The sequence below is a fragment of the Azospirillum canadense genome, assembly GCF_025961225.1.
Classification (GTDB): Bacteria; Pseudomonadota; Alphaproteobacteria; order Azospirillales; family Azospirillaceae; genus Azospirillum; species Azospirillum canadense.
Genome location: NZ_JAOQNG010000005.1, coordinates 288,358 through 342,940 on the forward strand (window position 1 = coordinate 288,358; position 54,583 = coordinate 342,940).

The 54,583-nt window shown below is 65.5% G+C and carries 62 protein-coding genes and 3 pseudogenes (1 of these 65 cut by a window edge); 45 read left to right on the forward strand and 20 right to left on the reverse strand.

From position 1 onward, the window contains the following. Positions 1-551: 551 nt before the first annotated feature. The 6 genes from M2351_RS25965 (at position 552) to M2351_RS25990 (ending at position 7,461) form a co-directional block, all read left to right on the forward strand. Positions 552-965, forward strand: a complete 414-nt coding sequence (locus tag M2351_RS25965; protein ID WP_264658943.1) for a response regulator — start codon at positions 552-554, stop codon at positions 963-965. 222 nt (positions 966-1,187) lie between these two features. Next, positions 1,188-2,873 carry a methyl-accepting chemotaxis protein gene (locus M2351_RS25970; RefSeq protein ID WP_264658944.1) on the forward strand — a complete coding sequence of 562 codons (1,686 nt, stop codon included), beginning with the start codon at positions 1,188-1,190 and terminating at the stop codon, positions 2,871-2,873. A 171-nt stretch (positions 2,874-3,044) separates the two neighbouring features. Then, entirely contained in the window at positions 3,045-3,365 is a 321-nt protein-coding gene (locus tag M2351_RS25975) for a hypothetical protein (RefSeq protein WP_264658945.1), read from the forward strand. A 268-nt stretch (positions 3,366-3,633) separates the two neighbouring features. Further along, positions 3,634-5,637 (forward strand): methyl-accepting chemotaxis protein, encoded by a 2,004-nt coding sequence (locus tag M2351_RS25980; RefSeq protein WP_264658946.1) that lies wholly within the window; start codon positions 3,634-3,636, stop codon positions 5,635-5,637. 911 nt (positions 5,638-6,548) lie between these two features. Then, positions 6,549-6,875 carry a hypothetical protein gene (locus tag M2351_RS25985; protein WP_264658947.1) on the forward strand — a complete coding sequence of 109 codons (327 nt, stop codon included), beginning with the start codon at positions 6,549-6,551 and terminating at the stop codon, positions 6,873-6,875. 139 nt (positions 6,876-7,014) lie between these two features. Then, entirely contained in the window at positions 7,015-7,461 is a 447-nt protein-coding gene (locus tag M2351_RS25990; RefSeq protein ID WP_264658948.1) for a hypothetical protein, read from the forward strand. A 3-nt stretch (positions 7,462-7,464) separates the two neighbouring features. Here the strand turns inward: M2351_RS25990 and M2351_RS25995 are convergent, their stop codons facing one another. The 6 genes from M2351_RS25995 to M2351_RS26020 form a co-directional block, all read right to left on the reverse strand. Then, positions 7,465-8,328: an IS5 family transposase gene (locus tag M2351_RS25995; RefSeq protein WP_264658949.1), complete on the reverse strand. Its 864-nt coding sequence runs from the start codon at positions 8,326-8,328 to the stop codon at positions 7,465-7,467. A gap of 133 nt (positions 8,329-8,461) precedes the next feature. Then, complete coding sequence (locus M2351_RS26000) at positions 8,462-9,352, reverse strand: LysR family transcriptional regulator (protein ID WP_264659107.1); 891 nt, start codon at positions 9,350-9,352, stop codon at positions 8,462-8,464. 102 nt (positions 9,353-9,454) lie between these two features. Continuing rightward, on the reverse strand, positions 9,455-9,868 hold the full coding sequence (locus tag M2351_RS26005) for a hypothetical protein (RefSeq protein ID WP_264658950.1): 414 nt from the start codon (positions 9,866-9,868) through the stop codon (positions 9,455-9,457). 96 nt (positions 9,869-9,964) lie between these two features. Further along, on the reverse strand, positions 9,965-10,171 hold the full coding sequence (locus M2351_RS26010; RefSeq protein ID WP_264658951.1) for a hypothetical protein: 207 nt from the start codon (positions 10,169-10,171) through the stop codon (positions 9,965-9,967). Between the two features lie 308 nt (positions 10,172-10,479). Then, positions 10,480-10,896 carry a PRC-barrel domain-containing protein gene (locus M2351_RS26015; RefSeq protein ID WP_264658952.1) on the reverse strand — a complete coding sequence of 139 codons (417 nt, stop codon included), beginning with the start codon at positions 10,894-10,896 and terminating at the stop codon, positions 10,480-10,482. 260 nt (positions 10,897-11,156) lie between these two features. Then, positions 11,157-12,131: a recombinase family protein gene (locus M2351_RS26020; RefSeq protein WP_264658953.1), complete on the reverse strand. Its 975-nt coding sequence runs from the start codon at positions 12,129-12,131 to the stop codon at positions 11,157-11,159. Positions 12,132-12,421: 290 nt separating this feature from the next. Between M2351_RS26020 and M2351_RS26025 the strand changes: the two genes are divergently transcribed. From M2351_RS26025 to M2351_RS26035, 3 genes are all read left to right on the forward strand, one after another. Further along, on the forward strand, positions 12,422-12,754 hold the full coding sequence (locus M2351_RS26025) for a hypothetical protein (protein ID WP_264658954.1): 333 nt from the start codon (positions 12,422-12,424) through the stop codon (positions 12,752-12,754). A gap of 11 nt (positions 12,755-12,765) precedes the next feature. Beyond that, a complete protein-coding gene (locus tag M2351_RS26030; RefSeq protein WP_264658955.1) occupies positions 12,766-12,969 on the forward strand; it encodes a hypothetical protein in 204 nt (67 codons plus the stop codon). 107 nt (positions 12,970-13,076) lie between these two features. Then, complete coding sequence (locus M2351_RS26035; RefSeq protein ID WP_264658956.1) at positions 13,077-13,334, forward strand: hypothetical protein; 258 nt, start codon at positions 13,077-13,079, stop codon at positions 13,332-13,334. A gap of 128 nt (positions 13,335-13,462) precedes the next feature. On the opposite strand, the gene M2351_RS26040 is transcribed toward M2351_RS26035, so the two are convergent. Next, positions 13,463-13,915, reverse strand: a complete 453-nt coding sequence (locus M2351_RS26040; RefSeq protein ID WP_264658957.1) for a MucR family transcriptional regulator — start codon at positions 13,913-13,915, stop codon at positions 13,463-13,465. Positions 13,916-14,224: 309 nt separating this feature from the next. Here M2351_RS26040 and M2351_RS26045 point away from each other — a divergent pair, with 309 nt between their 5' ends. Continuing rightward, positions 14,225-14,431 (forward strand): hypothetical protein, encoded by a 207-nt coding sequence (locus tag M2351_RS26045; protein WP_264658958.1) that lies wholly within the window; start codon positions 14,225-14,227, stop codon positions 14,429-14,431. A gap of 727 nt (positions 14,432-15,158) precedes the next feature. Then, on the forward strand, positions 15,159-16,199 hold the full coding sequence (locus M2351_RS26050; RefSeq protein ID WP_264658959.1) for a DUF808 domain-containing protein: 1,041 nt from the start codon (positions 15,159-15,161) through the stop codon (positions 16,197-16,199). 89 nt (positions 16,200-16,288) lie between these two features. Here M2351_RS26050 and M2351_RS26055 read toward each other — a convergent pair whose 3' ends face one another. Continuing rightward, on the reverse strand, positions 16,289-17,074 hold the full coding sequence (locus M2351_RS26055) for a response regulator transcription factor (protein ID WP_264658960.1): 786 nt from the start codon (positions 17,072-17,074) through the stop codon (positions 16,289-16,291). 305 nt (positions 17,075-17,379) lie between these two features. Here M2351_RS26055 and M2351_RS26060 point away from each other — a divergent pair, with 305 nt between their 5' ends. Both M2351_RS26060 and M2351_RS26065 read left to right on the forward strand, forming a co-directional pair. Then, positions 17,380-17,778, forward strand: coding sequence for an MgtC/SapB family protein (locus M2351_RS26060; protein ID WP_264658961.1), 399 nt, complete (start codon positions 17,380-17,382; stop codon positions 17,776-17,778). A 202-nt stretch (positions 17,779-17,980) separates the two neighbouring features. Then, on the forward strand, positions 17,981-18,424 hold the full coding sequence (locus M2351_RS26065) for a DUF4112 domain-containing protein (RefSeq protein WP_264658962.1): 444 nt from the start codon (positions 17,981-17,983) through the stop codon (positions 18,422-18,424). Positions 18,425-18,603: 179 nt separating this feature from the next. Here the strand turns inward: M2351_RS26065 and M2351_RS26070 are convergent. Continuing rightward, positions 18,604-18,705 (reverse strand): annotated as a pseudogene (locus tag M2351_RS26070) (IS6 family transposase); the annotation flags it as partial. 16 nt (positions 18,706-18,721) lie between these two features. On the opposite strand from M2351_RS26070, the gene M2351_RS26075 reads away from it, so the two are divergent. Beyond that, positions 18,722-19,159, forward strand: a complete 438-nt coding sequence (locus M2351_RS26075) for a transposase (RefSeq protein WP_264658963.1) — start codon at positions 18,722-18,724, stop codon at positions 19,157-19,159. A 55-nt stretch (positions 19,160-19,214) separates the two neighbouring features. Here M2351_RS26075 and M2351_RS26080 read toward each other — a convergent pair whose 3' ends face one another. From M2351_RS26080 to M2351_RS26090, 3 genes are all read right to left on the reverse strand, one after another. Then, positions 19,215-19,934 carry a PA1136 family autoinducer-binding transcriptional regulator gene (locus M2351_RS26080; protein ID WP_264658964.1) on the reverse strand — a complete coding sequence of 240 codons (720 nt, stop codon included), beginning with the start codon at positions 19,932-19,934 and terminating at the stop codon, positions 19,215-19,217. A gap of 2 nt (positions 19,935-19,936) precedes the next feature. Further along, positions 19,937-20,821 (reverse strand): glyoxalase III HchA, encoded by an 885-nt coding sequence (hchA, locus tag M2351_RS26085; protein WP_264658965.1) that lies wholly within the window; start codon positions 20,819-20,821, stop codon positions 19,937-19,939. Between the two features lie 280 nt (positions 20,822-21,101). Further along, entirely contained in the window at positions 21,102-21,806 is a 705-nt protein-coding gene (locus tag M2351_RS26090) for a glutathione S-transferase family protein (protein ID WP_264658966.1), read from the reverse strand. A 202-nt stretch (positions 21,807-22,008) separates the two neighbouring features. On the opposite strand from M2351_RS26090, the gene M2351_RS26095 reads away from it, so the two are divergent. The 8 genes from M2351_RS26095 to M2351_RS26130 all read left to right on the forward strand — a co-directional run bounded on the left by M2351_RS26095 (position 22,009) and on the right by M2351_RS26130 (position 28,196). Further along, entirely contained in the window at positions 22,009-22,254 is a 246-nt protein-coding gene (locus M2351_RS26095) for a tyrosine-type recombinase/integrase (RefSeq protein WP_264658967.1), read from the forward strand. Next, on the forward strand, positions 22,251-22,403 hold the full coding sequence (locus M2351_RS26100) for a hypothetical protein (protein WP_264658968.1): 153 nt from the start codon (positions 22,251-22,253) through the stop codon (positions 22,401-22,403). The genes M2351_RS26095 and M2351_RS26100 overlap by 4 nt, the downstream gene beginning before the upstream one ends. Before the next feature lie 300 nt (positions 22,404-22,703). After that, entirely contained in the window at positions 22,704-23,240 is a 537-nt protein-coding gene (locus M2351_RS26105; protein WP_264658969.1) for a molybdopterin-dependent oxidoreductase, read from the forward strand. A gap of 110 nt (positions 23,241-23,350) precedes the next feature. Then, positions 23,351-24,721 (forward strand): sensor histidine kinase, encoded by a 1,371-nt coding sequence (locus M2351_RS26110; protein ID WP_264658970.1) that lies wholly within the window; start codon positions 23,351-23,353, stop codon positions 24,719-24,721. A 606-nt stretch (positions 24,722-25,327) separates the two neighbouring features. After that, on the forward strand, positions 25,328-26,089 hold the full coding sequence (locus M2351_RS26115) for a hypothetical protein (RefSeq protein WP_264658971.1): 762 nt from the start codon (positions 25,328-25,330) through the stop codon (positions 26,087-26,089). 301 nt (positions 26,090-26,390) lie between these two features. After that, positions 26,391-26,621: a hypothetical protein gene (locus tag M2351_RS26120; RefSeq protein WP_264658972.1), complete on the forward strand. Its 231-nt coding sequence runs from the start codon at positions 26,391-26,393 to the stop codon at positions 26,619-26,621. After that, positions 26,618-26,857: a hypothetical protein gene (locus M2351_RS26125; protein ID WP_264658973.1), complete on the forward strand. Its 240-nt coding sequence runs from the start codon at positions 26,618-26,620 to the stop codon at positions 26,855-26,857. Before M2351_RS26120 ends, M2351_RS26125 begins: the two co-directional genes overlap by 4 nt. Before the next feature lie 226 nt (positions 26,858-27,083). After that, positions 27,084-28,196 carry an IS110 family RNA-guided transposase gene (locus M2351_RS26130; protein WP_264658974.1) on the forward strand — a complete coding sequence of 371 codons (1,113 nt, stop codon included), beginning with the start codon at positions 27,084-27,086 and terminating at the stop codon, positions 28,194-28,196. A 424-nt stretch (positions 28,197-28,620) separates the two neighbouring features. On the opposite strand, the gene M2351_RS26135 is transcribed toward M2351_RS26130, so the two are convergent. After that, positions 28,621-29,697: an IS5 family transposase gene (locus M2351_RS26135; protein ID WP_264658975.1), complete on the reverse strand. Its 1,077-nt coding sequence runs from the start codon at positions 29,695-29,697 to the stop codon at positions 28,621-28,623. Positions 29,698-29,967: 270 nt separating this feature from the next. Here M2351_RS26135 and M2351_RS26140 point away from each other — a divergent pair, with 270 nt between their 5' ends. The 4 genes from M2351_RS26140 (at position 29,968) to M2351_RS26155 (ending at position 32,413) form a co-directional block, all read left to right on the forward strand. After that, on the forward strand, positions 29,968-30,447 hold the full coding sequence (locus tag M2351_RS26140; RefSeq protein WP_264658976.1) for a lipocalin-like domain-containing protein: 480 nt from the start codon (positions 29,968-29,970) through the stop codon (positions 30,445-30,447). Between the two features lie 108 nt (positions 30,448-30,555). Beyond that, positions 30,556-31,230 carry a tyrosine-type recombinase/integrase gene (locus M2351_RS26145; RefSeq protein WP_264658977.1) on the forward strand — a complete coding sequence of 225 codons (675 nt, stop codon included), beginning with the start codon at positions 30,556-30,558 and terminating at the stop codon, positions 31,228-31,230. Positions 31,231-31,508: 278 nt separating this feature from the next. Next, the gene (locus M2351_RS26150) at positions 31,509-32,066 is read left to right on the forward strand and encodes a hypothetical protein (RefSeq protein WP_264658978.1); all 558 of its coding nucleotides are present in this window, start codon (positions 31,509-31,511) and stop codon (positions 32,064-32,066) included. A gap of 146 nt (positions 32,067-32,212) precedes the next feature. Then, the gene (locus M2351_RS26155) at positions 32,213-32,413 is read left to right on the forward strand and encodes a hypothetical protein (RefSeq protein WP_264658979.1); all 201 of its coding nucleotides are present in this window, start codon (positions 32,213-32,215) and stop codon (positions 32,411-32,413) included. Between the two features lie 183 nt (positions 32,414-32,596). On the opposite strand, the gene M2351_RS26160 is transcribed toward M2351_RS26155, so the two are convergent. The 4 genes and pseudogenes from M2351_RS26160 to M2351_RS26170 form a co-directional block, all read right to left on the reverse strand. Next, on the reverse strand, positions 32,597-33,271 hold the full coding sequence (locus tag M2351_RS26160) for a DUF4113 domain-containing protein (protein ID WP_264658980.1): 675 nt from the start codon (positions 33,269-33,271) through the stop codon (positions 32,597-32,599). A gap of 18 nt (positions 33,272-33,289) precedes the next feature. Continuing rightward, positions 33,290-33,373: pseudogene (locus tag M2351_RS45270) on the reverse strand (hypothetical protein); the annotation flags it as partial. 101 nt (positions 33,374-33,474) lie between these two features. Continuing rightward, positions 33,475-33,870, reverse strand: a pseudogene (locus tag M2351_RS26165) (Y-family DNA polymerase); the annotation flags it as partial. A 5-nt stretch (positions 33,871-33,875) separates the two neighbouring features. Continuing rightward, positions 33,876-34,304, reverse strand: coding sequence for a LexA family protein (locus M2351_RS26170; RefSeq protein ID WP_264658981.1), 429 nt, complete (start codon positions 34,302-34,304; stop codon positions 33,876-33,878). 418 nt (positions 34,305-34,722) lie between these two features. Between M2351_RS26170 and M2351_RS26175 the strand changes: the two genes are divergently transcribed. From M2351_RS26175 to M2351_RS26205, 8 genes are all read left to right on the forward strand, one after another. Beyond that, complete coding sequence (locus M2351_RS26175; RefSeq protein WP_264658982.1) at positions 34,723-35,301, forward strand: cold-shock protein; 579 nt, start codon at positions 34,723-34,725, stop codon at positions 35,299-35,301. Between the two features lie 97 nt (positions 35,302-35,398). Beyond that, positions 35,399-35,632: a hypothetical protein gene (locus M2351_RS26180; RefSeq protein ID WP_264658983.1), complete on the forward strand. Its 234-nt coding sequence runs from the start codon at positions 35,399-35,401 to the stop codon at positions 35,630-35,632. Between the two features lie 73 nt (positions 35,633-35,705). Next, positions 35,706-36,119: a MucR family transcriptional regulator gene (locus tag M2351_RS26185; RefSeq protein WP_264658984.1), complete on the forward strand. Its 414-nt coding sequence runs from the start codon at positions 35,706-35,708 to the stop codon at positions 36,117-36,119. A 290-nt stretch (positions 36,120-36,409) separates the two neighbouring features. Beyond that, positions 36,410-36,829: a hypothetical protein gene (locus M2351_RS26190; protein WP_264658985.1), complete on the forward strand. Its 420-nt coding sequence runs from the start codon at positions 36,410-36,412 to the stop codon at positions 36,827-36,829. Between the two features lie 3 nt (positions 36,830-36,832). Then, positions 36,833-37,024, forward strand: a complete 192-nt coding sequence (locus tag M2351_RS45275) for an Rmf/CrpP family protein (RefSeq protein WP_406567439.1) — start codon at positions 36,833-36,835, stop codon at positions 37,022-37,024. A gap of 183 nt (positions 37,025-37,207) precedes the next feature. Then, positions 37,208-37,714: a hypothetical protein gene (locus M2351_RS26195; protein ID WP_264658986.1), complete on the forward strand. Its 507-nt coding sequence runs from the start codon at positions 37,208-37,210 to the stop codon at positions 37,712-37,714. Then, on the forward strand, positions 37,714-38,451 hold the full coding sequence (locus tag M2351_RS26200; RefSeq protein ID WP_264658987.1) for a hypothetical protein: 738 nt from the start codon (positions 37,714-37,716) through the stop codon (positions 38,449-38,451). The genes M2351_RS26195 and M2351_RS26200 overlap by 1 nt, the downstream gene beginning before the upstream one ends. A 302-nt stretch (positions 38,452-38,753) precedes the next feature. Beyond that, positions 38,754-39,290, forward strand: coding sequence for a hypothetical protein (locus M2351_RS26205; RefSeq protein ID WP_264658988.1), 537 nt, complete (start codon positions 38,754-38,756; stop codon positions 39,288-39,290). Positions 39,291-39,801: 511 nt separating this feature from the next. On the opposite strand, the gene M2351_RS26210 is transcribed toward M2351_RS26205, so the two are convergent. Continuing rightward, complete coding sequence (locus M2351_RS26210) at positions 39,802-40,236, reverse strand: hypothetical protein (RefSeq protein ID WP_264658989.1); 435 nt, start codon at positions 40,234-40,236, stop codon at positions 39,802-39,804. A 343-nt stretch (positions 40,237-40,579) separates the two neighbouring features. Between M2351_RS26210 and M2351_RS26215 the strand changes: the two genes are divergently transcribed. The 9 genes from M2351_RS26215 (at position 40,580) to M2351_RS26255 (ending at position 48,256) form a co-directional block, all read left to right on the forward strand. Next, entirely contained in the window at positions 40,580-40,849 is a 270-nt protein-coding gene (locus tag M2351_RS26215; RefSeq protein WP_264658990.1) for a hypothetical protein, read from the forward strand. A 551-nt stretch (positions 40,850-41,400) separates the two neighbouring features. Then, complete coding sequence (locus M2351_RS26220) at positions 41,401-42,555, forward strand: replication initiation protein (RefSeq protein WP_264658991.1); 1,155 nt, start codon at positions 41,401-41,403, stop codon at positions 42,553-42,555. 248 nt (positions 42,556-42,803) lie between these two features. Continuing rightward, a complete protein-coding gene (locus M2351_RS26225; RefSeq protein ID WP_264658992.1) occupies positions 42,804-44,015 on the forward strand; it encodes a helix-turn-helix domain-containing protein in 1,212 nt (403 codons plus the stop codon). After that, positions 44,012-44,602: a hypothetical protein gene (locus M2351_RS26230; RefSeq protein WP_264658993.1), complete on the forward strand. Its 591-nt coding sequence runs from the start codon at positions 44,012-44,014 to the stop codon at positions 44,600-44,602. Before M2351_RS26225 ends, M2351_RS26230 begins: the two co-directional genes overlap by 4 nt. Before the next feature lie 64 nt (positions 44,603-44,666). Further along, the gene (locus M2351_RS26235; protein ID WP_264658994.1) at positions 44,667-45,272 is read left to right on the forward strand and encodes a hypothetical protein; all 606 of its coding nucleotides are present in this window, start codon (positions 44,667-44,669) and stop codon (positions 45,270-45,272) included. 191 nt (positions 45,273-45,463) lie between these two features. Next, positions 45,464-45,817: a hypothetical protein gene (locus M2351_RS26240; protein WP_264658995.1), complete on the forward strand. Its 354-nt coding sequence runs from the start codon at positions 45,464-45,466 to the stop codon at positions 45,815-45,817. Then, positions 45,811-46,563: a hypothetical protein gene (locus M2351_RS26245; protein WP_264658996.1), complete on the forward strand. Its 753-nt coding sequence runs from the start codon at positions 45,811-45,813 to the stop codon at positions 46,561-46,563. Before M2351_RS26240 ends, M2351_RS26245 begins: the two co-directional genes overlap by 7 nt. Positions 46,564-46,622: 59 nt before the next feature. Further along, the gene (locus tag M2351_RS26250) at positions 46,623-47,252 is read left to right on the forward strand and encodes a pentapeptide repeat-containing protein (RefSeq protein WP_264658997.1); all 630 of its coding nucleotides are present in this window, start codon (positions 46,623-46,625) and stop codon (positions 47,250-47,252) included. After that, entirely contained in the window at positions 47,249-48,256 is a 1,008-nt protein-coding gene (locus M2351_RS26255) for a hypothetical protein (RefSeq protein ID WP_264658998.1), read from the forward strand. Before M2351_RS26250 ends, M2351_RS26255 begins: the two co-directional genes overlap by 4 nt. A gap of 489 nt (positions 48,257-48,745) precedes the next feature. On the opposite strand, the gene M2351_RS26260 is transcribed toward M2351_RS26255, so the two are convergent. Further along, positions 48,746-49,603: a regulator of G-protein signaling domain-containing protein gene (locus tag M2351_RS26260; RefSeq protein ID WP_264658999.1), complete on the reverse strand. Its 858-nt coding sequence runs from the start codon at positions 49,601-49,603 to the stop codon at positions 48,746-48,748. Positions 49,604-50,725: 1,122 nt separating this feature from the next. Here M2351_RS26260 and M2351_RS26265 point away from each other — a divergent pair. Beyond that, positions 50,726-51,814: an IS110 family RNA-guided transposase gene (locus M2351_RS26265; protein ID WP_264659108.1), complete on the forward strand. Its 1,089-nt coding sequence runs from the start codon at positions 50,726-50,728 to the stop codon at positions 51,812-51,814. Positions 51,815-53,198: 1,384 nt separating this feature from the next. Here the strand turns inward: M2351_RS26265 and M2351_RS26270 are convergent. Next, the gene (locus M2351_RS26270) at positions 53,199-54,071 is read right to left on the reverse strand and encodes a LysR family transcriptional regulator (RefSeq protein WP_264659000.1); all 873 of its coding nucleotides are present in this window, start codon (positions 54,069-54,071) and stop codon (positions 53,199-53,201) included. Positions 54,072-54,229: 158 nt separating this feature from the next. Between M2351_RS26270 and M2351_RS26275 the strand changes: the two genes are divergently transcribed. Continuing rightward, a protein-coding gene (locus M2351_RS26275; RefSeq protein ID WP_264659001.1) for a DoxX family protein crosses the window boundary here: on the forward strand, positions 54,230-54,583 show its 5' portion. Its footprint extends 72 nt past the window's final position; the window shows 354 of its 426 coding nt (coding positions 1-354); it begins with the start codon at positions 54,230-54,232; its stop codon lies off the right edge, out of view.

Below are 54,583 nucleotides of genomic sequence, written 5' to 3' on the forward strand. Positions count from 1 at the left end.
GTTCTCGACGATGCGGTCGGTATCGGCGGTCTAGATGAAGCGCTTGGCCGTCCTGTCACGCTCGGCGATGTAGTGGTGGATGGTGGCCCGCGGGTCCAGGATACCGCCGAAGCTGCCTCGCCGTAGGGGCGTGGTCGTCAGCTAGGCAAAGAAGAAGCGCTATGATCGGCTGTATTTAATAACGTTACCATTTATGAATGCGGAATAAGTGTCTAGATCACACGAATTGATGACGCTTTGACCCATCTGCTCTCGTATGCTGCAAATCAATTAGGCTGCGTTATCTGGCCATAACGGTACTGCATGCCTTGTCTTCTGAATATTCTGTGATAAGGGTTGTGACTTGCACGCCACCACGGCAATCAACTGGCCATGGAAACTCCGCAGCCGAACGGAGGGCGGGAGAAACTTAATTGGCTTTTGCACGGAGTAAGCGACGCACAATCACGGCCTGCTTCTGTCACCTGCGCTCGCCGTGGAGCCATTGGCGCTGGCGCGTCGGTCATCAACATCCAGAGCAAGGGTGGTCGTCGATCACCCAGGAGGCAGCAATGACTAACTTTGCTGGGGCGACCGTGCTGATCGCGGAACCTTACGCGTCGGTCGCTTCTGGTCTTCGGGCCATCATTGAGCAATGGGGCGGAAGCTGTCGGACGGTTCGCTCGTCAGCCGAGTTGCACGTGGCCCTGCAGAGTGCGTTGCCGGACGTGCTGCTGGTCAACATCGACCTGGCGGGGGGAATCGAGGGCGTTGAAGGCCTGTCGCGCGCCTATTCAACGGCGGTTGTCGTTATGGCGGCACGCTTTCTGGGCAAAGATGAACGTGAGGCGGTGGCGTGCTTGGAAATGCCGTTCACCGTCGCTGATCTGCAGCTGGCCATCAGGTCGACGTCGGCCCGGTTATTGGGAACAGCGGGAAGGTCGGTGCGCGGCTTGTCGGGCCGCGCGGCGGCTTGGGCCTTATGAAGTCCAGCCTTTATCATCGGTCCAGTGTTTGGCTGTGGTCCAGATGCCACACCGAGGTCGCCGCCAACGCATCGCAAGCGGGGGGGAGGGTGTAGCCCCGACCCAACCGACGTCCACGGCCAAGGGCAGGCTTCTGCCCGACAGACATTCCGCGATAATCCGGCCGACGCAGTGGACGCACGTCGGCCTATCTTGTGCGACAAAATTTAGGTGATCGGGGACATGGTTTGGTTCACCAACCTGCGCATCGCGCGCAAGCAGGCCGTCGCCTTCGCCGCCATCATTGTGGTGGCGGCGGGCGTCAGCGCGATGAGTTTCCGCACCCTGAGTTTCCTGCAGACCAGCAACGGCTGGACCACGCACAGCCATGAAGTGCTGGAGGAGGCCAGCCGCCTGATGGCCGCCATGGTCGATCAGGAGACCGGCCTGCGCGGCTTCCTGCTCACGGCCGACGCGACCTTCCTGGAGCCCTACCAGCGCGGGCGCGCCGCGTTCGAGGCCGCCTTCACCAACCTCAAGCGGCTGACCGGCGACAACCCGGCGCAGCAGGCCCGCCTCGATCCCCTCAAAGCCGCTGCCGAGCGGTGGCGCACTGAGATCGCCGAGGCGGAGATCGCTTTGCTGCGGCAACCGGGCGGCCGCGAGGCGGTCACCCGGCTGGTCGCCTCCGGCACCAGCAAGGCGCACATGGACGCCATCCGCAAGCTGGTCGCTGAGATCGACGCCGTGGAGCGCGGGCTGCTCGGCGCGCGCCGCGCCGACGAGGAGGCGGCCTTCAACACCGCCTACTCCACGATCCTCGTCGGCGGCCTGCTGACCCTCGCGGTGGCCGGTCTGATGGGGCTGCTGCTCCGCCGCACGATCAGCGGCGGCATCATCGCGCTGACCGGCTGCATGACCCGGCTGGCCAGCGGCGACAGGACGGGGGCGATCCCCGGCGTCGGCCGCGGCGACGAGATCGGCGCCATGGCCGAGGCGGTCGCGGTCTTCCAGCGCAACGCCCTTGAGGCCGAGCGCCTCGCCGCCGCCCGGCGCGCGGAGGAGGCGGCCAAGGCCCGCCGTGTCGAGCGCCTGGACGAGCTCATGCGCGGCTTCGAGGGCGCGATCACCGGCGTGGTGCAGAGCCTGGCCGGCTCGGCCACCCAGATGCAGCAGGCCGCCGGCACGCTGACCCGGACGGCGGACACCGGCACCCAGCTGAGCGGCACCGTCGCGTACGCCTCCGAGCAGGCGAGCGCCAACGTGCAGACCGTCGCGGCGGCGGCCGACGAGCTCGCCGCCTCGATCGGCGAGATCGGCCGCCAGGTGGCCCAGTCCTCCCAGGTGGCCGAGCGCGCCGTGGCCGGCGCCGGCCGGGCGAGCACCGTGGTGTCCGGCCTGGCCGAGGGCGCGCAGCGCATCGGGCAGGTGGTCGACCTAATCACCACCATCGCCGGCCAGACCAACCTGCTGGCGCTGAACGCCACGATCGAGGCGGCGCGCGCCGGCGCGGCCGGCAAGGGCTTCGCGGTGGTGGCGAGCGAGGTGAAGAGCCTGGCCACTCAGACGGCCCAGGCGACGGAGGACATCACGCAGCGGATCGGCGCGATCCAGGGCGCCACGCGCGAGGCGGTCGACGCCATCGCGGCGATCAGCCGGGTGATCGGCGAGATCCGCCAGATCGCCGCGGCCATCGCCGCGGCGGTGGAGGAGCAGGCGACGGCGACCAAGGAGATCAGCCGCAACGTGCAGGAGGCCGCCCACGGCACCGAGGCGGTAACCAGCACCATCGCCGGCGTGACCAGTGCGGCCGGGAAGACCGGCCAGGCGGCCGGCGAGGTGCGCGAAGCCGCTTCTCACCTGGCCGAGCAGTCCACGCGCTTGCGCACGGAGATCGAGGGCTTCCTTAATGACGTCAAGCTCGCCTGAGATGCGCATGTCTTGTGCCCCGCCGAAGCCGGCGTTCGCGTCGCCCAACGCGCGGCCGCCGGACGGGCACCGAGGGTCCTCCGGATTGCGCCTTCGTTGGGCACGGCGCACGGCGGGCGGCTGTGGGAGTGACGTTGCCGGTTGTGCGGCTCGTTTCGGTCAGGGTCAGTGATGGACATGCACCCTCGCATCAGGGCGCGTCGCGTCGCGGTCGACGCCGCCCGCCGCGGCGCGTACGCCGCGGCCCAGGCGGAGTTTCAAGCCGTCGTAGCTGACTCGATCGCCAACCTGCGGTCGCTCGGCGCGGTGCACGCACATCCGGACATCCCGAGGCTGATCAGCTTCTGGCAGTCGATGGGGCGGATCATGCAGGCGCTCGACCCCGCCCGACCGGATTGCGAGGTGGTTCTGGACGCGGTGTTGTCGCTTTTGCAAACGGCACAATGCGAAACAAGACTTCTGGCGCGAACGTTGTCGCAAGCCCTGTCCTGAGACGGCACGGTGTCCAGTTCATCCGCATGCAGCGACTGCTCGCCCTTCCGGCACTACTGGAACCGCGGCGCATGACAGAGAAGGCGCTGATCGCGCAAATCCGGGGCAGCGTGCGTGTCGGGCGTCCCAATGCATAACCTCGGTGCGCTGAAGGTGCTGGGCCTTACCGGCGCCTCCGAGCGCCGAGTGGCATGGCTGTGCTAGGCCCGGTTGCAAAAGAGAACACACCCAGTCGCCATGGCCGATAAAGTGCCATTCAGAGGTAAAAATGACCAAGTTGTTCAAGCATTTGCGTGTGTCGTGGAAGATTGGCATCGGGTTCGGCGCCTTGCTGTCCTTGCTCGTCGCGGTATCGGGGATCGGCGGGTACCAATTGCATGAAGTCGATGCCAATTTCGACCGGTACAATGAGTATTCCGAAAACGCGTTGATTGTCAGCGAGTTGGAGCAGGCCATCAGCGCCGCTCAGGGTGCCGTGCGGGGTATCCTGCTCGCCAACAACGCGAAAAGCCGTGGCGTCCTGGAGGACGCCCTCAAGGCGCTCCAGGAGCGCGTCGCGCGCGCCAGCACGGCCCTGGCCGGCACGGATAAAGCCGCGCTGATGGCCGATACCGCCGTGTTGGTGCGGCACTACGACGAGACGACGCGCAAGCTGGTTAACGGGCTGGACCGCCGGGGAGAGATCGTCGCCGGGACGTTGAGCCGCATCGGGGGCGTCACCACCAAGACGCTCACGGACCTTTTCGATGAGGCCGTGAAGGACGGCGATCCGGTTTCGACCCTGGCGGCGAGCCGAAGCAACGTCAGCCTCTTGACCGGCCGGCTCCATACGGTCCGTCTTCTGCTCACCAACGCCACACAGGAAGGCGACGACGCTCTGGCGGCGCTGCAGGAGGCGCAACGGCGCTTGCAGGAGGCCGCAGAGGTGGTCGAGGAGCCCCGGCGCCGCACGGCCATCGCCACTGTCCGGGCGGCCCTTCCCGGCTACCAGCAGGCCGTCGCGCAGCTTCGCGACACCACGGGCGACACCGAGAGACTGCGGCAGACCCTGCGCGAGTTGACGGAGAGCATCGGCGCCAAGGCCAGGGACATCCGGTCGGGAATCCGCGCCGACTTGGCCCAGGTGCGCCAGCAGGCCAACACCACGGTCGACGTGGCCCAGACGACCTTGCGGATCGTGTCGGTCGTCGCAGTGCTGCTCGGCATCTCCATGGCGCTGCTGATTGGCGGCGGCATCTCCCGCACAATTCGGGCCATGACTGCGGCAATGACGCGCCTTGCCGGCGGGGACCTGTCCGTCGACATCCCAGCCCAGGGCCGGCGCGACGAAGTCGGCGCGATGGCAGCGGCCGTGCAGGTCTTCAAGGAAACCGCCGTGGAACGGACGAAGCTGGAAACCGCGCAGCGGCAGGAAACCGAGCGGCGGTTGCTGCACGCGGCGGAGACCGACGCGGCCATCGCCGCGTTCGACGCATCAATCCGGACCTCGCTCGACGCCCTTGGCGGGGCAGCGACGCAGATGCGGTCGGCCTCGGAGAGCATGGCGGCCGCAACCAAAGAGACCAGCCGCCAGGCGGCCAGCGTCGCCGCCGGGGCCGAGCAGGCGGCCGCCAACGTGCAAACCATGGCCACAGCGACGGAGGAGCTTTCCTCGTCCATCATCGAGGCCGGGCGGCAGATCGCCCAGTCGGCGGACATCGCGCGCAGCGCGGTCGGGGAGACCCGGCGGGTCAATGAAAAGGTGCAGGGGCTGGCCGACGCAGCCCGGCGCATCGGCGACGTGGTCAGTCTGATCAACACTATCGCCAGCCAGACCAACCTGCTGGCGCTGAACGCCACCATCGAGGCATCGCGGGCCGGGGAGGCCGGCAAGGGCTTCGCCGTGGTCGCGCAGGAGGTGAAGCATCTCGCCATCCAGACCGCGCGGGCGACAGAGGAGATCGCCGGGCACGTTTCGGCGATGCAGACGGCGACCGGCGACATGGTGCAGGCGATCCAGGAGATCGGCGGCACCATCGCCACGATGGACACCATCTCCACCGGCGTCGCCGCCGCGATGGAGCAGCAGGTGGCGGCCACCCAGGAGATCACGCGGAACACTCAGGAAGCCGCCCGCGGTACGAGCGAGGTGACCAGCAGCATTATTGGCGTCAACCGGGCGGCCGACGTTTCCGGAGCCGCCGCCACGCAGGTGCTGGCGACCGCCGACGACTTGGGCCGGCAGGCCGGCGCCCTCAAGGAGGCCGTGGATCACTTCCTGGCGGCGGTGTGACGGTGTAGGAGCCCGGCAGCCTCAACGCATGGGCGACGTGCGGGGGTGATAATACATCACAGCGAGACTTTGCTGCACAAAGCGGTTGGTGGCTCGTGCAGGTCGTCTGGTTCGGTCGCGACGCGACCCCGCTCGAGCCGAGTCCCCGATGCCCCGCAAAGCCAACGAGTGCCCCCGTCACAAGACTCCGGACGCCCGCAGCGATCGCGGCGTGGGCGCCGGCCAAGACAGACCACCAGAACCAGTGGACAGGCAGGTTGTTTATACCCTCAGTGCGTCAACTGACCGCGAAGCCGTGATCGTCCACGCAGGACAGGGCCGTCAGGTCCGAGTAGGTCCGCTGTCCGCCAAGTACCGTCCGCGTCCCCGCCGTCCAGCGCTCAGCCGCCTCGGCTGTGAACCAGATGGTCAAGCTGCCCCAAGCTTGCCGCCCCGCCTCGGACCCCGCCCAGTTGCGAGCCCGATCCCGCTGTTGGGAACTCGATGCCGTCGAGTGGCGTGGGCGTTGAGCGGCATGGGCGGACCCGCTCCGGAGATGAGCCGGCTTGGTGCAGCTCATTTACCGCACGAACCTTCCGCCGTACAGGCCCCGGCGGCCGCACCTTCTTGAAATTTCCAGTAGCATGAACGTGCAAGGCTCCGCTTTGAGAAGCTTAAAATAATTTATAAATGCGCCAAGTTGGTTTTTCGTCGCCATCACCAGCAGACGAAGAATACTCGGATATGTCGCATCCAAATTAGCTGCTTTACGTTTTCGACATCCCGGTTTACCATTTGTTTGCAAATGCGAATTAGCGTACAACGTGTGCCTATGATGGAAAACGTGCGGGTGGAGCCGGTTTATGCAGCCCCATTCTACTTCCCGATTTGGTGTGTTTCCGGCATTTCTGGCAGTGGCTCGGACCGGCGTGATGGCGACGCTCACAGACGCCACGTTCGCCGCAACCTTAAGGCGGTCCGATCGGGTGCACTTCTCCGCCGTGCTGGCCACCGTGCACATGGCGATCGAGCGCAATGGAAGCTTGGTGGATGTGTCGGCCGCGTGGACGACCCTATCGTGGCAGCCCCTGGACACCGCCAAGCGGGTGAGGGTGATTGGCAGTGACGGCACGGTACGGCTGTGGCAACGCGTCAAACATTGCCAACTCCGCCGCCGTTTGATCGCCGCCGCCGAGCCGCCTGTCGCCCGCGCTTTCACCCCCTGGCTCACGGCGACCGGCCTCGCCCGGACCACCTGAACCAGTGAACGAGCAAGTTGGTCACGCTTGGTGCCGTCAGCCGACCACGGCGTTGACGGCACCCCATTCATAAACGAGTCCTCGTCCGCATTCCGCGTGCGTGAACCGGGACCGACGCCCAGAAAGGAACAGAGGCGCCGTGTCCATCAGAAACCGCGGGATCGGGGTGATCAGCCTCCTTTCCGGAATGGTCTTCGTGGCCGCCGCGGTAAACCTCGGTGAGCGCTGGGATACCTTCAGCCGGGCCGAGGAAGCGGTCCACCTCGAGCAGCTCGTGCAACGGGAGTTGGAACTGGCGGGCGCACTCAGTGTCGAGCGTGGCCCCATCAACCAGGCGCTGCGCGGCTCAACGATCTCCGCGAAGGTTCAGCAGGAGCTGGACGCCGATCTGAAGGCCAGCGAGGACGCCTTCGAGGCCCTGCAGGCGAGCGCCGCCGGCACGCCGGCGGCGACCAAGCTGAGCGATCTGCGCATGAAACTGGCGACCGCGCGCGCCCAGGCCACGGCCATCTGGTCGAAGCCGAAGGACGAGCGTTCCGCCGACGCGGCCGCCAAAGTGCTGGGGGCGTTCAGAAGCTGTTTGTAGATGTCATGCGCTGACGGCGTGGGCGGTGAGGCGCTTCAGGCGCCGTGCGAGGATTGAGACGAAGGCGATCTCGACGAAAGCGACGAGGTGCTCCTTCGTCCGCTCGACGATGATGTTCAATCGCCGGTAGCGAGCGGCCCAGGCGAACGAACGCTCCACGACCCACGCAATTTCGGTGGGAATGAACACGCCGTCGCGGCCTCGCGCGATCGGCTGGATGGTGATGCCGAGGTCTTCGCCGACCTTGGCCAGGCGCTCGCCGCGATAGCCGAGATCGCCAATGGCTGGTCCTTGGAAGCCTTTCCCGACGAGCTGGCGCAGCACCGGCACGATGCCCTTGGTATCGTGTACATTGGCCGGGGAGGCATCAACCGCCAGCGGGAGGCCGTATTTCTCGACCGCGATATGGACCTTCACCCCACGGATCTTCTTGCCGCCGTCGACGCCCCGCGCGAAGCAGCTTGGGGCCGAGCGGCAGGTCCGGCTGTCGATCACGACGGTGCTCGGCTCGGGCGTGTCGCCGCACGCCACACACCAGGTCCGGCGCAGCCGGTCGAGCAAGCGGCGCCACAGCCCAAGGCGGGTCCAGCGGGCAAACAGGGCGAAGAGCGTGCCGAAGGGGATGCCCGAGAGCTGGCCGATGGCCCGCCATTGCATGCCGCAATAGCACACGCACCAGACCGCCATAATCGCCTTGCGCAACGCCGCTCCGGTCAACGGCGGCTTCGGCCCGGGTCGCGTCGGCCGCCTGCCGTCCGCGGCCATCGCCGCCAGTTCGGTCAGCACCTCATCCACGAAGGCGTCCACGTCGGTAAACGCGTCCCACGCCGCCGGCGTGGTGCTTGCGGGACGAACGGCGGTGCCCATAAGCTGCTGGTCCGACAGTTGTTGACGAAGGTCACAGCCCTACCAGACCATTCGCCCGGCGCAAATCCCCTCTTCAGCTTAAAGTAGCATCTCGCTCCGCGCCGGCCGGGATGCCCCTGCTACAAACATGCTCTTAGAATTGGCTCTCCGCCACCTTGTGGACGAGGAAGTCGCGAAACACCGCGATGCGCCTGGAATTCCGCAGCTCCTCCGGATAGACGAAGAAGGCGTCCACCTGTGCGCCGGAGTGGGCGGGCAACACGCGCACCAGCTCAGGGCGGTCCTTGGCCAGATAATCGGGCAGGGCGCCGATGCCGAGCCCGCTCTCCACCGCTCGGAAGATGGCGTAGAGGTTGTTGACCTGCAGCACCGTCCGATCGCGGGCGATCGGCTCGGTGACCAAGCTGCGGAGCCAATGGATCGTGGCGAACGGTCCCCGGACGTCCGGAGGGTAGGTGATGAGGTCGTGCGCCGCCAAATCGGAAACCGCCTGTGGTGCCCCGTGCCGCTGAAGATAGCGTTGGTGCGCGTAGAGATGCGAGTGGAAGGCCATCAGGTGCCGCTGGATGAGGTCCGGTTGCCGGGGCGGGCTCACCCGGATGGCGACATCGGCCTCGCGCATGCCGAGGTCCAATTCGGTGTCGTCGATCAGCAGAGTGAGCTGGATCTCGGGGTAGAGTGCCAGAAACTCGCCGACGCGCGGCGTCAGCCAAGTGGCGCCGAACGCCGCCGTGGCCGTGACTTTCAGGGGGCCCTTGGCGATCTCCTTGCTCGCGATGAGCTGGGTCTCGGTCGTCGCCAGCTTGGCGAAGACATCGTGCGCTGTGTGGTGCAGCACCTGGCCATGCTCGGTCAGGCTCAGCCCGCGGGCATGCCGGTGGAACAGCGCGACGCCAAGGCTGTCTTCCAGGGCGCTGATCTGCCGGCTGACCGCCGATTGGCTCAGGTTGAGGGCTTCTCCCGCATGAGTGAAGCTGCCGGCTTCGGCAACCGCGTGGAACACCCGCAGCTTGTCCCAGTCCATCATACAGTCTCCCCTCGGATGCGTGCACGAAGACGGAATGAGAATACCACGCGCCAGTGGTTGGGGCGAAATCCCCCGTGAACGTTGCGGTCGGCAAACGGGTCATCCCGGCTCCACGTCACTCCGGGGGGATTTGCCCACCGGCACGACAGCGCCCGTGCGACTGCCGGGGGCGCTCGCCAGCAGGCGGCGGGCATAGAGGGCGTCGGGATGCTGCAGCATCTGTCCCGGATCGTCCATGGTCCAGCAGTCCAGCCCCGCCAGTGTCTGGACGCAGGCCCCGGCGGCGTCCCGCGACAGGAACTCGCGCGGCAAGCGGTGCCCAGTCGCCAGGTGGGTGATGATCCAGACCGGAACGCCGTCGTCGGCCGTACGCTGGTCCAACCCGAAGACGCCGCGGACCTCGCCAGTGATTGTGATGGCAACGACTTGGTCCGGCGTGGCCCGGTCAGCGGCGACCGCCTCATAGGTCGCCGGTGTCCAGTCTGGTTTGCCGATCAGATCGCGGTTGCGCATGTCTGGCCTGGAGTGAGGTCGTTGCTCTGCTTGGAGATTCCGCCGAGCCGCCGTCGTGAGGACATCGCCCTTGGTTCCATGTTCGTCAGGCGAATCTTACCGCGAGGTTCCGTTCGGTGGGCGGCGCGGCGGTGGGGAGCCGGGAGCCGTCCGCCACCGCACGATGCTGCGCACCGCGAACAGGGCGTTGTCGTTGTCCTCGATGGGAAAGAAGCGGCGCAGCTCGACCACAGCCGCCCACTCGCCACCCGCATCATAGGCGCGGCAGATGGCCATGCGTTCCTCCTCGCTCACCATGAACATGTCGGCCCCTGATCCTGTGTTGCTTGGAAGCTACTTCCCAGCGGCGCGGTCGTCACGCCCCAGCGAGCCTTGCGCGCGGGCCCGATCGCGCAATGCCCGTTCCTGCTCGGCCACGGCGATGCAGACCTGAAGGGCAAGGCGGCCCTGCGGCCGGTGGTGTCGATCTTGCCCAGCGAGACACCGGCCGCGCATTTCGCGGAATGCCGACTTGGCAGCGAACAGCATGCGGGCGGTCGATGCGCAACGCCAGCGTCGCAACCGCCGGCGGGCACCAGCGACCACTGGCCGCGAGACGCGTGCGAGCCCGCTCACCGATCCGGTGACGGCTGCGGCGCGTGTGGGATTGGGTCGCTGGCCCTCACCTTTGAGGACGAGCGGCCGAGCGCAATGCTCGCGTCATCCGGAGCGAAGTCCGGCATGGCCGCGATGCCGTCGCGGGTCAGCCCGGTGAGACGGACGCCCTGCTCTGGCCGGACTCGGACCCGATTCATGTCGACCGCCACCGTCTTATGCCCACCGTTGGGCAGATTGGCGCTCTCGATCACCAGCTGGTGAATCCCATTGGTGCGCGGGTCAAGGACGATGTCGACCACCGTTCCAATCGTCTCCTCGCCCTCACCGTAGACGGTCCGGCCAAGCAGGGCCGCACCGTTCATCTCCATTCCCATGGCCGTCGAGGGTGCTGGCGGAGCGGCCGCTGCGGTGGGAATGTCGTTCTGGTTCATTTGGGTCGGCGCGGCGACTCCGCTGAATGGCAACGGCGACCGTGCCCCGCATTCTGAGCCCATGCCGAGCCGGTGAGCAAAAGCGCTAGGGATGCTGCGGTAGCGCATATCGAAGGCGCATGATGGCCTCCTTCGCCCGCCTTTGCGGGCTGTTCGTGGGACAATCAGAAAACAGGTGGGCGAGCCCAAACTCCCATAAGACTGCGGAAACGAGCCCCACTTCCAGTCTCCCTACCGTTTCCATCCTCTACCGCTTCCAATCAGGGGTCCGTACCTCCCGCCTTCAGTGACTTCGGGGGGCGACCACGCCGGCGCGGCGCCTCCGGCTTGGGAAGGGGCCGATCTTCGAGAAGCCCTTGCGCGACGGCTTGGCCCAGCAAGTTCTGCACCGACGACACCGACCAACGCGTCTCACCGCGCGGCGTCCGGCAATGAATGCCCTCCAGATGCCGGGCTATGTTGGTGAGCGTCGGGTTCTCCAACGTGTTCACCGCCATGGCGACCAGGGTGACGAGATCGTCGCTGTCCCGGCGGCGGGGCGTGCGCTCCAGCACCACTTCGTCCACGAAGCCATCCCGGGCGAGGCGGCGCACGGCCCGCGCCAAGGCCGGGCCAGTCCACGAACCACCGTCGGGCCGCCGCGAGCCGCTCTTGGCCAGACTGCGGGCCACGGTCTCCCACGGATACGCGGGCCGCATCGCCCGCACATGGGGCAGAATGGCGTCGGCCACGCGCAGCACGTCGGCGTCGCGCCGCGCCTCACGCGCGTCATTGACGGCGCGCACCGCCGCGGCGGAGCGGAAGCGCAGTCCCGGATTGCCGCCGATGCGGCCGCGCTCCCGGGCCGCCTTCAACCCGGCCTTGGTGCGCTCGCGGATGAGGGCGCGCTCGAACTCGGCGACGGCGCCGAGGATTTGCAGGGTGAAGCGGCCCTGCGGGCTGGTGGTGTCGATCGGATCGCCGAGCGAGCGGAAGCCGGCGCCTTTGGCGTCGAGGGCCGCGAGGATCTCCAGCAGGTGGGCGAGCGAACGCGCCAACCGGTCGATGCGCACGACGACCAGCACGTCGCCCTTGCGGCAGCGCTCGATGGCGCGCTTTAATTCCGGGCGCGATCGATCGCTACCGGAGGCGTGCTCGCGCAGAATGGTCGCGCAGCCGGCGGTCTTCAGCGCGTCGATCTGTGGATCGGTGGTCTGCTCGTCGGTCGACACGCGGGCGTACCCGATCAAGGCCATGGCATTGTCTCCATCGGCAGCAGCCGGCTCATCCAAAAGAGCTTTGTCAAAAGTGGTAGTCCCCGGCCGGGTTATTTTACCAAACTCTCAGACGGCACGTAACGGCGGGATGAAGGCAACACTACCGACCAGAGGACCGTCGATGATCGGCGTGGGCTGGGGTCGAACGCGGGGCAGCACCGGAGTCGGACTCTCCCGTCTGGCGGAGCATCCGATCCACTTGGGCCTCTTCTCACCCGCGGACTGGCGCGCTACACCTCGGTGGCGCTTTGCCCATTCCGTGAGATGCCATGACCGACACCCCTGAGTTTCTGCCCAAGGAGCGCGACCTGATCCGGCGCGAATTCATGCTCCGGCTCAGCAGCGCCCGTTCCATCCATGACGGCATTCTGGTCAAGCGCTGGGCGACCGGCCCGCACAAGGGTCAGCCGAAGCCGGGCGCCGCGGTGCAAAGCATGATCGAGCGTGGCCTGTTGTCCCTGGTGGACGACGGCGCGCACTGGCTGAAGGCAACCTTCACGCCGGCGGGCCTCCAGGCGTTGCGCCGCATGGCCGCGGACCAGAGGGCGCTGCCGCCCCGCCAGTACCAGCAGCTGCTCGACGAGCTCGCCGGCCTGCCGTGAGGGGAGGGGAGATGGCACGCACTTCCGTTCAGGTGGGGGACCGCTTCACCCGGGCGGCCGGATCGCCCAAGGTCTATGTCGTCACCGCCCTCGTCGACAGACCGGGCCACCTCCCGCACGCCCGCCTGCTCCTGGAGGACGGCCTGCCCAGCGAGGAACTCCTCGTCAGCGTCGACGCACTGGGCGACCGCAAACATTGGCGCCCGGTCCCGTGAGGGGCCTCCGCCGCACGCGATGATATCCGGTGGAGCGTCCGGCTGGGCGAGGGGAAAACAGCCCTGACGCTCTGCAGGCGCTGCTGGTCCCGTACCCGAGTCAGCACATGCGAGTCTGGTGGGTCAGCAAGAACGTCGGCTCGGTCAGGAGCACCGCCGCCGTCCAGCCGGCGGCGACCACGGCGCCCTCTCCGGCCGGCGCCGCGGCCATGACGCCGCCGCCCGCCCCGGCGTCCACGTCGACGGCTGCTTCCGCCGCGCCCACCGCCTCCGTCGGGACGGGGACCTGTTATCTGCCGGACGGCTCCCAAGTCCAGGCGACCAAGGACGCCTGCGCAGCGCAGGGCGGACTCGTTGGTGCTTAATGCGCAATGCGACGACGTCTCCGACGTCGTCGCCGTTTGAGAGGCGCGTTCCGGCCCTGGTCAGGTTCGACATGACGACCGAGGCGGAGTGGCATCCCGCTGGTGCGCCCCACCGGGATGCCCGGTGGTCAGGCCGTGGCTTTCTTGCGGCGGGTCTTCCCCTTTGCCGCGGGCTCCGCCGGTGCCGGCGGCTCTTCCTTTTTCCGGCCGAGGCCGATTTTCAGCGCCATTGCCGATCGGGCCTGAGCGTAGTGCGGCGCGACCATCGGATAATCGTGCGGCAAACCCCACTTGGCGCGGTACTCATCGGGACTCAAGCCGTAGACGCTGTGCAGATGCCGCTTCAGCATCTTCAACTTCTTGCCGTCTTCCAGGCAGATGATGTAGTCCGGGGTGACCGACTTCTTGATCGGAACCGCGGGAGCTTTGACCGGTTCGGTCGGCGCCACGGGCTTGCCGAGGTTGGTGAGTGCGCCATACACGCCGTTGATGAGAGCCGGCAAATCGGTCGCCAACACAGCGTTGTTGCCGACGTAAGCGGTGACCACCTTGGTCGTCATTTCCTTAAGAGCGTCGTCCATGTCTCACCACACCTGTCACGATGATTTGGCGTTACCATGGCCGATCCGGAACGAGAGGTCAACGGCCGGCATTTCTACAATGGATGCTGATGGAAGAATTCTGGGAACGAGGTGCAGTGTCACGAAGAGGCAAGATTCGTTGAAGCCTGTAGAATGACTTACTGGCTGAGTTCTACCGGGAGCGGCATTTTTAGCGGTCGCGGTGGCATCCAAAGCGCTTAGCCACGTTGTGCCGTAGGCTCACTTGACGATGAGTTCGGCAACGCCTGGCGCCGCTGCCGACGGTGGCTGACGCGCGCGAGCATTCCGTTGACCGGGCCCGCTGCTGCGCGCGGTCTCGAAGCGGGACGGGTGTTGGTGCGCGGCCTGCACCCCGGCACGGTGGGGGACGTCGTCAAGGCGGCGGCCGGGCGCATCGGCCTCGACCCGGCGCTGCTCTCCGGGCACTCCTTGCGCGCCGGGCTGGCCACCGCCGCCGCCGCGCAGGGCGCCCAGCTGCACCAGATCATGAAGTAGACCCGGCACAAGAGCGCCGACGTCGCGCGCGGCTACATCCGCGAGGCCGAGCTTGGCAGGACAACGTCGCCGGGCTGGTGCTGTAATACGGTCGGCCGGTTCCCCGTAGTCCACGACACCCGGCTCTTCCCCGAGCTACTGCGCTTGGCCCAGGTCGTCTGCGCGGCCATCGGCAAGCTCTCCGCGGATGCCGGGTACACAGCGCTGACAACCGCTGGCTCTGCCTCCGGGACGGTATCCAGCCCCGCATCCGCAAGAAGGGCGAGCCACACGGCTCCAGGCTCGGCAAAATCCTCTGCATCGTCGAGCATGGATGCGCCTGGCTCCTGGCGAACAAGCGCCTGGATCGGCGCCACGACAGGCTGGGCCGGATCGTCCTGGCCCTGCTGACCGCGGCGGCCATCTTCATCGTCGCCAACCGCCTCTGTGATACGATCGGCGCGTGGAGGGTTCCGGAAAGGTGATTTTTCAGGGAAGCGCGTCATTGGCGACAGCTTGCGATTCCGCACTGAGGATCGGCGGGAAGCCGAGATCGCCATCTTGGTCCGGATCCTGAACCGCATGCTCGACCTCGGACGCCCGGACTCCATCCGCGTTGCGCAATCCGAAGGCCGGGAAAGGGGTCCCTACGCCCGAGTTCATTTGGCTGCAACAAGGTCCCTCGACGCAACAACGTCGCGGCTCCGTGTTTGTTGGAGTGGTGCAAGGACTATAAGGAGCCACTTCCTTGAGCACAGGACTGATCGCACTGCTTGACGATGTGGTTGGCTTGACGAAAGTCGCCGCCGCTTCTCTGGACGATGCCGCCGGGCAGGCCGCGCGGGCGGGAGCCAAAGCCGCCGGTGTGGTGGTCGATGACGCTGCGGTCACGCCGCGCTACGTCGTCGGCTTCACCGCGGATCGGGAGCTGCCGATCATCGGCAAGATCGCTCTGGGCTCCTTGAAGAACAAGCTGGTGCTGCTGTTGCCGGCGGCTTTGACGCTGAGCCTTGTAGCGCCCTGGGCCATTACGCCGCTGTTGATGCTGGGCGGTGCCTTCCTCTGTTATGAAGGGGCGGAAAAGGTCTACGAGGCCGCTTGGCCGCACGCGGCCCATCATCGTCCTGGTGGCGAGGTTACGGCCGCCCAGCAGACGACCCGGCAGTTCGAAGACGCGAAGGTGAGCAGTGCAATCAAGACAGACCTGATCCTGTCCGCCGAAATCATGGCGATCACCTTGTCCACGGTCGCTGCGGAGACCTCCTCCTTCTGGATACAGGCGCTGATCCTGGGCATTGTCGGAACCGGCATCACCGTCGCGGTCTACGGCGCGGTGGCCCTGATCGTGAAAGCTGACGACGCTGGCGTTTCCCTGGCGCAGAACGACCGGCCCGTCTCCAGCCTCTTCGGGCTACGGCGGTTGGCCACCGGTGCGCCGAGCGGGGCCGATCGGACGCTGCGCCCGCTGACGCAGGGGCTGGGCCGTGGTCTTGTCTACGGTATGCCCTTGTTCCTGAAGCTGCTTAGCCTCGTCGGCACCGCCGCGATGCTCTGGGTCGGCGGCGGCATCATCATCCATGGCCTTGAGGGCTACGGGCTGTCGGAGATCGGCCACGCGGTTCAGAATGCCGCCGCGGCGGTCGGCGATGCCATGCCGGCGGGCGCCGCAGTGGTGGAGTGGCTGGCCGCTGCGGCGGTGGCCGGTGTGGTTGGCCTTATCCTCGGCGCAATGCTGATCCCGCTGGTCCACCACGTCGCCATGCCGATCTTCGCGACGCTGAGACGGTGACGCGGTTCGGTCACGGGAACTGACCCGACGCGCGGTTTCCCGTCTAATCAGGAGGCGTCTTCATTGTTGGGCGCCGCTCTCCCAGTCTGTCAGGCGGCGGCGGGCGCCGCTTCGCCGTCACCGGGTCCGGCAACCGGAGTGCTGTTCCAGCGATAGCCGAAGCCGGGGTAATTGGAGATGCCGTCGAATTCAGCATCGACCGCGCGGAACTTTGCCCGGATGCGCTTGATGAAGGCGCGCACGTTCGCCCGATAACCGTTGCTTCCGTACCCGGCCATGAAACCCTGGCCGTGCACGAGGTCGTAGATTTCACGGTAGGACACGTCGCTCTCCAGCCGGTTCACCAGCAGGGCGACCATGTTGAACTCGGTCAGCGTAAGATCGACGCGCGTTCCTTTCCAGAAGGCACGCCCCTGGGCCACGCGCAGTTCCAGATCTCCGTGGATTTGGACCTGCGCCTCGCTCTCAACCTGCTCGGGCACGTCGCTGGTGCTGCACTTGGTGCCATCGAGGATCAGCGCCATCCGCTTCAGGAGGATCGGCAGCCGGCGCGACTTGTCGATGTAATCGAGAGCGCCGTGCGCCAGTGCGATCTCTCCGTCACCGTCTTCAGCCTCTTCGGCCAGGCAAATGACCGAGGCGCTGATCCCGCGGGAGTTCACCTGCCGCAGGAGCGTGGCGGCCGCCATGCCGGGCGCGTTCCAGTCGAACAGGAGGAGATCGGCCTCGCCATCTCGCGTCAGATACTCCAGCGCGGCCTCGCCACGGTCGAACGACCGGACATCATACCCCTCGTCCGCCAAGCTGCGGGCCAACGATTCACGGCGGCCATCATCCGCTTCGACCAGAGCCACCCGGGCAATGACCTCGGCCATGCGCGCCGTGCTGTGATTGACCGACGAAACGCTGGGAAGAGAGTGAACGCTCACTGGTCCGGTCCTCGCTGCCGTTGCAGGGAATTGGGCGGTCATAAGCCGCGTCAGGGAGGGGCATTTCTGGGACGGCATGGTTAACGCGGCGTAAAAATGTCCTTCATCCTACACTTCCGAACAGGCATCGCCCATGGATCCGGACGATTGCGGAACCGCCAGCGATTCAAGCGGGATCCTGAGAGCCGTTGCAGCCCACGACGACCAAACTCTGGGTGTTCCCACGGAACGGCCAGTGCCGGGACATATTGGTGGCCCTCAGTTCGGCTGTTACGATGCTGTTCGCGCTCGAGTTGTTCGAAGAACTCTCCGTGCGGGGAGAAAGCGATCCCGATCCAACGCGAGCCATTCAAGGGCTGGCGCAAGCGATCGGTTTCTTGTGCGCCGGCGTGAACTTTGTCGCGCTGGGCAGCGTGCGCGGTCCGACCACAGCCGCGAGCCTCTGGATGACCAGCGCCATCGGCATGGCCGCCGGAGCCGGACAGTACAAGAACGCCCTCGCCGCCATCCTTTATGCGGTCGCCATCGTGAGCGTCATGTGGCTGGTGATGCGGAAGAACCCTGTTCCCGGCACAGCACTCCCGGAGGAGGCCGACCGGAAGCGCGGCCCCGGCCACGCTACGCCATCGCACCGCGCGGACGGGGCGTGAGCGAACCTGATCGCCCCGCTGCGAAGGAGTTCACCGCCCCTTGCCGGACGTCCTATGACGGAGGCCTTGCAGCGGCGACAAGTCCGGACCATCTGTGCGGTGATGGCTCCGGGCCCCTCTGGCGATTCACCGGCTACGAATCGCGATGTCGGAGCCCTTCACCTGCGCGGGCGGCACTCCGCCCCACATCTGGAGGGTTCACTTGACCACCACGTCTTTTTTCTCCGCCTTTGCCACCCGGCATACCGCCAATGCCGGGAGGGCGCGTCAGAATGCATGGGTGCGGCTTGAGTGGCTTGCCCGGGTGATGGACAGCGCTGTGCGCATTCCCGGCACGTCCATTACTCTCGGCGCCGACGCGGTGCTCGGGCTCGTGCCCGGCGTCGGCAATCTCGTGACCACCGCCGTATCGGGATATCTGGTTCACGAAGCGTGGCGCCTTGGCGTTCCTCGTCGAACGCTCGCGCGCATGATCGGCAACATCGCGCTGGACAGCGCCATTAGCGCCGTCCCAGTCGTCGGCAACGTGGCCGACGTCTTTTGGAAGGCCAACCGGAAGAACATGGCGATTTTGGCCGAGCATCTCGGCCATGACCACCCATCTTCCCCGCCGGTCCTGGATGGCGAGTGGCGTCGGGTCGCCTGACGCGCGGCCCAGAAGCAAAGGGGCGGGCTGAAGCCCGCCCTCCACTGCGGCAACAACCACCGCCGGCCAACCGGACGCGCTGCACGCCACCAGCTGCACGGAGGCCTTCGAGGAGAAAGCGTCGAGCGCTTCTCGGGCGCGGCCGGGGCTGGCCTTGGGCTCTCGCCCGCATCGCGCGCGGCGACACGGAACTTGCGGCACCAGCGCCGGATCGTCTCGTAGGAGACCACCACGCCGCGCTCGGTCAGCAGCAGCTCCACATCGCGGAAGCTGAGGCAGAAGGTGTGGTGTCGCCCGGTGGCACTTGGTCATCACCGCTTCGATTGGCTGTATGTCGCGGGCTTCGTCCGACCGAGCACAGGGCAGGTCATCTGGTTCCTGGCGGACACCGTCAGCACCGCTTTGTTCAGCGCGCCGCTCGCGGCCTTCGCCCGGGAGGTTGGCGCCGGCGCGGGCAAGCGCGTTCTTCTGGTGCTTGTCGGTGCGGGCTGGCACGTGTCGGGGGCCTTGGAAATCCCTGAGGGCATCACGCCGGAATTCTTCCCCCCGTATTCCCCCGAATTGCAGCCCGCCGAACGTTTATGGCCGCTCACCAACGAGCCCCTGGCCAACCGGTATTTCGGCAGGCTGGCTGATCTCGACGAGGCGCTTGCCGATCACTGTTGCACCTTAACCGACGATCCAGACCACCTCCGAGCCGAAACCCTCTTTCACTGGTGGCCGGCTTTCGCCTGAAAGCCGCTTATCGGAACTCTTCAAACGCCATTGGTATGAGTTCTGAAGACGACGCCTAACTCTCGATCTCGCCCGTCTGCACGGCCATTAGGACCGCCTGGGCGGTGCTGCTCGCTCCGAGCCGGTTGCGGATGCGGCGCAGATGATTCTCGACAGTCCGCTCGGACAGGCCCAGCAACAGGGCAGTGTCCGACTGCTTGCGACCTGAGGCGATCCAGCGGATCACCTCGCGTTCGCGGGGTGACAGCCGGTGTGGCGCAGCGGCGCCTCCGAGACCCGCAAGCCGCTTTGCGGTGCGCAGCGCCGCGGTGCCGACAAGCGTCAGCAACAGCCGGGCGGCCGTCGAGCTGTCGATGCGCTTGCCGCCGAACGACATCGCGCCGACGAGGCCGGCGGGTGCGAAAATCGGGACCTGCAGCCCGTGGATGCCTCGTCCGCGCGGCACGACGACCACGCGGTAGGTCTCTGCGCCGGGGTTTCCCGTCTTCGACCAGAAGAACGGCTCATCGGTCTCAAGGACGTGCCGGGTCACCGGACACCTGGCAAGGTACGTCTTGGCGTCCACCTCGCCGCCCTCGCCGAACCAGTCGCCCTCAAGCCAGAACAGCTGGGCAATAACCTCGTCCCGCTCAATATCCGCAGAGTAGAGCACGAATCGGTCATAGCCGAGCGGCAGTGCGCACTCGCGGACCAGCGCCTGCAGCGTCTCCGGGGCGTCGCTCCCCTCGATCGCCGCGACCACCCTGGCTGCATCTTCGAGGGGCGCGCGCTGCACGGTCAGGTGCTCGCCCGTTTGGCGGGTCCCGCAACCGCGGCGAGCAGTGTTTTCGCGGCGAGCTTGCCGAGATTGTTGCCTGCGAACGGGCTGTCGCCGGTCAGCACCTTGCGGTCTTGATGCGTCGCGCCGGTCGGCTCCTTATTGAGGATCGTCACGCCGAGCGCCTTCAGTTTCTCGCCAAAATGCCATTTCAATTGGCCGGGCATGTAGCCGATGTCGGGCGTCTGCCGATCGATGTCATCGGGGAACGCGACGATCGAGTAACCGTCGAACGGGAACGGTTCGCCATCCTTCGCGGCGCACGACAGAAAGGCCGCCGGTCCGTGGCAGATTGAGATGATGTAGCGGTCGTTGTCGAGAGCCCAGCGCAGCGTCGAGGCCATGTCGGCGCTGAACGGCAGGCCGATCAACGGCCCGTGTCCGCCGGGGATGAATACGCCGATGTAGTCGGAATCGGGGCCGAGTTCCGCAACCACGTCGGCCAGCTTGAGCGGCTGGCGGAACTTCTCGAGATACGCCTCGTGTAGCCCCGTTACCTCCTTGTCCTCTTTCGGCATTGCCCAGAACTCGAACTTGACTGCGTTACCCGACACGGTCGCGATGTCGAATTCGAAGCCCGCCTTGTGCAGGTGGTACATCGGCAGCAGCGTCTCGACCGGGTGGTTGCCAGTCGAGAAGAGGGTGCCGTTGTCGGTCGGCAGATAGCGTTCGTCGGTACCGATCAGCAGGATCTTGCGGTTTCCCCGGTACGGCTGCGGATAGTCCGCGCCATCGAGATCGGACTTCGAGCTCGTGAACTGAGAAAGCGACAAAGGGGACGGAAAGAACGCGTTGAACTCAGCCTCGTCCGGCTGCGGTTTCTTGCTCAGTGGGAGTATGCTCATCAGCGAGTCTCCTTTCTACTGAATACAATTACTCCGCCGCCCATTCTCTGCAATGAGGGCTATCCCTCAATCATGACATAGCGACGCCGTGTTTCCAGACGGTCGCTCCGGCGTCGGCGCCCACCTGCCCGCACCCGCTCATTATCGTGTTCACAAGGCGTGCCGGCTCCGTCACTTCTGCCAAGGCACGAGTGAACGGCACGGATTGCCTCCCGCATCTCAAATGGCCACGCCGAGGCGATGCTGGTTCCCGTCCGGACTCGCCCGCCAAGGTCGACTTTTAAGCGGGCGGTGCCACACTCACCAGCGGAACCGTGCGGCGGCAGAAGTCGACCAGATTGGGCTGCGCCGCGACATACGCGCGAAGCGGCGTGTCGATTTCGTACCGGTAAATGTTGGGCAGGAAGCCCATCAGTGCCGTGTCGATGCTGTGCGGCGTGTCGCCGAACAGGAACGGCCGCTCCGCCAGGGTGCCGGCGACGGCGCTCAAGTCAGCGAGACCGCGGCTGTAAACTTGGTCGGGCTCGTAACGACCAATGCCCTGGAAATGGTAGCGTTTCAGGTTGTACTCCCGTGCCGCCTCGAGCAATGTCTCGGTGAGGTCTGGGTGCGTGTTGAGCAATTGGTCCCGAAACAAGGGCCAGAACCGCGCGTCGGCCCACCGCGAGTAGGACATCACCCAATACAGGTCATCAAGCGTGCGCCGGACCATGTGGTCGATGCGGCGTTCGGCCGCGCTGAGGTCATCGTCGATCGCCAGACGATGCTGTCGGATTAGGTGCGCGATGATGAGATCGCTGTCTCCGATCACAGTGCCGCCATCCATGATGTACGGCAGTTGCCCGCGAGGGGCGTCACGGGTGTCGATGATGTGCTCTTGCCGATAGGACAGCCCACACAGGCGCAGGAACGCCACAATCTTCAGGCCGTACGGGTTGTTGTCCGCGAGGCCGAACAGGTGGGGGTAGGTGTACAGCGTGATCACGGCCGGCTCCATCCGCTTGTCGCCCGGCTGGGGCCACGGCCTCGGTGCGGGATCGGCTGCGGCGGGGTCCCCTGCATCGCCCAGCATGGCATGGTGTGGCAACCATTGGGTATCGGATCATTGGGACAGGATATGTCTGCGCACTCCGCGGCAACGATCCGCGCCAGGCTCCCTCCACAGTGCCCGTGAGGGAGATCATCGAGTGAGAGTTCTGGAAACCGCCCCTAAACGCCGCACCGAGGCCGCCGGCATCGACCCGGCTCTCGTCTCGGGCCATTCCCTGCGGGTCGGGGCCGCCCAGGACCTGACCGCAGCGGGGTTCGGTCTGCCGGCCATCCAGCAGGCGGGCCGCTGGAAAAGTCCCAACATGCCGGCCCGCTATGCCGAAAAGATCGTCCCGAAGCAGGGCGCCATGGCTCAACTCGCCGGCAAGCAGGGCAGGGGATGACGCGGCCGACCTCGCTCCAGACCTACCGGAACTGGCTGAAGGGCCGCGCCGACGTCCTCAAGTCTGTTGAGCGTTTGTGCGCCTATGTGGAGCGGTACGGCGTTCTCCGTGACCCGCCCGAAACCGCCCACGCCGACGATTCTCTTTAGCCGACAGGGCTGAGAACTTGCGAGCCGCTGCGCATCAATCACCGCGTTTTCGATGATAAGCGAAACGGAACGAAGCATGCCTTCACTTCACCGGACGAGGCGCCATCTCGTGATCGTCGCTATCTGAACTTTGTGACGAGTAATCCTAAAATCCAACAAATGTTGCGGGTAACTGCCCGGAGTGTTGCTCATGCTCGGTTCAGGTTTTATATCGCGCGTCACCACTGTCAAAAAAGGCGCCACTCGGTTAATTATTTTTCAGTATTATTGCGCTCGTATGCAATCATGAACACGGCCCCCATGCTGTCCTTGAACCACCATTTCCGCATGACCCGTAAGGTTTTTCTCCGCGTCGTCGGCGCGCTCCTGATCGGCCTTGCCGCTCCGGCTTGGGCTGATCCCCTCCCCACTCCGGTGGAAAAGCCAATCCTTACCGTCTCGGGCCACATCAGCGTGACCAATCGGGGCGACCTGGCCGAGTTCGACCGCGCGTCGCTGGAGGCGCTCGGCACCGTGTCGTTCACGACGACAACGCCCTGGTACAAGGAGCCGGTGACGTTTGTGGGCGTCCCCCTGGCACGGCTCATGGAACGCCTCGGCGCGCGCGGCGAGACGATTGTCGCGACCGCGCTCAACGATTACAGCGGTGAACTCCCCATGGAGGACGTCCGCAACCGCCAGGTCATCCTCGCGCTGAAGCGCGACGGGCGGTATATGCCGGTCAGCGACAAGGGGCCCCTGTTCATCGTCTACGATTTCGACCACGACCCCGAAGCCAAAAAGCACAAGTTTTACAGCCGGTCGGTCTGGCAGGTTGTTCGACTGACCATCCAGTGACGATGCCGTGGCTTGAACGCGGTCGGCGCTGGTTCGCGGGCCGATCGTCCCATCGCCTGAGCGCAGCGCTCGCTGTTCTCATCTGTGGATTTGGGCTGGCGGCGGCGTATTTGTCGCTGCTGGTGTTGAACTATGGCGCCACGCTGCGCAGCGCGGCGCCCTACAACTTCGCCTGGGCCGCGAGCCAGGCGGTCGGCGAGGTGTCGCGCCTGGAGCAGCGCATTCTGGCGAGCGCTCTGCCGGGCTCGGCCATTGACGGCGACGAAGTTCAACTGCGCATCGACATCGTTCGCAACCGCATCAGCGTGTTGGGAGATGGCCAAGCGTCGGCCTTCATCGACCGCTATCCTCAGCACGGAAAGTCCATCGATCGTCTTGAGGCGGCGCTTGACCGGGTGACGGCCCTGCTCGCCGGTCCGGCCCCCGCGGCGGAAAAGGCAATCACCGCCCTCAGCGTTTTGGGCGCCGTGGACCGCGAACTCAACGCGTTTGCATCGGCCGCGAACCAGTTCGGCGGCGAGCAGGTCGACCAGGGCCAGGATCGGTTGCTCTTCCTGCATTGGCTTTTCACCGCTCTGGCCATGGGCTTGGCGCTCTGCGGCATGCTGCTCATCACGCTTCTGGTGATTCAAAACCGCACGATCCGGCAGGCGCATCGCCGGCTGGAGACCATGACCGGCGAACTGCGGGTCGCGGCCGCCCAGGCGGAGGAAGCCAGTCAGGCCAAGACGCGCTTTCTGGCCACCATGAGCCATGAGCTGCGCACGCCGCTCCATGCCATCATCGGCTTTTCCGAACTGATCCAGGATGACGTCCAACCACGAGCCCGGGTGGCCGCTCGGCCGAAAAACCCCGCCGCTACGCTCCAGGAGCACGCTCAATACGCGGGGTACATTCTTGCCAGTGCCAGGCACATGCTGAGCCTGGTGATCGATATCCTGTCGTTTGCTCAAATGGAGACCGGTCACACCAACCTCAGGTTTGAGCCGGTCGAGGCGGAAAAGGCCATCCGTACCGCCATTGCCATGATGCTCGGGACGCCGTCCGGGCAAGGCCGGTCGATCGTGATGGAACGGCGGGCCGTCTGGCCGGTGCTGCAGGTGGACGAACAGGCGCTGCGGCAAATGCTGCTGAACCTGCTGTCCAACGCCGTGAAGTTCAGCGCGCCCGAAACCCCGATCCTGGTCGACGCCCAGGTCGTACCAGACGGAGGCTTGGTCATTTCGGTGCAGGACCGCGGCGTCGGCATGACCACCGAGCAGGTCGAGAAGGCGACGCAGCCGTTCTATCAAGCCGACAACAGCTTCGCACGCCGCTTCCAGGGCACCGGGCTTGGCCTGAGCATCGCCAAGAGCCTGATGGAGGCCCATGGTGGAAAGCTCGTCATCGAGAGTGCGGTGGGCGAGGGCACGCGGACTTCCATGCATTTCCCGGCGGCGCGGCGCGGCGCCTCAACGCTCAGCCTACACACCACACCGTGAGACCGCCGGGCGATGCGGGCATGCCCGGCCACCAACAAACAGCAAAAGACGCCCTGTCCGGCCGGCTGGGCAAGGCGCGGTCGGAGTTCTGGGCTGGGCTGTTCGGTGGGCTCCGGTCCTGGCGGACGGGCGCCCGGCTGGGTTCCGCGCTCGTCTCGTCCATTCCCGCCGATGCCGTCACGGCGGGGTGGGCGGCGGCGAACGGCATGCTGGTCACGCGCTTCATCGCCTCGACGGTGACGCAGATCGCGAAGAATGGCGACCGTCAGCGTGCCCTGCGCATGGGCATCGTCCTGCACGCCGTGATGGACGCCGCCCTGGGCGTTTGTCGTTTCAACGACGAGACCGTCGGGCCGACGATCATGGAGCGCATGGCATTCTTCATCACCCGCGTGCAGGGCATGTCCGCGTGGACGAACGGCATCAAGAACGCCTGGGCACTGGAGATGATGGGGCACGTCGCCGACCAAGCCGCCCGGCCCCTGGAGGGCGTTTCAAAGCCGCTCCAGCGCATGCTGAAGCGCTACGGCATCAGCGCCGCGGAATGGGACGTGATCCGCGCCGCTGGTCGAGGCCGGCGGCGCGCGCCTCTTCGACCCGGCCAACGTGTCCGACCGCTCCTTCGGGGAAATGCTGATGGAGGCGATCCTCCAGGAACGCGCCTTCGCCGTGCTGGCGCCGGACGCCCGGGTTCGCCAGCTGACCAGCGGCGGCCTTCCCCGCGGCACCTTCTGGGGGGAGGTCGCGCGGTCCTTCTGGCTGTTCAAGTCGTTCTCGATGACGATGGCGACCACTCACCTTGCCCGCACTTCCATCAACGCCACGCCCGGCAAGGTTGCGAGCTTCGCCGCGATGTCCACCCTGCTGACCGTGGCCGGCGCGATGTCCATCCAGGCCAGGCAGATCATCACCGGCACGGATCCGCGCCGGATGGATGACCTGCGGTTCTGGGGAGCGGCCTACATGCAGGCTGGCGGCGCCGGCATCTTCGGCGACTTCCTGCAAGCCGGCCTCGACCGCAACATGAAAGGGCTGGCGATCACCATGGCCGGCCCGGTGTTCGGCCTCGCTGACGATACGGCCCGGTTGGCGATCCTCGATTATCGCAAGATCATGGACGGGCAGCCCAGCCACTACGGCGCAGAGGTGCCCCGGTTCATCCACGGCAACCTGCCGGGCTCGAACCTCTGGTACAGTCGTTTGGTCACCGACCGCGCCATCATGGACAACGTCCAGGCGCTACCTGATCCCGGCTTTCGGGACTCCGTCGCGCGGGTAGAGAACAAGGCCCGGCAGGAATACGGCCAGCGGTTCTGGTGGCGGCCTGGGCACGAGCCCGACAGGGCACCGGACCTGGGGCGGCGCTGACGCGGTAATGTCATTTGTGGCGTGTGGCGTCTGCGGATAGGGTCACTGCGACGGCTACCCGCGGGGGCAGGGCGAGTCCCGGCAAACAAAGCGACATCCGTGCCGTCAGGAAAGCGCTTGTCGCCGGTAACAGCGGAAATGTCGCAGCGCCACGAAAGGCCTCCCGGTGCGGGGGCCTTTCGCTTTCCCGCCGGAGCTTACGACACCGCTTCCGCGCGCCCTCATCTCCGGGCCAGAAAATTAACATGGACCAAGCGGGGCGAGGCTTGTTCTTGCCTTGTTCTCCTTTTAGCATGCGGCCATGCCCAAGCCTGTCCTCGACACCCTCGGCAACCTTCCGGAAACCCACAAGCTGTACGGTGGCTGCTTCCACTGTCAGCGGACCTTCGAGGTGGACAAGGCCGTTCTGATCGCGCGGCTTGGGCCAGACTGCTCGACGCTGACGGCGCTGAAAAAGGTGACGTGCCGAGAGTGCGGGCGGCCGGCGCAGGTGGTCCGTGGCCATGCTGGAGGAGAGGGGAAGAGGGATTGACCTACGCAGAGTTGCTGGAAGCGATCAATAAGGCCCCGCGGCAGGCGGGCGGCTGCACGCCGCCGGTGGTGGAGGTTGCCCGCGCCTACCAAGCGGCCGGTGACATCGATGGGCACCTGCTCATCAACGCGCTGTTGGGCTGGGAGGTGCGGAACGAGCGGAAGGCCCGCACCGAGGACGAGGCCGCGGTGTTGGAGAACCTCGCCGCGATCAAGGGGCGCATGAAGGCCGGCTGACCGTCGCTGTTCTGCCAGCACCAAGGCCGCCCCTCACCGGGCGGCCTTTCTGCTTGCGCTGTTCGACTTGGATGTGGAAGTCCGACCGTCTTGCTCGGCGGGCAGACTGATCTAGACCATATGTTTGCCAGCCGAAAGGCGAGTAGCGGCCCGTCCCACGGCATGTCCCCATCGAGGATTGCGCCGGGCGGTCCGGCGCCGAGCCTCAGACATGGGGGACGGGCCGATGAACTCTACCATTTTCGTGGGTCTGGATGTGCATAAGGCGACGGTGTCCGTGGCCGTTGCCGAAGGAACGCGCGGCGGCGAGGTCCGCTCGTTCGGCACGGTGGCGAACCGGGCCGAGGCGATCGAAAAGCTGGTGGCCCGGCTCGCCCGGGACGGGTATCGCCTGTGCTTTTGCTATGAGGCGGGCCCGTGCGGGTACGGCCTGTATCGTCAGCTCACCGCGCTCGGGCATGAGTGCGTGGTCGTGGCGCCGTCGCTGATCCCGGTCCGGGCGGGCGACCGGGTGAAGACTGACCGGCGCGACGCTGTCATGCTCGCCAAGCTACATCGGGCCGGCGAGCTGACGGCCGTGTGGGTGCCCGACGGGGCTCACGAGGCGATGCGTGATTTGATCCGGGCTCGGGCGACGGCGGTGCAGGTGCTGGGCAAGGCCCGCCAGCACCTGCAAGGCTTTCTCCTGCGCCACGCCCGCGTCTATTCTGGCAAGCGGGGCTGGACCCAGGCCTACCGACGCTGGCTGACGACGGTGCGCTTCGACCATCCGGCTCAGCAGGCGGTGCTGCAGGACTACATCCACGCCGTAACGGACTCCGAGGCCCGCGTGGCACGTCTGACCCGGCAAATCGAGGGACTGGTCGCGGAGTGGTCGATGGCGCCGGTCGTAGCTGCCCTCCAGGCCATGCGCGGCGTTGCTTTCCTCGTGGCGGTCACGGTGGTCGCCGAGGTGGGCGACTTCTCGCGCGTTGCCAACCCCCGCCAGTTGATGGCCTATCTCGGCTTGGTGCCCTCGGAGCATTCCAGTGGCGCCAGCGTGCGCCGTGGTGGCATCACCAAGGCCGGCAGCGGCTTGGCACGGCGGATCCTGATCGAGGGCGCCTGGAGCTACCGGATGCCGGCCCGGGTCAGCCGCAAGCTGTACGATCGCCTCGAAGCCCTGCCGCAGTCCGTCCGCGACATCGCCTGGAAGGCGCAGGCCCGGCTGTGCGCGCGCTATCGTCGTCTAACGGCCGCTGGAAAGGCCAAGGTGGTGGTCACCACGGCCATTGCGCGCGAGATGGTCGGCTTTCTGTGGGCGATCGCGCGTGAGGTCCAGCCGCGTCCGGCTTCCTGACGACACCGGATGTCGCAGCCGGTGCCCACGGCTGGAGGCGGGGCGCGGTAGGGGAACCCTCGCGTTCTGTTATGAGCCGGCCTGACCGACGCTCGCTCCTAGACCGAGGCAGCCCCGGGACGAAACCACGGTCATGCGGTAGCCAACCCGCGCATGAGAGCTTGCTCAACCGTCGTCTTTGGCCCCGCCTCCTGCCGTGGGCATCCCTAAAACCAGCGCCTGGGCGCAGCCAGGGCGGGCACGCGCGTCCAAATCCCTTGACGGCAAACATGAGAGCAGGATGCGGAAAAACGGGCCGATGCAGCGCCTTCGCCTCCGCTGAGGCTTGAAGATGGCGTTTTGAACGCCCGTTTTGGTCGGGATGGAGCGTTTTTCCTCGCTCCGAGGCTCCCGGAGCCGCCGTTCAGGCGGACTCCGGGCACGATTACGCCGCAGCCAGCAGCTTGGGCAGGCGGATCAGGTTGTAGGCGGCAGCGGTCAGGGTGAACATCCAGCCGACGCGAGCCGTGCCTCGGTGACGGGTCTTGCGCAGCCCGGCCGCTTTGATCCAACCGAACACCTCTTCAATCCGCTTGCGGATCCGAAGGCTGACGGCGTAGCCGGGGTGACGGGTGGTCCGGCCGTCGATCGCCGAGCGGCGGTTGCTGGTGTTCTGCGCGACGTGCGGGGCGGCGCCCAACTCGCGCAGGTTCGCCACGAAATCCTTGGTGTCATAGGCCTTGTCGGCGGCCACCGTGATGCGGTGGCGCCCGGGAATGGCCTCGACCATGGAGACCGCCGCCTCGCGTTCGACCAAGCCGGTGGCCGCGGTGAGCCGGACATCGACCACCAGGGCGTGGCGGTTCTCCATCAGCGCGTGGCCCATGAAGGCCAGTTTCGCCGGCTGCCCGTGGCCCTTGCGGTACAGCCGCGCCTCGGGATCGCTGGTCGAGGCGTGCGTTTCGTTGGACCGCTTCTCGCCATGGAAGTCGCGTTCACCGTTGCGCCCCGGGCCCGGCGGCTCGCCGCTGCCGTCCTTGGGCCGGAAGCTCTTCACCGAGGCCCACGCTTCGATCAACGTGCCGTCCACCGAGAAGTGCTCGTCCGACAACAACGCCTTGACCTTCGGCTGGCCCAGCACGGTGGCCAGGAACTTGGCCGCCACATCGCCGGCCAGCAGACGCTCACGGTTCTTGGTGAAGACCGTCACGTCCCACACCGGGGCATCCATCGACAGGCCGACGAACCAGCGGAACAGCAGATTGTAGTCCAACTGCTCCATCAACTGGCGTTCCGAACGCACCGAGTAGAAGGCCTGGAGCAGCAGCGCACGCAGCAGCTTCTCCGGTGGGATCGAAGGCCGTCCGATCTTCGAGTACAGACCCTCGAAGGCTGGCCACATCACCTCCAGCGCTTCATCCACGATGGCCCGGATCGCTCGCAGCGGGTGGGTGGCCGGAACCCGCGCCTCGCAACTTACGTAGCTGAACAGACCCTCGCTGCGTTCGTCCGAACCCCGCATCGTCCCCTCGCCGGCCGCTTTCTCCACGACCGGAGGGAATCACGACCGCCCGGCCGGGCAAAGCCTTTTTCCGCGTCCTGCTAGTTCCAACCTGGGACAGCGTCTCGGTGCAGCAGGCCGAGCGGGATCACCCGCAGGGCACGTAGCATGCTGAACACGCCGTTGTGCTGAGCACGGGACGGAAAACGGCGCAGTCTTAGCCGCCACGACCAACACGCAGGTCCCGGCGGGACGGGTGGCGGCGTCGCCACTCGACAAGGGAGGACAACGATGCAGCAATCAATTGCCGTAGCACTGGCCGGTTCGATGCTTCTGGCCACCCCGACCATGGCTCAAAATCAGAACTGGCTGGTGGGGGCGTGGACCCTGGTCTCCGCCACGCAAACCGAGAACGGGCAGCAGCAAGATTATCTCGGACCACATCCGCTCGGCCAAGTCATATTCGGCGCAGACGGACAGTTCTCCGACATCCTGCTCCGCTCCGACCTCGCAAAATTCGCCAAGAACAACCGCCTGCTCGGAACCCCGGAAGAAGACACCGCCGTGGTGAAAGGCAGTATTGCGTACTTCGGAACCTATACGCTGACGAACGACACGCTGAAGTTCCATATCATAGGCAGCAGCTATCCAAATTGGACCGATACCGACCAGGCCCGCACGGTCCACCTTGCCGGAAATCAGTTGATTTGGGAGAACCCCGCCGGATCGGGCGGTGGCAATGTAAAGCTGGTATTCGAGCGCGCCAAATAGCCAAGACCCGAAATCCCATCTGAAGTCGAACAGCGCATTTTGGTTCGTGGGTGCGTTGGCCCCGGATCGCCCCCGCCCCGATCCTGCCGCCGCAGAGGAGGGCAGGGCATGGCGATCATCATCGGAGACGACAGGCCGCGGCGCGTCTACGCGGTCGGCGACGCAGCGCAATCCACCTTTACCGTGCCGTTCCCGTTCTTCGCGTCGGCCGCCATCCGGGTGATCGTCAGCGCCAGCGGCACGGATACCGCGCTGGGCCTGGGGAGGGCAGGGGACTCATGGTCTGACTCCCAACATCGTGTGCTGTCTGCGCACCTGGATCGACGCCGACGCCCTGCAAACCGAGAGGAAAGGGCCCGTGACGCATTGCGCACGCTGTCCGTCATGCGCGAGGGCAAAGTGCTTACTGGAGAGCGCCGGCGGACCGCGCTGGAGCGCACCCTGGCCCGCCTGGATGCCTCCGCCGAGGTCCTTTGGCTGCAGGTCGGCAAGACGGGAACCGTGCTCGGGCCGCTCGCGGTGCGCGGCCCCGACCCGGGCCGCCGCATCTCGGAGATCTTCAAACGCCGTGCCGAAGCCGCTGGGCTCGACCCAGCCCTCGTTTCGGGGCATTCCTTGCGGGTCGGGGCGGCCCAGGATCTGACCGCCGCCGGCTTCGGCCTGCCGGCCATCCAGCAGGCAGGCCGGTGGAAAAGTCGCAACATGCCGGCGCGCTACGCCGAAAAGATCGTCCCCAAGCAAGGGGCCATGGCCCAACTCGCCGGTAAGCAGGGCAGGGGATGACGCGGCCGACCCTGTTCAAACACCTTCTCCCTCATCCGCCCCAATCCGCCGCAGTGCACTTCGCGCTCAGCCAAGCCATTTGACGACGCAAGCATTGTGAGTTGTCAGGCCATTTTGCCGCAGGGCGGCAGGTTCCTTCCTGACCATCTTTAGCAGCTAAACGGGTGAAATGGCCGCGCACCCTTCGCTATCCAAGTTGGACATCTTTCTTGCTGGCAGTGTCCAACTTGGATACATTGCCCCTGTCAGGCCCAGTTCCAGAGCAGAGGACGCCCATCATGCCGCAATCGATCGAACTCGCCGCGTACCGCACCGAAATCAGGATGCTTCTCAAGGCATCACCCTTAACGCCGGGTGCCTATCGGCCTTCTGATGACGTGCGGAGCGGCACGCACGCCGCTGTGCTGGTCGGAGGCCGTCCCGTGGTCCTGTGCGGTTCCTACGACGATCCCCTGTCTCTTGCCCATGCCAGGGGGCTTGCATCGAGTGGCTTCGCCGCTGCCGCCTTCTACGCGGCCGGCTTCTCCGGCCCTGTCGACATTGGATCCGTCGACGGACGCAGCATCGCATGGGCCGATGCCATGACCGCGATCGTCGGCAAGCCGGCCGGCCAGGCGGAGGACGGGAGCGGAACGGGTCCGCTCATCGCTATTGTCCTTCACGATCCAAGCAAGGCGCTTGCGACCGCTCTTTGTGTGACCACAGAAACCGCCCGCGTCCTTGATCCCAGCGCCCCGGACCTCGACGATGGCCGAACGCTTGGCGATCTCGCGCGCGTCGCCACAAGCTGCCGCCAATCGTTGCTGATCCATCTTGCTCACCGCCGCCCCTGTTAAGGGAACCGTCCGTGCGCTGATTTGTCCGGCCCCGCGTGTCGATCACCGTTGAACGAAGCTTGGTTCTTTGACATTGCTTCGCTATCAGACCAGGGCGCGCGGCATTCCGCCGAGCTGTCAAGAACGGTGCCGACCGCTGTGAGCCAATGACAAAGGAAGAATTGCAGGAGTGGCAAGATCGCCTCTTCAAAGATCAGGTGGAGGCTGCCGCCGCACTCAACGCCCCTCTCCAAACCTACCGGAACTGGCTGAAAGGCCGCGCCGACGTCCCCAAGCCCGTCGAACGCTTGTGCGTCTATGTGGAGCGGTACGGCGTTCTCGATCCGGCCGTGAAAGAGTCCCGGTGATCGGCAACCGCATGTTGCGCCAGATGATTTCCCCATTGGACCATAGCCCCACTGGAGAACCATCCGCCGAGATGTCGAACAACATCCTGTGCCCCAAATGCGGCCGACTCGTTTCCACCAAAGACGGAATGTTGCGACACTATGAGGAACGGCACCCCGGGTTGTAACCGGCGAGCCTCTCCGTCATGCACGCACGACAGGAACGTCCGCCAGTTCGGTCGTGTAACTGGGCGAGCGCTGCTCCTGGCGCATGCGCCATGCCCGGCCGACGGTGGACGCCGGCACCAGCGTGTCCCGCCCCATGGTCCGGTTGATCGCGTCCATGGCCGCCATCAAACGCGCCCCGCGCGCTCGGTCCGCCGCGTTCAGCAGGTCGGGCTGCACCTTGGCGATCGGAACCAGTCCGGCCAGGATCACGCCGGCTTTGGAGTAGGCGAATCCATCACGCCAGATGCGGCGAGCGCCGGCCGTTGCGGCAGCAATCGTGGCGAAGGTGTCGTCGGTGGCCGGCCGCAACTCGACAGTGCAGGCATTGGAGTAACTCGGGCCCGGCCGGAACGGACTGGTGTGCATGAAGACCTGCAGCGCTTCGGCCGCCAGCCCTTCGGTGCGCAGTTTTTCCGTGGCACGGGTTGCGTAGGCCGAGACCGCCTCCCGCATCGCCTCCCATTCCATGACCGGCTGACCGAACGAGCGGGTGACCGCTGTCGTTTTGCGCGGTGCCGGCGCCAGATCAAGCGGTAGGCAGGACAATCCTCGCAGTTCGTAGACGATGCGCTCGCCAACCACGGTGAGCACCTGGCGTGCGCGCCGAGGCTCCATGTCCCGCAGGTCCGCCGCGGTCTTGATGCCGAGCATGCCCAGTTTCTCCGCGCTGCGCCGGCCGATGCCCCAGACATCCTCCACCGGGACGATCCGCAGGACGTGCTCCCGCGTTCCTCTGCGCCGCCCAGGTCGCACACACCACTGTCATCGAGCAGGGCCTTCTTGGCCGCGTGATTGCTGATCTTGGCCAGCGTTTTGGACGGGCCCATGCCGACGCAGGTCGGGATCCCGGTCCAGCGCCGCACCGTGTCGCGAATGTTTGTGGCGTAAGCGCGCAGGTCTCGGCCGTCGAAGCCCGACAGGTCCAGGAACGACTCGTCGATTGAGTAGACCTCAAGCCGGGGCGTGAAACCGCGCAGGCAGTCGGTCACGCGGGCGGACAGGTCCCCGTACAGGGCATAGTTGCTCGACAGGACCCGGACGTTGTGGCGCCGAATCAAATCGCGCACCTCGAACAAGGGCTGCCCCATCGTCACGCCCAGCGCCTTCAGTTCGGCCGAGCGGGCGACAAAGCATCCGTCGTTGTTGCTCAGCACGCCGACCGGCACGCCCTCCAGCCGGGGATCGAACACCCGCTCGCAAGACACGTAGAAGTTGTTGCAGTCGACCAGACCATAGACCCGCGGCGGCATGGTCGTTACCGGCGATGGACGCGAATCGTGGCGCTCACAACGCCCCAGATCTCGAAGCCCGGGCGGTCGGTGACGTCGGTCGGCAGGAAGGCCGGATCATCGCTGTCCGGCGCGAGGTAAACGCGTCCTCGTCGCTTCAGCAGCCGCTTGCACACCAGTTCTCCATCAAGCACGGCGACCACAACGTCATCGTGGCGCGCGGTCAGCGACCGGTCAACGATGGCCAAGTCGCCGTCGAATATGCCGGCACGGTGCATGGAGTGCCCGGCAATGCGCAGGGTGAATGTGGCCGACGGATGCGGGACCAGGATCTCGGCGAGGTCGATTCGGCCTTCCACATAGTCGGCCGCCGGGCTTGGAAATCCCGCCGACACGACCGCCTCGACCGCCACCACCGGACATGACGTCATCAACACCGGCTCCGGCGCCCGCATGCTCCCCTCCACCAACGACACTCTCAGGCGAGGATGGCGCGGCGCCGGAACTTTTCAAGAACAAAGAGTCGTTGACATGACTGCGAGAGGGGCCAATGCCACGATCCGGCTAGGCCCCATGCCGATGTTCCGGCCGCGCAGGATGAAGCGATTGCACCCTGGGCCGTCCTGCGCGCACATCGGGCCGAGATCAAGCAGCCCGATCGGCCACGTGATTCGGAAACGCTGCATGAACAGGTGTCCGTCTGGCGCGCGCAACTGCAGGGTCCGCCTCAGAAGCGTTGAATTTGGTTGAACTTCCGACGGACCACTCCCACCTCCCCTGTGACAAATGGCCCGTCACGTTCGGGTGAGTTGCAACGTCCGGTGTGACCGGTCATTTTCCGCCAAAGCCCCGTCCGATCATTGAGTGTCCTGAGTGAGTGAAGAGCAAAAGTCGGTTACAGCCACCGTTAAGTGGTACAAGAACGACAAAGGTTTTGGTTTTGTCCGTTTTGCCGATGGAAGCGGCGAAGCGTTTTTGCATTCTCGAGTTCTGGTGGGTGTGGACGCTGGAACACTGACCGAAGGCACTGTCCTGGTCTGCGACATCGCAGAAACCCCAAAAGGCCTGCAGGTTGCTGCCATTCACGCGGTGACGCCCGCGGCGCCGGCGGCTTCCAAACCGCGGCGCTCGCGTTCACCCAAGGCCTCTGAGCCACAGCAGCGACTTCCCGTGTCCGCCAGGGAGGACCGCCCGCAGGGCTCCGGACCGTCCATTCCCTCCACAACGACCGGAGAAATGACGGTCGGCACGGTGCGCTGGTACAATCTGATCAGCCAGTCGGGCCTCATTGATCCCTGGGACGATGAGACTGGGGGTGGCGTTTATTTCGACCGCGCTGTGCTGCGTCAGTCTGGGTCCGGTCTGGAACTGCTGGCCGATGGCGAGGATGTTCGGTTCATTGCCGTCTCTGGTGACGACGGTCCATACGCGGTGTGGGTCGAACCGGCGTGATGCAACATCGGGATGGCCGGACGATCACGACGCGGTGTGATGGACCTCCACCACCGACAGACCTGCGTCTCCACCAACACCCCAAAGATCCTCTTCGATGAACACCGTCGCTCCGACCTGGGCCGTCCGCCACCTCACCGGGCAAGCCTATGGGTGCACGCTGGCGGTGACGTGGCGCGGGCCCGACCAGTGGATCTGGCTCGTCACGGTGGCTGACCATCACATCGGGAACGGTGTGGCGCGAACGATGCAGGCTGCTCAAGACGAAGCGGTGCGGGTCGCCAAACAGCATGCCGCGTGTGACGGAATCGTCCAGATGAATTTGTTTTAAGACACCGCTTGAGACTAGCTTTTCCGAAACGTGACAATATTATGGTGCCGTAAACGGCCCACTGGTGAGTGCCATGGACGCAAAGACTTCCTCCCTGACGGAACTGACCGCCACTGTTGCCGCCGCATTTCTCCGCAACAACACCGTCGCTGCAGGCGACGTGTCGGCGGTGATTTCCGCCGTCTACAGCGCGTTTGCCACCCTGGGTCAGCCGCAGCCATCGGCGGTTCCAGATCGTCCGACGCCGGCGGTCCCGATCAAGAAGTCGGTCACGCCGGATTACATCGTCTGCCTGGAGGACGGCAAGAAGATGAAGCTGCTCAAAAGGCATCTGGCCAGCACCTACAACATGACCCCCGACGACTACCGCGCGCGTTGGGGCCTGCCTCCGGAATACCCAATGGTCGCTCCGAGTTACGCGGCACGGCGTTCAAGCTTGGCAAAGGCCACCGGACTGGGCCGGAATGGCGGCCGGGGGAAAAGGTAGCGGGGTGGGGCAGGGGAGAGTCTTAGGCTCCGTGCCTCGTGCGGCGCGGTCCGCCAGACCAGGGACGCCGATCCAGGTTGCGATGCCTCAGATGTCCAACGCAGCGTAGCGCCGCCGCACGGTTCACCGCATGGGCTTCTCCAGTTCGTCCGGGCATCCGAGCGACGCGGCGCCACTGCGGCACCTCGCCCCGGAGCGAGAAAGCGCTTGCGCCGGGCCGGTTATCTAGAATTTTTCTTAATTTGCCCACAACTCTGGCTGTGATGGCTTTCCAGGGAACGTATCCGCGCATGGCGACGTCCAATCCGATTGTCTTTGCTGGCAAAGTTCTTGAACGTGTGGAGGATCATCTTCACGAGACCGGACCGTCCCAGCATGCGGCCCGCCGGTTGTCCTACCGTCTGACCGGGGCCTTTCTCGCCCGCCCGCCCGAAGGGGGGGCGTGGTTGTTCGTGGCCGGCGCGGAACCGAGCGCGCCGACTGTGCGCCTTGCGCTTCTCGACGACAGCCCTGGCCAAGACAACAACGCCACCACCTTGGCCGCGCTGGGGGTGCCGATCCTGTCCGCCCCCGAGGCCGAAGCCAACTACGCGCAGGCCGGATTGCGCGTGTGGTGCCTCACGGCCACGGAACGCGCGATCGCGGCGCTTCGTGAAGAGTTCGTTAGTGAAGAGTTGCGACAATCCGCGCCCCTGCACCAAAAGGCTTGACCCATGTCTGCCCACGACAACACTGGTTTTTGGGAACGCGAAGGAGCGGACGCCGCCCACGCCGGCACACCGCGCAGCGCTTGTCCATACAGGCCCGGAACGGTCGGCGCCGTATACTGGTGTCGCGGCTACGACGCCGAGGTGCGCGCGAGCACCGACCCAACCGCGGCCATTGCCTCCTCCGTGCTCGCGTAGAGCGCCCAGCAAGGTCGCGGCACACCTCCGCCGGGCCTGTGCCGTCCCGGCGGTCGGCGCTGAACCGTGTTGCGCACGTCCAAGATTGCGGGGCGTGAGCACCCATCTTCCCCTTGCCGCCATGCACGCAAAATGCGACCGTCTTGTTTGCATTTTAGCAATTTTGGATGTGTGGAGAGGACAATGGCTTGCGTCTCTTGGGCTCGCGCGTTCCTGGTCACGGCCGCGCTGTCGGTCGCGGCGTGCGCCTACCGGGACACAACGCCCTCGCAGCAAAGCATGGAGGGTGTCCAGATCAGCGACGTATCCGCCAGCGATGTGGACTTTGAGTTCATCGACCTCCGGATGGACCGGCAGGCAGCGCCGAACGCACTGAACGTCGTGCGCCGCGATATGGCCTCGGTGCTGTCGGCCTCCCCCGCATCGGGCGGCAAGAAGTACAAATTCCTCGTGGAGGTCAACGAGTTCAGGACCTACTTTGCAGCCCCCCAGTGGCATTCCGTGATCAGCCTTCGGGTAAAGATGCTGAATCCGCAAGCCGAACTGCTTGGCGTCGTCGAGCCGGCCGCGCATGCTTTCCGCTGGAACACGTGGGGCCTTGGGTCCGCCGAGGATGCTGAGCGAGAGGCGCGCCGGGCGACCGCAACGGAGTTTGTCAAACTCGCCTCTCCACTGCTGAAAAAGGTGTGATGATGAAGGCGCTCCATCGCGGCGTGGTTCTGGCAACCCTGGTTTGCGGGGCCTGTGCCGACGGCGTCGTGACCGGCCCCGCGGTGAGCAGCCGGTACGCTCCGGCGCCGCAGAGCGCAACCGCGGCCGTTGGCGGCGGGAATGGCGCCGCGACGGCCACACAGACCGCAATGGCGGGACGCGGAACGCCGTTGACCGTCAGTACCGCCATCTGGTTTGCCTTGACCGACAGAGAGCGGGCGATGGTGCGCGATCGCTTTGATGTGGACGTCAGCGAGCGCGTGAACTACGGCACGATCATCGACGTGCAAGGCGTCGATGAGTCGACATCGGGCACGGCCAGCGGTTCTGCATTGGGTGGAGCACTCGGGTCGGCGATGTACGTCGACAACGCCTTTAAGGGACCAAGCGTCAACTACTCCGCCACCAGCCATCTCGGCGCCGTCGTGCTGGGGTCGATGATCGGCACGTCGATGGACCGCCCGGCTCAGCGGTCTTTCCGCTTCCGCTACACCGTCAAGGACAGCGCCAGCAACGTGAGCCAGTTCGACCGGGTCAGCCCCGAACCGTTCCACCAGCCGGCTGGTGCCTGCGTCGAAGTCGCGTCGCTGACGGTTGTGGCGTCGTCCTATTGCGCGATGGACCTGCTGGCGTTCCGAAAACAATACCTGCCTACCCCTTCCACCGATGCATCAGTCAAGGGCCGGAAAGCCAAAGACGAGGATAGCCGTTCTTGAACGTTCGACCCACGCGGCTGGAGACGCGAAGGTTAACTGTTCAGCCGCGGTGGCTCCGGCGACCGGGCGAGCACCGCAGCGTTGTGCGGCACCACGCCCAGGCCTCAACGTTGCAAGTGAGCAGGTTTACTTAAGTCCGGTTGCCAGAACTCGTCGAGGTCGGGTCCGAGCGCAATTGGATAGTCGCATGCAGGTTTCCGTGCCTATTGCCTGCCGCCTCAGCCCATTCCGAAAACCGTCCCTTGAGGAACCGCTGGCCTGAGGCCCCGTTCAGGAAAGGGAATCAACTCCGGGGTGAGACTATGTCGTTTGCGCAGCGCAAGATCATGATCAACCGGGCTCCCGTGCTAACGCTGTGGGCCGCGGTGGTCGCGGAACGGCTGGGCCTGGATCGGGATGAGGCCCTCACCGTCGGCAAGGCTCTGTCGGGTCTCACAGCGCATGCCAAAGGTGTCCGGCTGGGAATCTATGAGCCGACACCAGAGACGGTGAGCGATAAACGCAAGGCGCTCCAGCATGGTGAGGAGATCCACATCGACCTCATGGGACGGTCGATCCCCGTCGTGTACACGAAGGACGGCCTGCGCGCGGTGCGCCAAGGCAAGCCTATCACGCCGGCGAGCGTGGACCGGTACTTGGCCAGCAAGTTCGGAGATGATCTGGAGGATGTGCGCCAAGCAATGACAGTGCTTGCCCACTCATTAGCAGCAGCGGATCTAGCCCGGCAGGCGTTCCGGCTGTACGAGGCGTTCCGGCCGGAAGTAAAGGCTGGCACTGCCGGGTGGGGTGCAGAGGGCGAGTTGAACTTGGCGAAGCTTGCTTTGGCCGACCGCTCCTAAGGAACGGCGCGCAGCCTGCATTGCCAACTTCAGAGCCACGGACAACAGCGCCGACTCTTGACGGGACTGAGGTTCGACGGAGATGCAGCATGAGCATCTTCATCTTCGGCCGAACGCGGGGCGGTGGAGCGCCGGGTGGTCGAGCTGGAGCGTGAGAACGCCTGACTGCGCCGCGTGATGGCCGCCCTGCAGCGCCGTAAGGCGGTCACCGATGAGTCCAGCCAGCGGTTGTCGGCGCTATCGTGTCCGGCGTCCGCGTCCAGAGGAGCGACGCTGGCGCAGACCACCATGGCCGACCGGAGCAGGTCAGGGAAGAGCCCAGCATTGTGAACGTTTGCCACGGAGTGTGGGAACACGGCGTGCCCGTCCTGGACCGCTTAAGCCGCTAAGCCATGGTACTGATACAAGGTTTGCACGTCAGGATAAATCCTTCTCGCGGATGGCTCACAATTCCCATAAGTTCGGTTATGGAAAATACCTGAACAGGGCCTGGGGTAGGGGCCTTGCCGCCTCATAATGCCGCCTTGGTCTGTCGCTGTGTGCCGGGATTCTTCACCAGCGCCCGCAGATCCTCCGGCCGCATGCGGAGGTCGTCCAGCTTCATGACCGTCTCACCCGACGCCTTGCGCCGTCGCCGGTCCTGGAAATCGCGGCAGTTTTCGATGGTGCAGATGACGCGCTTGCGCACCTCCTCGTCCGGATCGCTGAGCAGCGACGCGGCGACATCGAGCATTGCGACGTTCTCGCAGGCCACCACAGGATCGGCTGCCCCGCTGCTCTCCGCCTTGTCCAGCCAGGCCACAAGCCACGTCCTCAGACGGGGCCCGGCACCGGCCTGGCCGGACTTCAGCAGGGACGGATCGATGCCCAGCACGCGATACAGACGCGCTTTCGTCCCAAGCGGCGTTCCAAAATCAATGCGGTCCGGGAAAGTCGATTTCGGCATGGCGCACTCCTCTGTAGAGACTCCTCACCCTAACTCCCGCCAGCCGTAATCGTCAAGAAAGCGCCGTCGCTTTCCGTTGTCCCGGACCCCGCCTCCGACAAAAAGCGCCGTCGCTTTTTCTGCCCTGAACTCTCTGATTTTCCGCCATTTCCGGCCTCCACGTCCGGTGACACAGCGTGGCCTGCGACATTTTGGCACAACGAACCTCTGGACGCGGACGTTCCCGCCGTCCTAATAATGTCGCCATCCACTTTCGACACCGCCTGGCCACCACCCCGGCCGCCGTTGTCGCGTGTCAACGTCCAACCCACTCCGCCCCCCTTTCACCTGGGAGCCCGCCACCATGATTCCCGCCAGCGGCACTATTGCCAACCTCGCCGACCTGTCCCGGACCGGTCTTTTACGCCCCACACAGGCCAACTCCGTCGTGGACGCGGTGCGCATTGCGTTGAACACCACGGCCGCGCCGGACGACCTTCCGTTCGAAACGCTGCGCGAGGTCCCGCCAGCCGCGCTCCTTCGTGCCACGCGCATCGGCGCCGGCAGCCTCAAGATCCTCAACACCATCGCCGCCAACAACGGCTGGTCCATCGGCGACCGCACCACCGCATAATCGCTCCGCTGCGTTCAACGCGCCGCGCCGCCACCGTCCGCTGAGCCCCTCTCGGCTCCGCCATCTTGGGGGACCATGCCCATGAGCCTGCCCCAACGATCACCACAACGCTCCCGTCCTTACCCAAGCGCAGGGCCGGCCCCAGCCATGACCTGCTTCGCCGCGCCATCCACCGCCGCTTATGGCGACCGTTTGGGCAGGCGCGCAGCGTCGGTTGCGCGTCACCCCCACCGTCATCCACGGTCGCCGTGTGGTCGCGACCTGCCCCAACGATCACCACAAGGCGCCGCACCCCATCGCCGATCCGGCGCAGCCACCTGCCCCAACGATCACCATAAACGTCGCCCTTCCGTCCCGCGCGTCAACGCGTCCGGCGTTCTGGTGATCGACGGGGCGGGGGCCTCGGCGTTATGGCGATCGTTGGGGCAGTTCCGCCCTGCTTATGGCGACCGTTGGGGAAAATTTCTGCAGCGGCCCTGGTCACGCCATCAAGATTCGGCGTGACCACCCGTCCCTCCTTCCTATACTGACGCCGACGACCAGGAGGCCCCATGCGCCAAACCCAGCAGTACGCGTTGCAACTCGGTCTGCCGTTCGACGTCTTTCCGATGTCCAGTGCGCCGCCGTGCCCGCTGCCGCCCGCCGCGCCGGCCCCGGCGTCCATTGTCCCGCCGTCCGCCGCCGCCCCGGCGGACGCCTACGACTTCATGTTCAACCACGTCAGCTTTTGCCACTCGGCGTTCCCGCAAGGCAAACCCGGCGACGAATTCCGGCAGATCAATCGGCGCAACGGCAAGTTCGCCATGACGATCACCCCCGTCTCCATCGCCCTGCCGGGCGAGGACAACGCCATTGTCCGCTTCGGCGTGCCGTACGGCGCCAAACCGCGGCTTCTGACGGCGTGGGTCGTCACCCAGCTGCTTGACCCCGCCCGCGGCGGCGACGACAACCTGCTCGAACTCGGGCCCATCCGCGACTTCTTCACCGCGCTCGGCACGTCCTGGTCCGGCCAAGCGCTCCAGCGCACCAAGGACCAACTGCTGCGCCTTGCCTATACGCGCATGACGATGGTCAACGAAGGCGCCACGGCTGACGCCGTGATGGACGTTTCGCTGTTTGATGCCACGCTGCTGCCGCCCGGTACCTTGCGCGCCTACCGCGACGGCCGCTTTGCCGACATCCAGTGGCCGCAGGTTTTGGGCGTTAACGCGAAGATGGCCGCCACCTTCCGTCGCCACGCCGTGCCGATCCCGACCCAACGCCTGAGCAAGGTCGCCGAGAACCCCATGGCAACAGATCTCTTTCTCTACATGTGCTACCGTCTGCCGTTCCTTAAGGACGACGAACACCTGCCGATCAAGGTGTTGGCCCGCCGGTTCGGCGACGGCATCGCACCGAGCAAGTTCAGGGCGAAGTTCATGGCGTCTCTGCGGGCGGCCCGCGACGCCTACCCCGAAGCCGACATTGAGGTCACGGATGAGGGACTGACCCTCCGCCGCTCCGATCCCGCCGCTCTGCGCCAAGCCTTTGTGCAGGTTCCGCCCAGCATGGACATCACAGCCGCGCCCAAGCAGCGCCGCCGTTCGGTGCGCCGTTTCCTCAACGCTCCGCAGGTCGGGGCGCTCCCGTCGGCCTCGCCATTCCCCGCTGCCCTCGCCGCGGCGGTCGCGGGCCCCACCCACCCAGGACATCAGCCCATGCCGTAGCCCAAAAACGCGAAAGTCCGGACCGCGCGAACGATCCGGACTTCCAGAGCCCCAGGCCGGGTGCCAACCACGACCCTCATGCACGTGGGACAATACGCTCGGTCTCTCCGCAACGCAAGCCCCGCCAACCGAAAAACCTGTTTTCGGCTTACTGAGGCTTGTCCGCGGCGTACGCCCCCGGCCCGACCACCCGCCAAGTGGATCGACCAGGATCACTGCGCGCGCCGCCCGATCCGGAAGCCATCCGCATGCCCACCTTTTTGTCCCCTCAGGTCCCGGCCGCCGCAGGCACACCGCCGCGGTCCGCCTGCCAGGCACACGCCGGCCACCACGCAACCACCGTCCCGGCCTCAACCAGCAGACCGCCGCGGCGTCGTAAACCCTCGCGCCTTCTCGCCCTAGCCTCCACTCTGGCGTATCTGCTCGACCATCCTGACCTCGGCGCCGACGAGATCGCCGTCTTCGTCGCACTCGCCCGCTACAGCGACGACCGCGGCGCCTGTCACCCCAGCCAGTCCACCATCGCCAGACACCTGCGCCGCAGCCGTCCCTGGGTCAACGCGCGCCTCAAAATCCTCGCGGACCTGGGCCTGCTGGAAAAGCACCGCCATCACCTCCCGAAGGGCGGGGAGACCAGCTGCCGCTACCACCTGCCGACGCTCGACGTGGTCAACCACACCGCGGCCGCCGTCCTGCTGGACCGCTCGCCGTCGCCCCCCATGCCCCGCGGTCTGCGTACGGACACCCCCTGTCCGTCCAGCGTCACCATGAACCTGGATTCACTCCAACAAAAAGACCCTCCTCTCTTCGCCTGGGCGGGCGCGAGAGCGGAGCAGCACAGCGGGATCGATGATCATGAACCGATGACCGCCCAGCCTGGGCCAACCGCCGAACCGCCCACCGCTTCGAGTGAACGGCCCACGGCCCACCGTGGCACCCTCCCGCCGGAGCATTCCGACGGCTCGGCGCCCCGCGCCCCCCACGCCGACCGCGCGCTGGGCACCGTGGCCACCGCTTCGTCCACGCCTTCGGACGCCGCCGTTCCCGTCACAACCACGCCGCCCAGCGCTTGGCATCCGTCGGCCGACGACCTGTCCTGGGCCGCCGAGCACCGCCCCGACATCGACTCCGTCGCGTTCACCCGGAAGTTTCTCGCCAAGCAGGCTATCCTCGCTCCGGACGCCCGCGACCTCGCGAAACGCTGGCGCCTCTGGCTGGTCGAGGAGCGCGCAACGCCACGCCCGTGTCCACGCCCGACCGCGGCGACCGCCCGCCGGACCGCGGCGTTGCCCGCGGCTCCGACGCGCCCCGCCTTCCCATACCGTGCCCCTTCGGCGGCTCTGGCCACAGCTCCAGACGCGCTCCCCGCCCCCAACCCCGACTCCATCGCGCGGGCGGCCAGGATTGCCGCCCTGATTGCCACCCGTCTCACGTCCGCCATCCCCGGAGCCCACGCATGACCGCGGCCATCCTCCGTCTCCACACCGCCCCTGCGACGTCCGGCCACACACCGAACGCCGCCGAGTCCGCCGATGTCGCCGCTCAGGCCACACGAATCGTCCTCGACCTCATCCTGTTCGCCGAACGCCACGCCCTGCCGACACCGTCCGACGAGGCTCTGCTCATCGACGGCGAAGTCATCGCCCGCTGGCCCGCCGACCTTTGGTGCAAGGCCTATCGCAGGCTTTGGGAAACCTGGGCTTATCGTCGCATGCCGACGGCCGGCGACTTCTGCGCCGTCATCGACACCGATCTCGCTGGACCGCACGTGTCACCGGCGCCCGCCTCCGGCACCGCGCTCCCGTCGTCGTCGGCCCATGCTTCAATCGCCTCACCCGGTCGACCGGCCCCGTTGAGGCCTCCCAAGACCGTCGACGACTGCATCGCCACCCTCCGCGCCGCCGGGATCGGCACCATCACCACCTGGAAGAACCGCGCTCGCAGCCGCGACCCGAACCTCACCCGCGAGGACCTCGCCGACATGACCCGCTGGGTGCCCACCATCGCCGACCTCCTCACAACCATCGGGCTGCATGGCTCCCCCTGACCGCCCTCCCGGGCCGAGGCCCGCTGTGATAATTTGCCCCGCCATCCAACTCTGGAACGCCGCTATGCCTCTTCCCTCCCGCCGGTCCACTCTCTTCACTCGCGTCCGCCTGGGCGACGCTCCGGCGCGCCTTCTGGCCATACTCGGCGCGATCCTGCTGCTGGCCGCCACCCCTGCCGCCGGCAAGACGAAGCCGTCTCTGGCATCAACGCCGCAAACACCCCCGCGTGGCCCGGCTCACGCCACCTCCGCCTGGCGCGGCGGCCCGGTCCCCGGGGGCGACGCGAAGACCGCCTACTGCGCGGTGGAAGCAGAGTTCAGCAACGGCATCACGCTGTCCGTAGCCCGCTCCCGCGCCGGCGCCGTCACGATGGCCATGCTGATCCCGAACCTACGCTCCTCCGGCGCCGGCTCGTGGTCGGTCACCGTCACGCTGGACAATTCCAACGGCGATGTCGTGACGGAACTGAAAGCGAGTGTCGTCGACGCTTCCGCCGGCGGAACCATCGTGGCCATTCCTCTCGACACCATCGCCGAGCCCCAAACCCGTCTGTCCGCCGCCAAGACGCTGACGATCGACTCCGCCACCGACCGCGCCGCGTTCACCCTGCCGTCCGGCACGGCCCAGGCGCTGACGCAACTGACCGCGTGCACCGCGACGATGTCCTGACGCATCCCCCGGCGTAGCCCCGCACCGGTCCTCGGCCCGACGCCTATGCCCGCACAGCATGACGCCAGGCCCAAGCCGCGATTGCCCGCCACTGAAAATGGGCGTAGTCATCTCATGCACAGCCGACGCGCCCAGCGCCCTTACACCGCCGGCCGGTCGCTCCATCAGGACCATCACCGCTGGAGTCCTTTATGCAAAGCTCCCTCTCTCCGAATGGCGGTTGCGTGATCTGGTTCCGTCGGAAGAACACCATGCCGGAAACCTTCGGCTTGGACGCGGCGGTGGTTGCCAGCGGATTGACCGGGCTCTCCGCGGACGCGGTCATTACCGGTTTGACGTTCGCTCCGGACGGTGCCGTGCATGGTTTGGTGCTGAAAGAAAGCCCATCCAAGGTCGAGGCGATCGCCTTGAATTTACGGGAACGCGCCGCACGGCACGGCGTTGCGGCCATGATCCGCCCGTGGCCGGACGATGCACGCGCCTCGGCTTTGTCCGCGGGTGCCGAGCGCCTTACCCAAGCCCACCAGGACATGCCGCCATGCTGACCACCTTAGCCACCACCGCGGCCGTCACGCTGGCCCCCGCGGCCCGTTTTCCGCTTCTCTGCCCCGTCTGCAATGCGACGGCCGCGGCGCTCTTCACCGGCCGCCGCCTGTCCGAGTCTGCGGCTCACCCTCTCTCCACCGATACGGTCTGGATCCCGAGCCCGTTCCCGCTCGACGGCGCCCCGCTCCCGCCGGCCGGGTTCCCGTCGGGCGCCCGGCATGAGACGACGGCGCATTTCGGCGCCTGCCCCGCCTGCCAAGCTCCTCTTCTGACCCTGTCCCTTTCCATCGCCAGCACCCCGACGCCGCTCGTACACGGCCAGTTCGTCCACGATGACCTGTTCCTCGGCATCGCGCCCCGGGGCAACAGCAGCCGTACCCTGGCTGCCCGGCCGAGCCTCTTTGCGGTCCACACCACCGCACACGCCGCCCCGCACGCTTGGGCCATGCTCCGCGAGCACTACGTTCCGCTTCCCGCTGGCCAGCCTGTCACCCCCATCCCGTCCCTCGCGTCCAACCACGCACTGGCGGTGGATCAGCACATCCTTGCGCCCGTTTCCATCACCGCCGATGCCCTCGCAATCCTGCGCGGTCCAGGCGGCCTGGCCATCCAGCACTGCAGCCTTCAGTTTTGGGGTCCGTTGCTCGCCACGCTTCACGCCGTTGCCCCGCTCGTCGCTCCTCTAGCTGACAGGGACGCCGACACGCACGGCGTCGGCCTAACTCCGGCCGCGCATGCCGCCTGACCCGGAGTTTTGCCGACGGCGCCGTCGCTTTTTCAACCACATGCCCCGGCCGCATCGCCATGACCAGCCCTGCCCCCACACCACCCCGTGCCCACCAGCCAGATCTGGCGGCCGTAGTCGACGCCCTGCGCGAGCACGACGTCTGGGTGCACAGCGAGTGCCGGCAGGGTGTTCGCCTCGACTGGCACGGGCTCGACCTCAGTCATCTGTCCGATGTCCTGATTGGCCGGACGCTGGTGATGATGCTCGCTCGGTGCTCGATCCTCACGGGCACGCGCCTTGACCACGCGCTCCTGCACGGCGCTGACCTTTCTTACGCCGACTTGCGCGCGGGCCGCTTACCCGGGGCTCGCCTGCTGGGAGCCCGTCTGACCGCGGCGTGTCTGAGCGGGGCCGATCTCCGCGGGGCCCGCTGCGCGCCGCTTGTGATTCATCCCGGCCGCACATTCTGCACCGATTTGTCGGGCGCGCTTCTCCGTACGGCCGACCTTCGCGACGCCGACCTCCGTGACGCGAATCTGACGGGCGCCGACTTGCGCGGCGCCGACCTGCGGGGGGCCAATCTTGCAGGGGCCATCCTGACCGACACCCGCCTCGACAACGCCCTCCTCGACGATCCTCCCAACCGCCGACACCGCCCACGGCCGTTCGCGCCAGGCTTGGGCACACCTGTGAAGCCGCGATCATGACGATGACCTTGCACACCATCCCGGCGGCGACGCTGCGTCGCCTTCTCGTGGGCACGCTGAACGCCGCCATGCCCGGCGATTGGCTGCCGTCGCCTTTGAACTCACTGCTGCTCGCTCACGCCGCTGACGGCACTTGGACGGCCGCGTCCACCGATGCCGCAACGCTCGCGGCGATCACCCTTGCGCCACGTTCGGATCAGGACGGCCTGGACCTGGGCCCCGCGGTCACACTCCCAGATGCCATGCCATCGGCAGCTCGACCACCATCGGCTTCCTGGTACCTGCACGCTGAGGACGCCGCCGCACTCCTCGGGGTGCAGGCGGACGCGTCTCGCGAGGCCATCTACGACCCAATCACCGTCACCACGACAACGATCGCCAATGAACGCGCCCTCCATGTTCATCTGCTCCGCCATGGACCGCCGTTCATGGTCCGTCTGCTGCCCGGCCCCGCCTATCCCGACTGGCGCCGGATGGCGCAACCCTCGGCCGAAACGATCATTGCGACCGCTCCGATCCATGCCTTCGCCTCGGCAATTCAATCCTTCCTCGACCTACCGCACACTGTCGCTCTAGCCATCCAGCAGCAAGAACCGGCTTCCTTGTTCATCAACGCTCTCGAAGACCGCGCCACTGGGCAACCAACGGGGACGCCGCGTGTGGTTTCGGTCGGCGCCACTCTGGCCGTGTCCGCCCGTGATTCTCGTGGTGCCGAGGGGGGACCGGAGCACGTCCCGATCACACTAACGACTGCCCCTCCGGCCATAGCGGCCCCAGTGCAGATTGGCCATTATGACCCTGAGCGCCTGATTGCCGTCCTGCGCGCGGCGGCCGCCACAATGGCCGCAAATGCTGTGACGCTGTCCCAAGTGCCGCAGCATATTCTCGACGGTCCGCTTCCATCGCTGTTGAGCCTCACGGCCACGGACTACGCGACCGGCGACGTCGGCCAATGGTTCATCGCCCCCTGCGGCATCACCCAATCCACCGTCGGAGCGGCCTGATCCGATCACCTGATTAACAAGGTGCAATCATGGCTGCTGATCCACGCTCCTGGGGCGGGGCCCAAACATCCGTATCTATTTCCGGTGTCGGCTCGTTGCTTGAGGGCGATGTGCCGGTGACGGTCGCGTCCATCGCTTTGACGTTCTGCATGGCGAAGACTGAGACGCCGCCGGCCCTGAGCGTCTACGCTCCCCGCTAATGTGACAGCGTCGATCAATGTACTGCTATAGGCCTTCCAGTGTCCGCGGGCAAATGAGGCGCGGTGAAGACGCCCGATCTTCCCTCCCTCTTGCCATGGGCCTTGAAGGAAACCTACGGCACAGCGGCCAACGCTTGATCCCGTGCCCCTGTCACTCCGCTTACCCTGGTACGAGGATCACCGGGCCGACCTCGAACGTGAAATCCTGCGTCACCCGAAGAAGCGCCGAGCAACGAACGGAGCGCGCAGTCTTCCATCACAAGGAATCGTGCTCTCCACGACACGGCGTCTAGAGCAGATCCTCCGCCGTCATCAGCATCGTGATGCCCTGGTGGAAATCATTGAGCTGGATGTTGACCAACGCGTCCCACGGCGCTGTTGACCAGTCCTTGTTCGGACTCGCGTTGGTTGCCACAAACTTTTTCCTGACCGATCCAACATTGATCTGCTTCGGGGCGTTCGGCGCAACGTAGGTGTCGTACGTGTCTTGGTTCAGCTCCAGGCGAGACATGGCGCCGAGAAAGCCTATCAAGTCCATGAGGATCATGGCCTTTGCCTTCTTGAGATAGATGGGGCCCCAGTATGCGTGGTTCATGATCTTCGCCACCTGCTTCACGGTGGTGGGCTGCGGCGGTATGTCCTTCAATCGGATGGTGGCGATCCTCAGCCGGTGTCCCTCGACGGCCTGCACGCCCGCATCCGCGATCTTGATCGTGTCGCGCGTGTCGTCGATCTTACCGATCTCCTCCGTCAATGCCGCGGCGACGTCCGAAGCGGCCTTGGTCGCCGAGGCCGGAATGGTCTTGAGCGCTTTGTAGGCCAGTGCGGTCCGCTCCGCGACCTTCTTCGCCGCGACCACGTCGGTGCGATAGGCTTGCAGCTCACCGGCCAGCGCCTTGCCCTCGGACTTCAGAGTGGCGTGGTCCTTCTTGCATTCGCTCTTGCGGATCTCATCCTTTGCGTCCTCGTACTTTTTCACGAGGGCAACGAGTCCGTTGAAGCGAGCCACGTAGTCGCCGGGGAAGGACTTTTCGCACTTGGCCAGGGCCGCGCCCAGGCCGGATTCCGGCGCGGCTTTGGCCAGCAACCCCTTGGCCTTCTGCCACGACTTGTTCGTGAGAGCGCTCGGATAGGTTTTGCCGATCATATGTACCCCTCCTTTTTGGTGCGAAGGGTATCGGCGGCTCGATGGCATGCGAAGCTGACACTGCTCCAAACTGGAGGGATTGGCGCGCCGGCGCTGACCTAAGATGTGAATGAACCGCCTGATTGACTGCCCCCACGCGCCTCCCCCGACAGCACACCGCACCGTCAACTCCTCATTTCGCGAACAGGTTCTGAAACTCGGCGATTGGGAGGTGAAGCCACATGGGCTGATGAGGCGCGCCCCGCTTGCCCTCAGCCCCGCTCACGGAGCTCTCCTGCAAAATTCCCGAATTCCTATCGCAGCCACGGCGTCGGAGCACTCGTCACAGTCAGTGCTCGCTTGGCAAGAGGTGCGCCGCCTCCAATGATACGACGCTTTGCCCCACACCGGAGGGCATCCTAGAAAAAGCGCCGACGCTTTTCCGTCGCAGTACCCCGTCTCCGCCTGATGGTCTGCCGTCGGGCGGGCGGTAATGTTCACTACCGCCTGCTTGGAGGCTGCCACCATGCGCGCCACAACCACAGCCATCGTCATCGCCGGCGTCCTGACGACCGCACCGTCCACCGTTTCTGCTAACCGCTCCTTCGGCCAAACGCCCAGGGCAGGGGTGGTCATCGTTGGACCCTCCCCACAGGCGCACCCGTTCTTGTTCCAGCGTCCGGTCCACCCGCGCCCCTTCGTCCCGACCACGCCTCCATTCGGCTCCTCAATGCCTCCTTCCCTACCGTTCGGGCAATCGCGGCTGACCACACCAACTGACCAGCAGCACCCCGCCTTTCCCAAGCGCCGCACTCCGGCTGAATTCCTACCTTCTCCCCCACGAGCGGTTCCTGTGCCAAACTCGATTTTCACCCGCCGCGGCCCTTGATAGGCAACGCCGCCACAAACGATCGTTACCGCCTGATCGATAGCGATAGGCTGCCCATACGAATCGCTAAGCACGAGGAATTACGTATAAAGTGTGCCTAGGCAGAGAAAGGTTACTAGACCCCATGTCCCTGCTGAGCTGACGGTGGCTCGTCTCACGTTATGTCGCGAACGAGGATTGCGCCGGGTGGGCCGGCGCCTTGCCTCAGACACAGGAGACGAGCCGTGGAGCCGAAGAGCGGGGTGTTTGTCGCCATGGACACGCACAAAGAGACGATCGCTGTCGCAGTGGCCGAGGCCGGGCGCTCGGGCGAGGTGCGCTTTCTGGGCGAGATCCCCAACCGGGCCGACGCCGTGCGCCGGCTCATCGAGAAGCTGGCCAGCAAGTATGGAAAGCTGAGCGTGTGCTACGAGGCCGGGCCGTGCGGCTATAGTCTGCACCGGCAAATTACCGAGCTCGGGCAGGAGTGCGTGGTGGTGGCGCCCTCGCTCATTCCGGTGCGCCGCGGCGATCGCGTCAAGACCGACCGGCGGGACGCTCTGACCCTGGCGCGGCTGCATCGCGCCGGCGAGCTCACCGCGGTCTGGGTTCCCGACGCGGCCCACGAGGCGATGCGCGACCTGGTGCGGGCGCGGACCGCGGCGATGGAGGCGGTGCGCCGGGCGCGGCAGCAGTTGCAGGGCTTTCTGCTGCGCCACAACCGCCTCTTCACCGGGCGCTGCGCGTGGACGACGGCGCATCGGCGCTGGCTGGCCGATCAGCGGTTCGAGCATCCGGCCCAGCAGATCGTTCTGCAGGAGCTGATCGACACCGTCGCCGATGCCGAGACGCGGCGCGATCGGCTGAACGGGCAAATCGAGGAGCTGGCCCGGAGCTGGGCGCTGCGGCCGCTGGTCGAGGCTCTGCAGGCGATGCGCGGCGTCGCGTTTCTCTCGGCCGTGGTGCTGGTGGCGGAAATCGGCGACTTCCGCCGCTTCGCCAATCCCCGCCAACTGATGGCCTATCTCGGCCTGGTGCCGTCCGAACCGTCGAGTGGCCGCAAGGTGCAGCGCGAGGGCATCACCAAGGCCGGCAATACCCGAGCGCGGCGTATCCTGGTCGAAAGCGCATGGAGCTATCGCTGGCCAGCCCGGGTCACTAACGAACTCCGCGCGCGCCTGGAGGGCTTACCGCAGGCGGTGCGGGCCATCGCGTGGAAGGCTCAGACACGATTGTGCGCGCGGTATCGCCGGCTCACCGCCACGGGCAAGAACCGCAACGTGGTGATCACGGCGATCGCGCGGGAGATGGCGGCCTTTGCCTGGGCGATCGCCCGCGAAGTGCAGCCGGCCGGGGCCGTCTAAACACCTGGAAGTGAAGAGAAAACGCGCAGAGGAGGACCGATCGGCTCAGCGACATTGACTGTCGCGCATGGCTGGGGGCGGAGCTCGCCAGGGGAACCCTCGTGACCCACTCTGTGGCCGCTTTGCGACGCCCGCTGCTAGACCGAGGCAGCCCCGAGACGGAACACGGTCCTGCGGTCGCCAACCCGCGCATCAGAGTTTGATCAGCCGTCGTCTCGACCGCTCCGCCTCCTGCCATGCGCGCCAGCCTCACCACCTGCCGAGCCGGCCGCAAACCGGAGACGACCACTCGCGCCCACAGCCCTTGAAACGAGACTTGAGAGTGGGGCGAACCAGACAGATCGTGTTGTTCTACATACGTAGAGAACCGTCTGGTGCACGCCACTAGTCCCTACCCGATAGTTCGCGTTTCCGTGCCTCGCGGATGCGCCATTTGGGGAGAAGCAGATATACGCGCATGCATTCTCCTGCGCCGTAGCTGACGTGCCAGAGGGCAGCGCACCAAAACGGGTATTTAAGCAACCGAGTTCGTTAGCAAAGTTAACTGATTATTCAACCATAGCGTCGTATTCGTAAAAAAAGTTTAGGTTGGCGGTGGATATCTTTTTGTATTTTGGAGGCATGGTGCTACAGCGCTTACTGAAACGGGCTCTAGCTTGGATCGCCGCTGCCATGTGGCGTTTGTTACGTCAGCTTGCGGCTGAATTTTGGATATTATATGGCAGGAGGATTAAGTTGACTGGCATAGCCTTAGCCTGCTTAGTAGCAGCAGTGATTGCTCTGGGTATATTTTCTCCCCCTTCAAATACATTATCAGGCGATTGGTCCTCAGAAGGAGCATCGGCAGGCAGCTCGGCTAATGCAAGCTACGCGGCAGCAGTGGGAGGCGTAGGGAAGAAATGTGGAAATTCTTACATTTCTGCTGATAAACACTGCCATGTTGATCAGCCGATAGAGCACGTCGGAAAAAAATGTGGCAATAGCTGGATTGCCGCGGATAAGGAGTGCCACAAGCCGTAGGGATCTTTCACTATGGGGGATTGCCGCAATGATCATTTGTCGCTCACCGCTAGTGGGCTGAACCAGACGGATCGTATTGTTTGTACGCCGGCAAACCCAAGCTACATACGTAACGATCTGTTTGGTGCGCACCACTACATACATAACGGTTTGTCTGGCGCACACCACTAGTGGACCGCACCAGACAGAAGTTTGGTTTGCACGCCGACCGATCCGAGGCGCTCTGCGGCCTACATCGAGCTACATTCGTAACGTTCCGACTGGCGCACTCCACAAGCGATGTAAGCGAGACAGAGCTTTCTGTATGTAGCTAAAACAGAAGCAATACGCTGGCGCTCTCTCCCTCCGATAGCCACGCGCCTGATCAGAAATGACCCGAGGCAAACCGCTCTGCCATCAGATCGATCAGAACTCTCACTTTTCTCGGCGTGTGCTGACTTGGCGGGCGAACGACGAAAATGCCGACGTCGGGCAGCGTGAACCGAGTCATGATCGGCACCAGCCTTCCATCCTCGACATAGGGGGCGGCGATCATAGCCCCCATGGCAAGGATGCCCAAGCCTGCTGCCGCAGCTTCCGCAAGGACATAAGCATTGTCGGCCCTGAAGCGCCCTTGCGGGTTCACCGTGAAGCTCTGGTCACCGTCGCTGAAGACCCAGCTGTTAGTGCCGGCGGTGATAGCGGCGTGTTTCAATATGTCGCTGGGATACTCAGGCGCACCGTTTTCCGCGATATAGTCCGGGCTGGCATAGAGCCGCATCGGCAGCGACCCGATCTTTCGGGCGATGAGGCTCGAATCAGGCATGTAGCCGACGCGGATGGCGCAATCGAAACCTTCTGCGGCGAGATCGACATAGTGATCCGAAAACCGTGTGTGAACATTCAACGCTGGATGTCGGCGGGCAAAATCCGCGAGCACAGATGCGAAATAGGTGCCGACAGAGGCTGGCCCGGCGATCCGGAGCAATCCCCGGATATCGCCGTTGGGAGACATTTCCTCGCGTGCTGCGTCGATCTTTGCGCAGATTTCCGCCGCCTGGTCCCGGAACGATATGCCCGCTTCGGTCAGGACTGCGCCGCGCGTGGTCCGCGCAAGCAGCTCCGCACCGAGTTCCTCCTCGAGCCGCAGTAGGCGCCGGCTAACGATCGACTTTGCAAGGCCCAGGCGGCGAGCCGCGGAATTGATGCCCCCGGCATCGGCCACCTCAACAAACGTTCTCAGATCCTCAATCTCCATGCTTCCTCCTTGTGTCCGTGGGCGCCTCCCAGGTTGGATGGTGTTCCCATTTCAGGGACAGAGGGTAGCATCTTCGCTGTCTAGTGTCGATCCACCGATTGCCGCATTTCTAAGGCAAGCGGATGACCAATCATCCTGCTTCAAACCGGAGATATCCCATGAATAACGTCCGTTATGTCCCGTTCGCCGGCCGGCTTCTGATCGGTCTTCCGTTCATTCTCTTCGGTCTCGGGAAGGCGACGACCTATGGAGCGACAGCCGCCATGATCGAGGCCGTCGGTCTACCTCTTCCTCCGCTTTCGTTTCTCGGGGCGGTGACGCTTGAGATTGTTGGTGGTGCGCTTCTGGTCGCAGGCTACAAGGTTCGTCCGGTCGCCGCTCTGCTCGCCATCTTCTCGATGGTCACGGCCTCCTACTTCCACAGCAATCTGGCCGACCAAAATACCTTCGTTCACTTCTTCAAGAACGTGATGATGACGGGCGGCCTGCTGCAGATCGCCGCCTTCGGCGCC

Coding starts and splice junctions, on each gene's coding strand:
- M2351_RS25965 (WP_264658943.1), top strand. CDS start 552: ATGACTAACTTTGCTGGGGCGACCGTGCTGATCGCGGAACCTTACGCG.
- M2351_RS25970 (WP_264658944.1), top strand. CDS start 1,188: ATGGTTTGGTTCACCAACCTGCGCATCGCGCGCAAGCAGGCCGTCGCC.
- M2351_RS25975 (WP_264658945.1), top strand. CDS start 3,045: ATGGACATGCACCCTCGCATCAGGGCGCGTCGCGTCGCGGTCGACGCC.
- M2351_RS25980 (WP_264658946.1), top strand. CDS start 3,634: ATGACCAAGTTGTTCAAGCATTTGCGTGTGTCGTGGAAGATTGGCATC.
- M2351_RS25985 (WP_264658947.1), top strand. CDS start 6,549: ATGGCGACGCTCACAGACGCCACGTTCGCCGCAACCTTAAGGCGGTCC.
- M2351_RS25995 (WP_264658949.1), bottom strand. CDS start 8,328: ATGGGCACCGCCGTTCGTCCCGCAAGCACCACGCCGGCGGCGTGGGAC.
- M2351_RS26000 (WP_264659107.1), bottom strand. CDS start 9,352: ATGGACTGGGACAAGCTGCGGGTGTTCCACGCGGTTGCCGAAGCCGGC.
- M2351_RS26005 (WP_264658950.1), bottom strand. CDS start 9,868: ATGCGCAACCGCGATCTGATCGGCAAACCAGACTGGACACCGGCGACC.
- M2351_RS26010 (WP_264658951.1), bottom strand. CDS start 10,171: ATGTTCATGGTGAGCGAGGAGGAACGCATGGCCATCTGCCGCGCCTAT.
- M2351_RS26015 (WP_264658952.1), bottom strand. CDS start 10,896: ATGAACCAGAACGACATTCCCACCGCAGCGGCCGCTCCGCCAGCACCC.
- M2351_RS26020 (WP_264658953.1), bottom strand. CDS start 12,131: ATGGCCTTGATCGGGTACGCCCGCGTGTCGACCGACGAGCAGACCACC.
- M2351_RS26025 (WP_264658954.1), top strand. CDS start 12,422: ATGACCGACACCCCTGAGTTTCTGCCCAAGGAGCGCGACCTGATCCGG.
- M2351_RS26030 (WP_264658955.1), top strand. CDS start 12,766: ATGGCACGCACTTCCGTTCAGGTGGGGGACCGCTTCACCCGGGCGGCC.
- M2351_RS26035 (WP_264658956.1), top strand. CDS start 13,077: ATGCGAGTCTGGTGGGTCAGCAAGAACGTCGGCTCGGTCAGGAGCACC.
- M2351_RS26040 (WP_264658957.1), bottom strand. CDS start 13,915: ATGGACGACGCTCTTAAGGAAATGACGACCAAGGTGGTCACCGCTTAC.
- M2351_RS26055 (WP_264658960.1), bottom strand. CDS start 17,074: ATGGCCGAGGTCATTGCCCGGGTGGCTCTGGTCGAAGCGGATGATGGC.
- hchA (WP_264658965.1), bottom strand. CDS start 20,821: ATGAGCATACTCCCACTGAGCAAGAAACCGCAGCCGGACGAGGCTGAG.
- M2351_RS26100 (WP_264658968.1), top strand. CDS start 22,251: ATGACGCGGCCGACCTCGCTCCAGACCTACCGGAACTGGCTGAAGGGC.
- M2351_RS26105 (WP_264658969.1), top strand. CDS start 22,704: ATGCTGTCCTTGAACCACCATTTCCGCATGACCCGTAAGGTTTTTCTC.
- M2351_RS26120 (WP_264658972.1), top strand. CDS start 26,391: ATGCCCAAGCCTGTCCTCGACACCCTCGGCAACCTTCCGGAAACCCAC.
- M2351_RS26130 (WP_264658974.1), top strand. CDS start 27,084: ATGAACTCTACCATTTTCGTGGGTCTGGATGTGCATAAGGCGACGGTG.
- M2351_RS26135 (WP_264658975.1), bottom strand. CDS start 29,697: ATGCGGGGTTCGGACGAACGCAGCGAGGGTCTGTTCAGCTACGTAAGT.
- M2351_RS26140 (WP_264658976.1), top strand. CDS start 29,968: ATGCAGCAATCAATTGCCGTAGCACTGGCCGGTTCGATGCTTCTGGCC.
- M2351_RS26145 (WP_264658977.1), top strand. CDS start 30,556: ATGGCGATCATCATCGGAGACGACAGGCCGCGGCGCGTCTACGCGGTC.
- M2351_RS26150 (WP_264658978.1), top strand. CDS start 31,509: ATGCCGCAATCGATCGAACTCGCCGCGTACCGCACCGAAATCAGGATG.
- M2351_RS26155 (WP_264658979.1), top strand. CDS start 32,213: ATGACAAAGGAAGAATTGCAGGAGTGGCAAGATCGCCTCTTCAAAGAT.
- M2351_RS26160 (WP_264658980.1), bottom strand. CDS start 33,271: ATGCTCGGCATCAAGACCGCGGCGGACCTGCGGGACATGGAGCCTCGG.
- M2351_RS26170 (WP_264658981.1), bottom strand. CDS start 34,304: ATGCGGGCGCCGGAGCCGGTGTTGATGACGTCATGTCCGGTGGTGGCG.
- M2351_RS26180 (WP_264658983.1), top strand. CDS start 35,399: ATGAACACCGTCGCTCCGACCTGGGCCGTCCGCCACCTCACCGGGCAA.
- M2351_RS26185 (WP_264658984.1), top strand. CDS start 35,706: ATGGACGCAAAGACTTCCTCCCTGACGGAACTGACCGCCACTGTTGCC.
- M2351_RS26190 (WP_264658985.1), top strand. CDS start 36,410: ATGGCGACGTCCAATCCGATTGTCTTTGCTGGCAAAGTTCTTGAACGT.
- M2351_RS45275 (WP_406567439.1), top strand. CDS start 36,833: ATGTCTGCCCACGACAACACTGGTTTTTGGGAACGCGAAGGAGCGGAC.
- M2351_RS26195 (WP_264658986.1), top strand. CDS start 37,208: ATGGCTTGCGTCTCTTGGGCTCGCGCGTTCCTGGTCACGGCCGCGCTG.
- M2351_RS26200 (WP_264658987.1), top strand. CDS start 37,714: ATGATGAAGGCGCTCCATCGCGGCGTGGTTCTGGCAACCCTGGTTTGC.
- M2351_RS26205 (WP_264658988.1), top strand. CDS start 38,754: ATGTCGTTTGCGCAGCGCAAGATCATGATCAACCGGGCTCCCGTGCTA.
- M2351_RS26210 (WP_264658989.1), bottom strand. CDS start 40,236: ATGCCGAAATCGACTTTCCCGGACCGCATTGATTTTGGAACGCCGCTT.
- M2351_RS26215 (WP_264658990.1), top strand. CDS start 40,580: ATGATTCCCGCCAGCGGCACTATTGCCAACCTCGCCGACCTGTCCCGG.
- M2351_RS26220 (WP_264658991.1), top strand. CDS start 41,401: ATGCGCCAAACCCAGCAGTACGCGTTGCAACTCGGTCTGCCGTTCGAC.
- M2351_RS26225 (WP_264658992.1), top strand. CDS start 42,804: ATGCCCACCTTTTTGTCCCCTCAGGTCCCGGCCGCCGCAGGCACACCG.
- M2351_RS26230 (WP_264658993.1), top strand. CDS start 44,012: ATGACCGCGGCCATCCTCCGTCTCCACACCGCCCCTGCGACGTCCGGC.
- M2351_RS26235 (WP_264658994.1), top strand. CDS start 44,667: ATGCCTCTTCCCTCCCGCCGGTCCACTCTCTTCACTCGCGTCCGCCTG.
- M2351_RS26240 (WP_264658995.1), top strand. CDS start 45,464: ATGCAAAGCTCCCTCTCTCCGAATGGCGGTTGCGTGATCTGGTTCCGT.
- M2351_RS26245 (WP_264658996.1), top strand. CDS start 45,811: ATGCTGACCACCTTAGCCACCACCGCGGCCGTCACGCTGGCCCCCGCG.
- M2351_RS26250 (WP_264658997.1), top strand. CDS start 46,623: ATGACCAGCCCTGCCCCCACACCACCCCGTGCCCACCAGCCAGATCTG.
- M2351_RS26255 (WP_264658998.1), top strand. CDS start 47,249: ATGACGATGACCTTGCACACCATCCCGGCGGCGACGCTGCGTCGCCTT.
- M2351_RS26260 (WP_264658999.1), bottom strand. CDS start 49,603: ATGATCGGCAAAACCTATCCGAGCGCTCTCACGAACAAGTCGTGGCAG.
- M2351_RS26265 (WP_264659108.1), top strand. CDS start 50,726: ATGGACACGCACAAAGAGACGATCGCTGTCGCAGTGGCCGAGGCCGGG.
- M2351_RS26270 (WP_264659000.1), bottom strand. CDS start 54,071: ATGGAGATTGAGGATCTGAGAACGTTTGTTGAGGTGGCCGATGCCGGG.